The sequence below is a fragment of the Massilia rhizosphaerae genome (assembly GCF_016093545.1).
Lineage (GTDB): Bacteria > Pseudomonadota > Gammaproteobacteria > Burkholderiales > Burkholderiaceae_D > Telluria > Telluria rhizosphaerae.
In genome coordinates this window covers 1-57671 of sequence record NZ_JADKYX010000025.1, presented here as the reverse complement: position 1 = coordinate 57671, position 57671 = coordinate 1, and the positions used below count along the sequence as shown (strand labels likewise).

General features: G+C 67.3%; 49 protein-coding genes (1 of these 49 running past the window's edge). 16 read left to right on the top strand and 33 right to left on the bottom strand.

The features are described 5' to 3' along the window. Positions 1 to 4276, bottom strand: the 5' portion of a protein-coding gene (locus ISF28_RS26925) for an eCIS core domain-containing protein (RefSeq protein WP_198120265.1). It extends 593 nt beyond the left edge of the window; 4276 of the gene's 4869 nt are visible here — the first part of the coding sequence; the start codon lies at positions 4274 to 4276; its stop codon lies beyond the left edge, outside the window. A gap of 443 nt (positions 4277 to 4719) precedes the next feature. Further along, positions 4720 to 5112 (bottom strand): PPC domain-containing DNA-binding protein, encoded by a 393-nt coding sequence (locus ISF28_RS26920; protein ID WP_198120264.1) that lies wholly within the window; start codon positions 5110 to 5112, stop codon positions 4720 to 4722. 236 nt (positions 5113 to 5348) lie between these two features. Between ISF28_RS26920 and ISF28_RS26915 the strand changes: the two genes are divergently transcribed. Then, complete coding sequence (locus tag ISF28_RS26915) at positions 5349 to 5666, top strand: hypothetical protein (RefSeq protein ID WP_198120263.1); 318 nt, start codon at positions 5349 to 5351, stop codon at positions 5664 to 5666. A 9-nt stretch (positions 5667 to 5675) separates the two neighbouring features. Here ISF28_RS26915 and ISF28_RS26910 read toward each other — a convergent pair whose 3' ends face one another. The 3 genes from ISF28_RS26910 to ISF28_RS26900 form a co-directional block, all read right to left on the bottom strand. Beyond that, the gene (locus tag ISF28_RS26910) at positions 5676 to 7880 is read right to left on the bottom strand and encodes a hybrid sensor histidine kinase/response regulator (RefSeq protein WP_198120262.1); all 2205 of its coding nucleotides are present in this window, start codon (positions 7878 to 7880) and stop codon (positions 5676 to 5678) included. Positions 7881 to 7979: 99 nt separating this feature from the next. After that, complete coding sequence (locus ISF28_RS26905; protein WP_198120261.1) at positions 7980 to 9485, bottom strand: HD domain-containing phosphohydrolase; 1506 nt, start codon at positions 9483 to 9485, stop codon at positions 7980 to 7982. A gap of 189 nt (positions 9486 to 9674) precedes the next feature. After that, the gene (locus ISF28_RS26900) at positions 9675 to 10424 is read right to left on the bottom strand and encodes a DNA-formamidopyrimidine glycosylase family protein (RefSeq protein ID WP_198120260.1); all 750 of its coding nucleotides are present in this window, start codon (positions 10422 to 10424) and stop codon (positions 9675 to 9677) included. Positions 10425 to 10603: 179 nt separating this feature from the next. Between ISF28_RS26900 and ISF28_RS26895 the strand changes: the two genes are divergently transcribed. Next, positions 10604 to 11101, top strand: a complete 498-nt coding sequence (locus tag ISF28_RS26895) for a DUF3016 domain-containing protein (RefSeq protein WP_198120259.1) — start codon at positions 10604 to 10606, stop codon at positions 11099 to 11101. A gap of 6 nt (positions 11102 to 11107) precedes the next feature. Here ISF28_RS26895 and ISF28_RS26890 read toward each other — a convergent pair whose 3' ends face one another. The 21 genes from ISF28_RS26890 to mepK all read right to left on the bottom strand — a co-directional run bounded on the left by ISF28_RS26890 (position 11108) and on the right by mepK (position 27149). Next, entirely contained in the window at positions 11108 to 12079 is a 972-nt protein-coding gene (locus ISF28_RS26890; RefSeq protein ID WP_198120258.1) for a hypothetical protein, read from the bottom strand. Between the two features lie 21 nt (positions 12080 to 12100). Continuing rightward, on the bottom strand, positions 12101 to 12586 hold the full coding sequence (locus tag ISF28_RS26885) for a hypothetical protein (protein WP_198120257.1): 486 nt from the start codon (positions 12584 to 12586) through the stop codon (positions 12101 to 12103). A 14-nt stretch (positions 12587 to 12600) separates the two neighbouring features. After that, positions 12601 to 13182, bottom strand: a complete 582-nt coding sequence (locus tag ISF28_RS26880; RefSeq protein WP_198120256.1) for an RNA polymerase sigma factor — start codon at positions 13180 to 13182, stop codon at positions 12601 to 12603. A gap of 64 nt (positions 13183 to 13246) precedes the next feature. Beyond that, positions 13247 to 13690 (bottom strand): thioesterase family protein, encoded by a 444-nt coding sequence (locus ISF28_RS26875; protein ID WP_198120255.1) that lies wholly within the window; start codon positions 13688 to 13690, stop codon positions 13247 to 13249. 45 nt (positions 13691 to 13735) lie between these two features. After that, the gene (locus tag ISF28_RS26870) at positions 13736 to 14113 is read right to left on the bottom strand and encodes a nuclear transport factor 2 family protein (protein ID WP_198120254.1); all 378 of its coding nucleotides are present in this window, start codon (positions 14111 to 14113) and stop codon (positions 13736 to 13738) included. Positions 14114 to 14159: 46 nt separating this feature from the next. Then, entirely contained in the window at positions 14160 to 14903 is a 744-nt protein-coding gene (locus ISF28_RS26865) for a sulfite exporter TauE/SafE family protein (RefSeq protein WP_198120253.1), read from the bottom strand. Positions 14904 to 14975: 72 nt separating this feature from the next. Continuing rightward, complete coding sequence (locus ISF28_RS26860; protein WP_198120252.1) at positions 14976 to 15941, bottom strand: electron transfer flavoprotein subunit alpha/FixB family protein; 966 nt, start codon at positions 15939 to 15941, stop codon at positions 14976 to 14978. Positions 15942 to 15961: 20 nt separating this feature from the next. Continuing rightward, on the bottom strand, positions 15962 to 16711 hold the full coding sequence (locus tag ISF28_RS26855) for an electron transfer flavoprotein subunit beta/FixA family protein (protein ID WP_198120251.1): 750 nt from the start codon (positions 16709 to 16711) through the stop codon (positions 15962 to 15964). Positions 16712 to 16727: 16 nt separating this feature from the next. Then, positions 16728 to 17501: a ferredoxin--NADP reductase gene (locus tag ISF28_RS26850; RefSeq protein WP_198120250.1), complete on the bottom strand. Its 774-nt coding sequence runs from the start codon at positions 17499 to 17501 to the stop codon at positions 16728 to 16730. Then, the gene (locus tag ISF28_RS26845) at positions 17494 to 17868 is read right to left on the bottom strand and encodes a DUF971 domain-containing protein (protein WP_198120249.1); all 375 of its coding nucleotides are present in this window, start codon (positions 17866 to 17868) and stop codon (positions 17494 to 17496) included. Before ISF28_RS26845 ends, ISF28_RS26850 begins: the two co-directional genes overlap by 8 nt. Continuing rightward, the gene (locus tag ISF28_RS26840) at positions 17858 to 18730 is read right to left on the bottom strand and encodes an ABC transporter ATP-binding protein (RefSeq protein WP_198120248.1); all 873 of its coding nucleotides are present in this window, start codon (positions 18728 to 18730) and stop codon (positions 17858 to 17860) included. The genes ISF28_RS26845 and ISF28_RS26840 overlap by 11 nt, the downstream gene beginning before the upstream one ends. Beyond that, positions 18727 to 19665: an ABC transporter permease gene (locus tag ISF28_RS26835; RefSeq protein ID WP_229519416.1), complete on the bottom strand. Its 939-nt coding sequence runs from the start codon at positions 19663 to 19665 to the stop codon at positions 18727 to 18729. Before ISF28_RS26835 ends, ISF28_RS26840 begins: the two co-directional genes overlap by 4 nt. 2 nt (positions 19666 to 19667) lie before the next feature. Beyond that, positions 19668 to 21083 carry an ABC transporter substrate-binding protein gene (locus ISF28_RS26830; RefSeq protein ID WP_198120246.1) on the bottom strand — a complete coding sequence of 472 codons (1416 nt, stop codon included), beginning with the start codon at positions 21081 to 21083 and terminating at the stop codon, positions 19668 to 19670. Positions 21084 to 21138: 55 nt separating this feature from the next. Further along, a complete protein-coding gene (gene fdxA, locus ISF28_RS26825) occupies positions 21139 to 21468 on the bottom strand; it encodes a ferredoxin FdxA (RefSeq protein ID WP_198120245.1) in 330 nt (109 codons plus the stop codon). Then, the gene (locus tag ISF28_RS26820) at positions 21465 to 22415 is read right to left on the bottom strand and encodes a HEAT repeat domain-containing protein (protein ID WP_198120244.1); all 951 of its coding nucleotides are present in this window, start codon (positions 22413 to 22415) and stop codon (positions 21465 to 21467) included. Before ISF28_RS26820 ends, fdxA begins: the two co-directional genes overlap by 4 nt. An 11-nt stretch (positions 22416 to 22426) precedes the next feature. Further along, a complete protein-coding gene (locus tag ISF28_RS26815; protein ID WP_198120243.1) occupies positions 22427 to 22660 on the bottom strand; it encodes a 4Fe-4S dicluster domain-containing protein in 234 nt (77 codons plus the stop codon). Between the two features lie 29 nt (positions 22661 to 22689). Then, a complete protein-coding gene (locus ISF28_RS26810; protein WP_198120242.1) occupies positions 22690 to 24426 on the bottom strand; it encodes a fumarate reductase/succinate dehydrogenase flavoprotein subunit in 1737 nt (578 codons plus the stop codon). Positions 24427 to 24621: 195 nt separating this feature from the next. After that, positions 24622 to 25356 carry a GntR family transcriptional regulator gene (locus ISF28_RS26805; RefSeq protein WP_229519415.1) on the bottom strand — a complete coding sequence of 245 codons (735 nt, stop codon included), beginning with the start codon at positions 25354 to 25356 and terminating at the stop codon, positions 24622 to 24624. 67 nt (positions 25357 to 25423) lie between these two features. Continuing rightward, positions 25424 to 25750: a hypothetical protein gene (locus ISF28_RS26800; RefSeq protein ID WP_198120240.1), complete on the bottom strand. Its 327-nt coding sequence runs from the start codon at positions 25748 to 25750 to the stop codon at positions 25424 to 25426. After that, complete coding sequence (locus tag ISF28_RS26795; RefSeq protein ID WP_198120239.1) at positions 25747 to 26583, bottom strand: hypothetical protein; 837 nt, start codon at positions 26581 to 26583, stop codon at positions 25747 to 25749. Before ISF28_RS26795 ends, ISF28_RS26800 begins: the two co-directional genes overlap by 4 nt. A 2-nt stretch (positions 26584 to 26585) precedes the next feature. Further along, positions 26586 to 27149, bottom strand: a complete 564-nt coding sequence (gene mepK, locus ISF28_RS26790) for a peptidoglycan L,D-endopeptidase MepK (protein ID WP_198120238.1) — start codon at positions 27147 to 27149, stop codon at positions 26586 to 26588. A gap of 122 nt (positions 27150 to 27271) precedes the next feature. On the opposite strand from mepK, the gene ISF28_RS26785 reads away from it, so the two are divergent. Then, positions 27272 to 30043 (top strand): M16 family metallopeptidase, encoded by a 2772-nt coding sequence (locus tag ISF28_RS26785; RefSeq protein WP_198120237.1) that lies wholly within the window; start codon positions 27272 to 27274, stop codon positions 30041 to 30043. Between the two features lie 9 nt (positions 30044 to 30052). Here ISF28_RS26785 and ISF28_RS26780 read toward each other — a convergent pair whose 3' ends face one another. After that, positions 30053 to 31756 (bottom strand): M1 family metallopeptidase, encoded by a 1704-nt coding sequence (locus ISF28_RS26780; RefSeq protein WP_198120236.1) that lies wholly within the window; start codon positions 31754 to 31756, stop codon positions 30053 to 30055. Between the two features lie 80 nt (positions 31757 to 31836). On the opposite strand from ISF28_RS26780, the gene ISF28_RS26775 reads away from it, so the two are divergent. After that, on the top strand, positions 31837 to 32427 hold the full coding sequence (locus tag ISF28_RS26775; protein WP_198120235.1) for an isochorismatase family protein: 591 nt from the start codon (positions 31837 to 31839) through the stop codon (positions 32425 to 32427). Positions 32428 to 32450: 23 nt separating this feature from the next. On the opposite strand, the gene ISF28_RS26770 is transcribed toward ISF28_RS26775, so the two are convergent. Together ISF28_RS26770 and ISF28_RS26765 are read right to left on the bottom strand one after the other, a co-directional pair. After that, positions 32451 to 32732 (bottom strand): hypothetical protein, encoded by a 282-nt coding sequence (locus tag ISF28_RS26770; protein WP_198120234.1) that lies wholly within the window; start codon positions 32730 to 32732, stop codon positions 32451 to 32453. Positions 32733 to 32848: 116 nt separating this feature from the next. Next, entirely contained in the window at positions 32849 to 33847 is a 999-nt protein-coding gene (locus ISF28_RS26765) for an LLM class flavin-dependent oxidoreductase (protein ID WP_198120233.1), read from the bottom strand. Between the two features lie 125 nt (positions 33848 to 33972). Here ISF28_RS26765 and ISF28_RS26760 point away from each other — a divergent pair, with 125 nt between their 5' ends. From ISF28_RS26760 to ISF28_RS26750, 3 genes are all read left to right on the top strand, one after another. Next, positions 33973 to 35205, top strand: a complete 1233-nt coding sequence (locus ISF28_RS26760) for a serine hydrolase domain-containing protein (RefSeq protein WP_198120232.1) — start codon at positions 33973 to 33975, stop codon at positions 35203 to 35205. Positions 35206 to 35375: 170 nt separating this feature from the next. Next, complete coding sequence (locus ISF28_RS26755; RefSeq protein ID WP_198120231.1) at positions 35376 to 36044, top strand: hypothetical protein; 669 nt, start codon at positions 35376 to 35378, stop codon at positions 36042 to 36044. Positions 36045 to 36213: 169 nt separating this feature from the next. Then, positions 36214 to 38172 (top strand): sialate O-acetylesterase, encoded by a 1959-nt coding sequence (locus ISF28_RS26750; RefSeq protein WP_198120230.1) that lies wholly within the window; start codon positions 36214 to 36216, stop codon positions 38170 to 38172. A gap of 267 nt (positions 38173 to 38439) precedes the next feature. Here ISF28_RS26750 and ISF28_RS26745 read toward each other — a convergent pair whose 3' ends face one another. Next, complete coding sequence (locus tag ISF28_RS26745; RefSeq protein ID WP_198120229.1) at positions 38440 to 40860, bottom strand: PAS domain-containing sensor histidine kinase; 2421 nt, start codon at positions 40858 to 40860, stop codon at positions 38440 to 38442. A gap of 343 nt (positions 40861 to 41203) precedes the next feature. Here ISF28_RS26745 and ISF28_RS26740 point away from each other — a divergent pair, with 343 nt between their 5' ends. Further along, the gene (locus tag ISF28_RS26740) at positions 41204 to 42838 is read left to right on the top strand and encodes a methyl-accepting chemotaxis protein (protein ID WP_198120228.1); all 1635 of its coding nucleotides are present in this window, start codon (positions 41204 to 41206) and stop codon (positions 42836 to 42838) included. Between the two features lie 14 nt (positions 42839 to 42852). Here ISF28_RS26740 and ISF28_RS26735 read toward each other — a convergent pair whose 3' ends face one another. Further along, positions 42853 to 43320, bottom strand: a complete 468-nt coding sequence (locus ISF28_RS26735) for a host attachment protein (RefSeq protein WP_198120227.1) — start codon at positions 43318 to 43320, stop codon at positions 42853 to 42855. A gap of 122 nt (positions 43321 to 43442) precedes the next feature. On the opposite strand from ISF28_RS26735, the gene ISF28_RS26730 reads away from it, so the two are divergent. From ISF28_RS26730 to ISF28_RS26715, 4 genes are all read left to right on the top strand, one after another. Next, complete coding sequence (locus ISF28_RS26730) at positions 43443 to 43643, top strand: DUF2905 domain-containing protein (protein ID WP_198120226.1); 201 nt, start codon at positions 43443 to 43445, stop codon at positions 43641 to 43643. 167 nt (positions 43644 to 43810) lie between these two features. Further along, complete coding sequence (locus ISF28_RS26725) at positions 43811 to 46456, top strand: TonB-dependent receptor (RefSeq protein ID WP_229519414.1); 2646 nt, start codon at positions 43811 to 43813, stop codon at positions 46454 to 46456. A gap of 2 nt (positions 46457 to 46458) precedes the next feature. Then, on the top strand, positions 46459 to 48927 hold the full coding sequence (locus ISF28_RS26720; protein ID WP_370663504.1) for a family 20 glycosylhydrolase: 2469 nt from the start codon (positions 46459 to 46461) through the stop codon (positions 48925 to 48927). Continuing rightward, positions 48920 to 50215, top strand: a complete 1296-nt coding sequence (locus ISF28_RS26715; RefSeq protein WP_198120224.1) for an MFS transporter — start codon at positions 48920 to 48922, stop codon at positions 50213 to 50215. The genes ISF28_RS26720 and ISF28_RS26715 overlap by 8 nt, the downstream gene beginning before the upstream one ends. 2 nt (positions 50216 to 50217) lie before the next feature. Here the strand turns inward: ISF28_RS26715 and infA are convergent, their stop codons facing one another. Further along, entirely contained in the window at positions 50218 to 50481 is a 264-nt protein-coding gene (gene infA, locus ISF28_RS26710; RefSeq protein WP_056129853.1) for a translation initiation factor IF-1, read from the bottom strand. 173 nt (positions 50482 to 50654) lie between these two features. On the opposite strand from infA, the gene ISF28_RS26705 reads away from it, so the two are divergent. The 3 genes from ISF28_RS26705 to ISF28_RS26695 all read left to right on the top strand — a co-directional run bounded on the left by ISF28_RS26705 (position 50655) and on the right by ISF28_RS26695 (position 52811). Beyond that, positions 50655 to 51071, top strand: coding sequence for a ribbon-helix-helix domain-containing protein (locus tag ISF28_RS26705; RefSeq protein ID WP_198120223.1), 417 nt, complete (start codon positions 50655 to 50657; stop codon positions 51069 to 51071). Positions 51072 to 51078: 7 nt separating this feature from the next. Further along, a complete protein-coding gene (locus ISF28_RS26700; protein ID WP_198120222.1) occupies positions 51079 to 52191 on the top strand; it encodes an extracellular catalytic domain type 1 short-chain-length polyhydroxyalkanoate depolymerase in 1113 nt (370 codons plus the stop codon). Between the two features lie 71 nt (positions 52192 to 52262). Continuing rightward, a complete protein-coding gene (locus ISF28_RS26695; RefSeq protein WP_198120221.1) occupies positions 52263 to 52811 on the top strand; it encodes a DUF2058 domain-containing protein in 549 nt (182 codons plus the stop codon). 18 nt (positions 52812 to 52829) lie between these two features. On the opposite strand, the gene ISF28_RS26690 is transcribed toward ISF28_RS26695, so the two are convergent. Next, positions 52830 to 53732, bottom strand: a complete 903-nt coding sequence (locus ISF28_RS26690; protein WP_198120220.1) for a helix-turn-helix domain-containing protein — start codon at positions 53730 to 53732, stop codon at positions 52830 to 52832. A gap of 549 nt (positions 53733 to 54281) precedes the next feature. Here ISF28_RS26690 and ISF28_RS26685 point away from each other — a divergent pair. Continuing rightward, positions 54282 to 57671 (top strand): beta strand repeat-containing protein (locus ISF28_RS26685; protein WP_441295213.1); only part of this gene is annotated, 3390 nt, incomplete at its 3' end.

Sequence of the window (57671 nt, the reverse complement as noted above, 5' to 3'; positions counted from 1 at the left end):
GGCGCTGGTAGCGCTGGTTCTCGGCCTCGAGCAGCTCGTGCAGCCGCTGCTCGATCCCTTCGATAGCGCGGAACTCGCGCCACGCGGTGTTTTCGTCAGTCGTGAGCGCCTCGCCCGCGATCACCTTAAGGTATATCTGGCGCAGCAGGTCAGCGATGAGGTCGTAATACGCAGGATGGACGTCCTCTCTGGCGCGGATCGCTTCGGCGAGCTGGACCCGCATGGCATCGGGGTTGGCGTGCCGCATCTGCCCCGTGCCTCCGTCGAACTCGCCGAGCACCGCGTGGATGCCGCAGTCTCCGCCGCCGCCTGTATCGAACACGTCGAGGTTCCTGTCGCCGCGCGGCGCGGCGAACTGCTCGTTAAGCTGCTTTTCCTTCGGCTTCAGCCTGGAGGGAATCGAGCTCGATGGGTTGGTCGGCCCCTTCTTCTTCGAGCTGCTGTTTTGGTCGCTCACCGACGACTCCACCACGACCTGGGGCTTGCCGTCGGGACGCGGGCCGCGTCGCGACGCTTTCTCCCGCGTCCCGAGTTCCTCCTGCGACTGGGTCTCCTCGACAGTGTGCGGCAGGATACCGACGATGCACTTCCCCAGCCAGTACACGACCTGCAGGGCGAGCCGCTGCAGGTCGGCCCGGTAGTCGTGATCGACCGCAGACGCGTTGATCAGGTACTCGGTGATTGCCTCGTGCGCGAGACCGGCGACGCCGTCGAGGAGCTTCTTCTTGTCGACGTTCGGCCCCTGCTTTTCGCGGGCTTTGCACATCTGCTCCGCGCGGTCGCGCAGTGCCTTGAGCCTCCCGAGCCCCACCCCCTTGTAGGTGCCCCACGTGCCGCCCTTGACCGTGGGCTCGGCGCCGTGGGCGATGGCGAACAGGGCGCCGGCCGCGGCATGCCAGCGCCGCGCCTGCATGTCCGTGAGGGTGCTCTCGACCACGCCCTCCCACTGCTCGGCCACGTCAGTGAGGTGGGGGCCGGCGCCGCTCGCGTCGGCCTTGTTGCGGCCGCTGCGGATGAACTGGATCGGCACGCCGAGCGATGCCGCCCACGCGAGCAAATCACGCTTGGTCTCGGCCTTGGGTTTGGGCGCGACCGTCTTGATCGTGTCGGTCTTGAGCAGGCCCTCCTCCCACAAATCGAGGTCGTCCTCGTCGATGATGATCTTCTCGACGTCGCGCGAGAGATCTATCTGCCCGAAGATCTGCCCCTCGATGTACGACAGCGCCGCGCCGCACGCGTGCATCGCTGGGGCCTTGACGCCATCCTTCTGCAGGTCGAGCGCCTTGTACACGATGGCGCGCAAGGTGCCGGGGTCGCAGTGGATGAGCACCCGCGCCATGTGGTCGAACGAGGCGACGCCGCGCACGTTCAGGCCCGTCGGAGGGCCGCCGCGCGAAAGCGCCTTGCCCTCGACCATGTAGTCCTTGCTGTCCATCCCGGTGTACGTGCTGCGTTTGTTTACCTCGTGCTTCCACACCAGGCTCGATTTGCCGTACGCCACCGACGGCGCACCGCCGCTCCGGTAGCCAAGCGGGTTGAGCGCAGCCGAGTGCGGGCGGTCGCCCGGCAGCGACAGCGGCTCGCTCGGCTCATCCACGGCCTTGAGGTACTCGCGACCGCGAAACACCTCGGTCGCGGGGCGCCGCGGGTCCTCGAGCGGATAGGACTCCTCGCCGGTCTCCGACGTCACCTTGATGACCGGCCCCTGCTCCTCCTTCTTGTAGACGCCTTTCGCGTGCTCGCTCTTCGTGCCCTTGATACGGGATTCGAGCACCTCGTCGTACGCCTCTTGCATGTCCTCCGGCACGAAGTGCGGGTGCATCGGCGGCAGGTGGTGCAGGCGCCGCTCGGCCTGGTCGCGCGTGTAGGCGTAGTCGGGGTATCCGTAGTCGGGGTTGAAGATTTTGTTGCTGTCGGCAGTGCCCTGGGTGCGTTCCGCACGGTTCAGGTAGCCCCCGCGCAGCACCGAGAACAAGGCCGTGGTGGGCAGGTTGGTCGTGAGCGTCGAGTTCTGCAAGTGCTTGACGCAGCGCTCGTACGCATCGGGATACTTGCCGAGGTTCTTCACGCCCAACGCGCCGAGCGCCTCGTCGATCTTTTTCTTCGCCGCCTCGATGTCCGCCTTCTCCGTCGATATCGCACTCTTGTCGGCGGTGTTGAGCGCCTCCCGCTGCACGTAGGTCTTGATGGGGTTGCGCAGCACGCGTTCGATGGCGCCGCGGGTCTGGGCGCCTTTGCCGTCCTTGGCCTTCAGGACTTCCGATACCCGCCCGCCCGCGCCCTTCTCGACGCCCATCTCGGCGAGGGCGCCGGCCATCCGCGCCTCCTGCGCCTGCTTGTGTTTGGCCAGCTCGAGGTCGTTCAGCTCGGGGATGTTGGCGCGCTGCTCGGCGCTCACGTTACGCCGAAGTTCCTCGTCGGTCTTCTCGTCCGGGAAGCGGCCGCCGCCGACGACGCGCAGCTCTTGCGTCGACATCGGCAGGAGCTGGCGGTACATGAGCGGTCCCGGCTCGTAGGGGCAGCCGTGATGCTGCGCGACGTCGAGGATCTCGACGAGGCTGTGCGCGTTGATCGGCAGGAGATGACCGATGCTGGCGAGACGGATGTCGAACGGCGACACGGCGGCGCCGAGGAAGCGGTTGGCCTCCATGAACACCTGCGTGTGGCCGGAGGGGCCTGCCTTGAGCGGCAGGCTGAGCGTGCGCATCTGTTCGACCCAGCCATGCGCCTCGTTGATCGCGAACTGCTTGGCCCCTTCCGTGAACTTGAGCTTGTCCTTCGGCTTGCCTATCTTCTGGTGCTGGCTCTCGCGCTCGCTGAGGGGGGCGGTACGCATGTCGCGCGCGCACATGTCGGAGAAAGGACGGGGGTCGCTGGTGATCACGCGGATCGTGTCACGCTCGACCAGGGCCGAGTCCTTGGGCGCATGGTCGGCAAGACTCCGTTCCGTGGGATGCTTGTCGGCGAGCGTCTTGTTGCGCTCGTCGAGCGCCTCGAGATCGAGCTTGGCCTCTTCCGCGATCGCGCGGAACTCGGCGTATTTGTCGCCGTGCGCAGCGGCAAAGTCGGCGCCCAGGATGCGCATGAACTGGTCAACCAGATTCAGGCGTTCACGCAGGTTGCCGCTGTCGATCACGGCGGTGATCGGGCCGACAAGGCCCCGCAGGTCGGTCTCGTCGTCGGCCGACTTGTCGCTCTTTGCCACCGCGCCCGCGTAGGTCGCCTGCCCGGCGAGCGCGGTGTACAGGCGCCGCTCCTCGGCACGCTTGGCCTTGTCGCCCTCGATGCGCGCGAGTTTGGCCTTGATGTAGCCGAGGATCGGCGCACACAGCCTGCCAGCGGCCTGGTTGGCGCGCGGGTGGTTGAAGCAGAAGTGGCCGAGGCGCTTCTCGAACTCCACCGCCCGCTTCTCGAACTCGGGGTCGTCCGCCAGCGACGCGCCGCGCGGCGCGACCAGCGCCTTGTCCTTGCTGCCGAGGATGGCCTTCTCGCCCAGGTCGATCTTGCGATCCTTGGCCTTGGTTTTGGCGTCCTTGCGCTGGATGGATGATCCACTGCCTCCTTGCCGCAAGCCCGGGCGGCTCGGCGTGGGGCGCGGTTTCGTGTCCGCCTCCAGCTGCACGCTCGCAGCCTTCGCCCCCATCACGTCCGCTTCACGCTCAAGCCCCTGATCGTCATTAACCGGAACCGCATCTTTCATCTGCGTCGTCGGCCGCACCCGTCCCTGCGCCTGCTGGACGACGTGCCAGGCTTCGTGCGGCAGATGCTGTTCCTGGCCGGGGCCGAGATGGATGTCGCTGCCCTGCGCGTACGCCAGCGCGTTCAGTTGCGCAGGCTGCGACGAGTTGTAGTGGACCCGGACATGGTCCATCGGCATGCCCGAAAGCGATTCGATCCCACTCTTCAGGCCATCCGGCAGGCCGATACGATTGGGCGCCGCCGGCGCGGCCTTCATCCGCAACTCTTCTTCGTCGGGTTCCTTGCGCTGCAGCGTCCCAAGCCGGCCCTGCAGCGGCGCCTGTTGCGCCCCCCCGCCGAAGATGCCGCTCAATTGGCGCCGCTGCGCCACCATGCGCGGGCTGTCCTGAATGCTCTCGTTCATTGCCCCCAACGCATCCACGCGTGGGCTTTGCGCGATCAATTGCAACAGCTCGTCCTGCGCGCTGGCTTCAGGTCGTTTGTCAGCGAAGGTCGCGTGCGCGTCCGTGCGTCCGGCGGCCGGCTGCCGTTGACGTGTTTCGGCCGCCGGATTCAGGGCTTTCTCTGCTTGCTGCATCTGGCGATCCTTCGCGTTTTGTCAAGGGCCCGGCGACGGGCCAGGCGGCCCGGCTCTGCAGGGGAGGGTTTGCGGGGCATTGTAACCCGCGGCATCACTTGCTCAATGCGCTCCTCGTCATGCAGTAACTGCCGTTCAGGTCCAGCGGTGCCGGCTGCGAGTCGAGTTCCAGCGCGCAGCCGCACTGCCTGGCGTGCCGGATGACTCGCTCCACGTCCAGCTCATACGGCTCGCGCGCAAACAGCAGCCGCCCGGTCAGGTGGCCGAGCGCTTGCTATGTTCTGACCATTGATCCGGATCGGCAGCAACGATGTCGAGGTGAACTCTACGTCATGAATGCCGGCCTAGTGAAGACGGCCCACGAAGGCCCCCTCAGGGGCGGCCAAGAGTTCTTGAAGACCTTGTTGAGTCAAAGCCAAGAAAATCATCGTTCAGCTGGCGCCCTAAGCCTTCACGAACAATTCATCAAATCCGGTCGCCGGATCGAATTCGCGCCGGAACCGGTGCCGCGGCAGCAAGGCCACAAGAATCTCGGCCGTCGTGCGCACGATGCACCCCGGCCCCAGGTGCCCGCCGATGACGCGCCCGCCGTCGTCCGCCACGGACACGTGCAGATGGGGCCCGTCCGGCGACAGCGAGCCGCCCAGCGTGAGGATTTCCAGGTCGCCGCGCAATTCCGTGAACTCCGATCGGCCGGCGAAGCGCAGCCTGGCGACCGACAGGCTGCCGATCCCTTGCAGCACGAAGGCGGCTTCCACGTGGTGTTGTGCGACGAGGGCGTCGAGCACGGCGCGCAAGTCTTGGCCGGCGCCGATCCGCAAAGGCAGGGTTTGCATGTTCACGTCCTCCATGATGGGTTCATTCTACGCCTGGCGCCCATCCACGGCTGCAACCAGAAGTTTCCGTGTGGAAAATGAAAAATGCATATTCTGACCGAAATTTACATTACAAAAAAATAACGAGTGTTGCGATATTTGAATAGTGCGTTCCGTATAAATACGCGTATTATTCTCTGTTCTAGGGAATAACCGTGCAAATAAGCGGAAAATACACAAAGATGTCAACAAAATTCATGATCGGGGCTGTTCTGGGCGTCACACTGTCCGGCTGCGCCGCATTCGTGCCGGTAACCGGGAGTCACTACACGAGCCGGGACGGCAAGGTCGCCATCCACGGCGAATTGGTCGACAGCTCGGATGTCCGGATCTTCGTCAACGGCGACAAGGTCATCGACGATCAGATTTCGCTGCTGCACGGCGACGGCAAATTCGGCGGCACATGGCAGGGCAAGCGGGTCAGCGCCGACTGCAGCACGCCGTCGGGCGGGCAGCTCAATGCCACCCTGTGCACGGTCGCGGTCGCGGGCGAACTGGTCACGCTGACGCTGTAAGGGCTTGCTTCAGCGGTTGCCGGACAGGTTGGAGAGCAGCTCGACCAGCTGGTCGATCTCGTAGGGCTTGGCCAGCACCTGCACGCCCGGGATGACGGCGCGCTGCTCGGTGTAGCCGGTGGCGAGCACCACCGGCAGGCCGGGGCGGCGCTCGCGCAGGATGCCGGCCAGGTCGATGCCGCTCACCTTGCCGGGCATGACGATGTCGGAAAACACGACGTCGGCATCGAGGCCGGCGTCGAGCATGGCGAGGGCCTTGTCGCCGTCCGCCGCCACCATCACGTCGAAGCCGCAGTCTTCCAGGCCGCGCACGACGGCTTCGCGCACGAGCGGGTCGTCCTCGACGAACAGGACGCGTCCGCTGCCGCGGCCGGGGCCCTCGGCGTCGGCGCGTGCCGCCACGGCCGACAGCGGTTGGCGCGAACGCGGCAGATAGATGTCGATGACGGTGCCCGCACCGACCGTGCTCGACAAGGTCAGCCACCCGCGCGACTGGGTGGCGAAGGCGTAGGCCTGGGGCAGCCCGAGGCCGGAGCCCTGGCCCGGCGGTTTCGTCGTGAAGAACGGGTCGAGCGCGCGCGCCTGCACCTCGGGCGGCATGCCCGTGCCGGTGTCGGCCACGCTCACGCGCACGTAGTCGCCGCCCGTGCGTTCCATCGTCGCCTCGAGGGTGCAGTTGCGCGCCTCGATGAGGAGGCGGCCGCCGTCCGGCATGGCGTCGCGCGCATTGATGGCGAGATTCAGCAGCGCCAGGTCGAACTGCACCGGGTCGATGGTCACGGGCCACACGTCGTCCGCGCACTGCACCTCCATGCGCGTGCCCTGGAGCAGCACGCCGCGCAGCAGTTGCACGGAGCCGCGCACCTGCTCGCCCGGGTCGACCGTGAGCAGGCGCGCGTCCTGCACGCGGCCGAACGAGCCGAGGCGCGTCGTGAGCGCGGTGGCGCGGTTCACGGTGCGCTTGCAGGTGTCCACCAGGCTCAGCACCTTGGGCTGGTTCGCCGTCAGGGAGGCCAGCTGCAGCGCGGTCGTCAGCGTCTGCAGGAGGTTGTTGAATTCGTGGGCGATGCCGCCCGTGAGGCGGCCGAGGGCTTCCAGTTTCTGGCCGCGCACGAGGGCGGTCTGGGCGCGCTCGCTGGCGGCGACGGCCGCGGTCACGCGTTGCTCCAGTTCGCCCTGGGCCGCCAGGATCTGGCGGCTGGCCTCGGCCATGCGCTGCGCCACCGCGTCGATCTCGATCACGCCCTGGGGCTGGTAGTGCACCTCGCGGCCGGCGCCCAGGTCTTCCGCGCTGCGGCCCAGGTATTCGATCGGGACGGCGGCGCGGCGCGCGAACCAGCGCGCGGCCACCGAGGCCAGCACGAGCAGCACGGCCATGATGGTGGCCAGGAACATCGCCGCATGCAGCGGCACGCGGCGCAGGTCGGCCGTGGGAATGCTGATGAGGACTTTCCAGTCCGACGCCGGCACGGTGCTGTAGAAGGCCTGCACGGGGATGCCGGCCAGGTTCCTGCTCGTGAACACGCCCTCGCGGTGCGCGGCGAACAGGGATAGCGCCAGGTTGCTGACCGAATGTCCGCGGTAGTGGTCGGCGTCGAGCGAGCGCGCGACGACCTTGCCGTTGCGGTCGAGGATGGTGGCCTGCCACTCGGCGGGGAAGCGCTGTTCCCGCAGCACGTTCTGCAGGGTGGCCGCATTGATGCCCATGGACAGGTAATAACGGATGGCGCCGTCCACGCGCACCGGCACCTGGATGGCGAAGTCGTGGCGGTGCAGGATGGCCGACACGAACAGGTCGGACACGAGCGTGCGGTCGGCGCCGGTCCGCTTCATCAGCAGGTCGATGTTCGACGCGCGCCGGAACGGCAGCGGCGCGCCCAGCGGGGCCCGCGTGTTGAGCAGTTGGCGGCCGTCCAGGCCGATCAGGATGATGCCCGTCTCGTCGCCCGGCGCGAGCGAGCTGGCGTGGCGATAAAAGTTGTCGAAGTCGCCCCTGGCCAGCGCGGGGGAATTCGCCAGCGCGCGCAGGATGCCTTCCTTCGTTTCCAGTTCGTTGTCGACCACCAGGGAGAAGGCGCGCACGGCTTCCTTGACGCTCGTTTCCTGGGCCACCCGTTCTTCCTGGTAGACATACCAGACGGCCAGTATCGCCGCGACAAAGGCGGGCACCAGGATCACGAGGATCAGGATCAGCAGTCGGGTTCGGATACGCATGGGCCGGGTGGCGGTCGGGATGATGTTGCCTCGGAGCTCTGCATACTACCCGACAATGCTTAGCTTGTCCCGGCCTGCGGGAAAGGAGATGCCAATGCGTCAGTCCGGCCAGCGCTCGTTGATCTCGGCGGCCTTGTCGATGTTGCGGATGAGGATGTCGACGTAATGCGGATCGAGGTGCTGGCCCGCCACTTCGTGCAGGTAGTCGCGCACCTGGTCGATGGGCCACGCCTTCTTGTAGACGCGCTCGTGGGTGAGGGCGTCGAACACGTCGGCCACGGCCACGATGCGCGCATACGGGTGGATGTCCTCGCCCTTGAGGCCTTGCGGATAGCCGCTGCCGTCCCACTTCTCGTGGTGCTGGTGGGCGATCACGGCGGCCGCCTTCAGGATCGGGCGCTGCGAGCCGTCCAGGATCTGCAGGCCGATGGTCGGGTGCAGCTTCATGATGTCCCATTCCTCGGGCGTGAGGCGGCCCGGTTTCAGCAGCACGGCATCCGGCGTCGCGATCTTGCCCACGTCGTGCATCGGCGCGGCATGCATCAGCACGGCCGTCTCGTCGTCCGGCATGCCGGATTCCAGCGCCAGCAGGTGGCACACCTGGGCCATGCGGCGCACGTGGTTGCCGGCCTCGTTCGAGCGCGATTCGACGACGTCGCCGAGGCGCAGGATCAGCTCGGCCTGGGTGTCGGTGATTTCCTGGTTCAGCAGGATGTTGTCGAAGGCGATGGCGACGCCCGAGCAGAACACGTCGAGCAATTGCACATCGATCTCGGAAATCTCTTCCACGCCCTTGAGCACGAGCAGCGACGCCTTGCCGCTGTTGTTGGGGAAATAGCCGACATACGTGTCGCCATGCAGCTTGGAGATGCGGTTGTGGCGCGCCTCGTCCAGCTGGGCGATCAGTTCCGGACCGATGTCTTCGTCGCCGACGTCGCCGATGCGCGCCAGCACCTCGTACTCGCTCTCGCCCGCGATCACGCTGGCGCCGGCCACGCGCAGCAGCATGCTCTGCTCCAGGCGCAGCAGGGCGACGACCTGCTGCAGCAGGCCGCTGGCGAAATCCTTCAGGTTGCGCTGCTTGAACAGGTGCGACGAGGCCGAGATCACGCGCTCCAGGCCTTCGCGGTAATTCTGCTGGACGCGGCGGGCGTCCTCGACCTTCATGATGTCGCGGTAGGCGCGCAGGGCGGCGAACGTCGTCGTGAACAGCTTGGTGCGGTCGAGCTCCGTCTTTTCCTTGTAGTCGTTGATGTCGTAGTCGACGATTACGCGTTCCTCGGGCGCCTGGCCGGGCTGGCCGGTGCGCAGCACGATGCGGGTGAACTGGTTGTCCAGCTCCTGGCGCATCCAGCGCGCCACTTCCAGGCCGCTGTCCTCGCGCTCCATGACCACGTCGAGGAACACCAGCGCGATGTCGTGTTCGCGCGCGAGGATGTCCTTGGCCTCGGCGCCGCTGTACGCGTGCAGGAACGAGAGGCTGCGGCCGTCCAGGCGGAAACGCGACAGCGTCAGCTTGGTGATGTCATGGATGTCCGGTTCGTCGTCGACGAGCAGTACTTTCCATGGAGCAAGCTTCGGCGCGGCTGAGGACAGGAAGGACATTTGACGATCCAATTTCGTGAACGTTTCAGGTCGATGAACAACGGCATTGCGGTGGAGCATCACCAGTCTGAAATGATTGTAGTATGAGCAGTGATCATTAACAACAAGAAATATTAATGACGCAGTGCAATAAGTCACAATGTCGCAACGGATTGCTTCCCTGCCATTTATGCCGTCTTGTCATGCCGTTCAACCGTAACGCTTCTGGCAGCGCTCGCACCAGAAGCTGCGCCGATTCGTCCGGCCCAGGTGCGCCTTGTGGAACGGGATATGGCAGCGGGGACACGTTTTCTGATTGTGGGCCAGCCAGTGCTTCTTGAGGACGAAGGCTTTCTTCCATTCGAGGAAGTCGAAGCTGTACTGGCGCGCTTCCTGCACGAGGGCGCGCAGCTTGGCCGGCGGCAGCGCCCCCACGGTCGACCGCGGATCCACGCGGATGCGGAACAGCACCTCGTTCTTGATGATGTTGCCGACGCCGGCAAAGATGTCCTGGTCGAGCAGGGCGTCGCACACGAGCGCGTCCGCGTTTTTCTTGGCCTCTGCGCGGAGTTTCTTGCGCGCCAAAGCCGGGTCCCATGCATCCGACATGACGTCCGCGGCCCAGTCGTAGCAGGCGTCGATGTCGATGTCGATTTCCTTCACGGAGCAGGCATAGAAATTGAGTTCGCCGCCGTCCGCGAAACCGAGCGACAGGCGCGGCGGCTTGTCGCGGCGCTCGTCCACGCGGTAGGTGCCGAACAGGAGGAAGTGGATGCGCACGACCATCGTCGGCACCTGGATCAGGAAATGCTTGCCCCAGGTGCGCAGGGAGACCACCGGCTGGCCGACGAGGCGCGCCGTGTCGATGGCCCAGGTATTGCCCTCGGCGCGCACGATCTCCTGGCCGACGAAGCGGGCCGTCTGCTCTTTCAAGATGACCAATGACGGGCCTTCCGGCATGATGCACCCTTGCGTGTTGTCCCGTTTGGGATTGTGCCGGGCAAGAGCTCGTTATACCTGTGCGGGGACTAACATTTGGATACAAACTAAGACGATTCAATAACGGACCCGGCACGGAAACCGGCGTATAAGAATCAGGTATTAACGGTAGTCGTTCGGAGAAAGAAAGGAAGAAGATCATGAAATCGTTCATGAAGACGATGGCCCTGGCGGGCCTGCTGGCGCTGGCCGCGGGCAGGGTATCGGCCGCAGTCGACGTCACGTGGGTGCACCCCGAGAATTTCCATGACTTGCCGTTCCCGACGTGGGAGCGCAAGGAGATGCTGGACCAGATCACCGACCACTTCAAGAAGCTGGGCCAGAACCTGCCGCCGGGCCAGGACCTGCGCATCGAGATCACGGATTTCGACCCGGCCGGCCACCTCGTCCCGAGCATCCGGCTGGGCCGCGACCTGCGCATCCTGAGCGGACGCGCGGACTGGCCGCGCATGGAGTTGAATTACGCGGTCGTGCAGGACGGCGCGGTGGTCAAGAGCGGCCAGGCGCAGCTGCAGGACATGAATTACCAGCAGTCGTTCAATCACTACTTCGATACGGAGCCGCTGCGCTACGAGAAGCAGATGATCGACAACTGGTTCGAAAAAACCATTGCGCCGATCAAGAAGCGCCGGCGCTGACGGTATTCATTTGACGGCCCCGGACGTCCAGTCGCGCCAGCGGGCCCCCGCTTCGCGCACCGTGTAATCGGCCGGTACGGTGAACAGGGCGGCGGCCGGTTCCTCCCGCTTGACGTTTTCGAGGCGGAACACGACGTCGCCGCTGCGCGGATCGCTGTGTTTCGTGTAGACGGTCACCTGCAGGTCGGGCGCCGTCCACGTCTCGTCCGACACGACGATCGGATTGCGGTTGCCGATCGCGCCGGCAGGGATCTCGTAGCTGCGCATCCTGCCCTCGGCCTTGATCCCGCCGAAGTCGCGCGTGCCCAGGTCCTTCGTCACGGCCTTCGATGACCACTTGGCGTCGTCGAAGGCGCTGGCGAGGGACGCGATGCCGTGCGCCGCCATCGTTTTCGACAGCTGGATGCGGACGTCCTGCTCGACATGCCGGCGGGCGGCGGCGTCCGCGCGCACGACGCGCTTGACGATGACTTCCTGCTGGCCGTCCGGCGCCGTGTGGCGCTCGATCGACGGCAGGGGGCCGTCCTTGCGCATGTCATGGACGAGATGGTGCCGGTCGAGCTTGATGGCGACGCGCTCCTGCGGCTTGAGCGTCCAGGACACGCCGGCGGCCGGGTCGTCGATCCGCACCGCGCGCAGCTCGCCCTTGCCGTCCACGAATTCCTGGCGCGTGCGCCCCGCGCTGTCGCGGTAATAGGCCATCGGGCCGCGGCGGACGTCGATCTGGTTGCCGTCGGCCAGGGTTTGCGCGTGTTCGCGGACGACTTGCGCGCTATAGGGGGCATTCTTGACGGGACGCATCCAGGCGGCGAGGGTGCCGTCGGGGGCGACCGTGATCGAATCGGCGCGCATCGTCGTGCTGCCGTCCCGGTGCAGTACGAGCTCGCCCTTGGCCGGCTGGGTGGCCGTGTCGTCGGCCAGGACCGGCGCGGCGACGGCGCACAGCAGCAGGGCAAGCATCGGTGTCTTGGTTGTCATGGCATCCTCTTGTCGGTCAAATCATTGGATGGCGGAGAGGCGCACGGCCAGCGGCTGCCCGTCGGCCCCGACGAGCATCTCGGCGCGCACGGATTCGCCCGCGTTTTCCGGCGTCAGCGGCACGCCCAGCGCGGCCAGGCTCGTGCGCGGCACGTCGGCGGCGACCACGCGCGGCGCGGGTTCCGCGGCGATGCGCTCGGCCGAGTCCAGCGCGATGAACACGCCCTGGTCGTCGAGCGCGACGCGCGTGGCGTGCGGGCCGCCGTCCGGGGCGGGCGGGCGCAGCGCGAACGCCAGCACGAGCGCGCCGGCCGCGAGGCCCGCCGCGCCGCACCCCAGCGTCCAGCCGCGGCCGGCCAGGGCGTGATACCAGCGCCGCCGCGGCGCATGCAGCCGGGCGAACGCCTGCAGCAATTCCTTCTCGACGGCGCGCGGGGCCTGCAGCCGTCCGACCTCCGCGCGCAGGGCGTCGAACAGGGGATCGCGGTCCGTTTTTCGGGTGTCCATGGTGGCTCTCCTTGTCATGCCGCGTCGCTCGCCGCGCGCCAGCCGGCCAGGCGCTTGGCCAGCGCGGCCCGTCCGCGCGACAGGCGCGAACGCACGGTGCCGATGTCGACCTGGCAGACGTCGGCGATCTCGGCGTACGACAGCTCGTGCATCTCGTACAGGATGACGGCGTCGCGGTAATGCGGCGCCAGCAGCGCCAGCGCGCGCCGCACTTCCTCCGCGGCCTCGTTGTCCAGCAGGCGTCCCAGCGGACAGGCCGCGTCGTCCGCCGGCCCGGCGTCGCCGTCATCGTCGTCCGGGCCGGACAACACGACGTGACGCTGGTGCGCCGTTTCGTGTTTCAGGATCAGGTTGCGCGCCACGCCGAACAGGAAGTGCTGCAGCTGTCCGCGCAGCGGATCGAACCGGAACCGTTCCGTCAACAGGCCCATGAACGTTTCCTGCACCACGTCGGCGGCGACGTCGGCCGAGCCGCAGCGCAGCAGCGCGAAGCGGTACAGCGGACCCTGGTGGCGCCGGTACAAGGCCGTGAAAGCGTCGGCCGCACCGCCGCGCATCCGGCGCAGCAGGTCGGTGTCGTGAAGGGTCGTGGTCATGGGTCGTTGTGTTTAACCCATATTCCGGCGGCGCGCGCGGAAAGTTCCAGTTTTTTTCGGGCGCTCAGTCGACCCAGTTCACCCGCGCGAACTTGGTGCGGAAATCGTCCGGCATGGCGACGACCTGGCTCGTCTTGTAGTTGAAGAAGACGAAGCCCTGCTTGGCCATCGCGACGAGGGTCTTGTCCTTGGGACGCGTGACCCGGAAGATGATGTCGCCGCCGTACTTGTTGAAGTCCATGACGCCCACTTCGAACAGCAGCTGGTCGCGCGCGTGCGCCTCGGCGCGGTACGTCGTCGCGAGGTCCGTGACGATGATGCCCGTGCCGTCGCGCTCCGTTTCGGGGACGCCGTATTCGAACAGGAAGCGGGCCCGGGCCTCGGAGATCATCGAGATCATCGAGTCGTTGCCCAGGTGGTTCGCCGCATTGATGTCGGTGACGCGCACCGTCAGCAGGGTCGTGTAGTAGTACTGGTCTTCGGGGAAGGTAAGTATCAGTCGTGCCATGTCTGCATTCTACCCGGTGCGGGTAGGGTGTCCGGTTGAGGAAATTCAGTCCGCTTGCGTGTCGAGGCGCTGGTTGCTCACCTGTACCGTCTGCGATCGGATCAGGCCGTCGACCACTTCATAGATCGCGACGAGGTCGACCTGGCCCCGGCCTTCGGGAAAATTGCGGGTGACCGTCTCGTGGTCGATGACGATGTTGCCCATCACGGCGCGCTGCAGCAGGTGCGCGTGCAGGTCCGGCTCCTGGAAGCGCGCGGCGAAGCGCGGGCGCATCTCCGCGTGGCCCGTGGCCAGCAATGTCGCCGGCAATGCATACTGGCGCGCATCGAGCGCATAGGTCGCGAGCAGGGCGTCGAGGTCGCGGGCGTTGTAGGCGTCGAGCTGGCGCTGGACGACGGCTTCGGGGGAGGGCGGGACGGACATGGTGTCGGGTGGAGTCGAAAACCCGATTCTGCCATGGAACGGCCGCCTACAGGCTGCGCAGGATGAACCCGCAACCGGCCACCATGCACAGTCCGCCCACGAGGCGCTTGACCAGGGCGCCGTCGACGCGGTGGATGACGATGGCGCCCGCCAGCACGCCCGCGATTTCGAACACGACGACGAAGGCGGCAAGCCGGTAGTCGATGCCGGTGTAATGCAGGTTGGCGAGCGAGCCGGACAAGGCGCCCACCGTTTGCAGCACCTGTCCGACGCCGACCGCGGTCAGCACGGAATAGCCGCACAGGACCATCAGCGGCACGGACAGCACCGGGCCGCCGATGCCCGTGAGTCCGGAAAAGAACCCGGTGACGGCGCCGATCGCCGCCAGGATCAGCCAGCGTTGGCGCGCGCCCCGCGGCATGGCGGCCACGGCCCGTTCGCCGCCGACGCCCGACGTGTACGTGCCGACGACGAGGATCACCGCGGCCAGCACCATCGACAGCGCCGCGGTGTCGAGACGATGGCCGAGCCATGCGCCGGCATAGCCCGTCGCCGCCGCGCCGAGGCAGACCGGCCGCACCAGCGTCCAGTCCAGGCTGCCCTTGCGGTGGAAGTAGAGAGCGCCGGCGATGCCGGTAAAGATGAAGGTGAACAGCGACAACGCCATGCCCTGGTGGATGTCCATGTCCATCAGCAGCACCAGCGCGGGCGGCATGAAGAAGCCGCCGACGCCGGCCGCGCCGACGAGGATGCCGATGGCAATGGATGTGAGTGCAAGTCCGGTGTGCATCGGCAGGGTCTCATCGTAACGGTTCGGGAAACTCATTATAACTGGTTATGACAAGTTACGGAGAAAAAATGATTACGCGGCGAGGCGTTTTCCTTCCTCTTCCCGCAATGCGGCCAGCAGGGCGGGCACGACGTCGAACAGGTCGCCGACGATGCCGTAGTCCGTCACGCCGAAGATCGGCGCTTCCGGATCCTTGTTGACGGCGACGATGACCTTCGCGTCGCCGATGCCGGCCAGGTGCTGGATGGCGCCGGAAATGCCGATCGCGATGTACAGCGCGGGCGCGACGATCTTGCCGGTCTGGCCGACCTGCAGGTCGTTGGCCGCGAAGCCGGCGTCGACGGCCGCGCGCGACGCGCCGATGGCCCCGCCCAGCGCGTCCGCCAGCGGTTCCAGCAGCTTGAAATTGGCGCCCGAGCCGAGGCCGCGCCCTCCCGCCACGACGACGCGCGCCGAAGCCAGTTCCGCCCGTCCGGACGCCGTGCGCTCGGTCGCGACGACGCGTGCCGTGCCGGCATCGTCCACCGCCGGCATTTCCTGCATGGCTGCCGCGGCGTCGCCAGACGGCGCCGCGTCGAAGCTGGTGGCGCGCACGGTGAGCACCTTGACGGCGTCCAGCGCCCGCACGGTCGCGATCGCGTTGCCCGCGTAGATCGGACGCTCGAAGATGTCGGGCGCGAGCACCCGCGTCACTTCCGAGATCTGCCCGGCGTCGAGCCCGGCCGCGATGCGCGGCATGACGCTCTTGCCGAAGGTGCTGGCCGCCGCCAGCACGTGGGTGTACGCCTGCTGCGCCAGCACTTGCAGCGCCTGGGCGGCCACGTTTTCCGCGAGCCCGTGCGCCAGGTGCGGGGCGGAGGCGACCCACACCTGGGCCACGCCGGCGACGCGGGCGGCGTCGTGCGCCGCGGCGGTGCAATCGTGCCCCGCGACGAGGAGGTGCACCTCGCCGCCGCACAGGCGGGCCGCGCCGATGGCGTGGCGCGTGGCGGCATGGAGAACATGGTTGTCGTGTTCCGCGATGACGAGAACTGTCATGATGGTTCCTCGAATAATGGTTAGATGACGTGCGCGTCGTGGCGCAGGCGGCGGACCAGCTCGGCCGCATCCGGCACCAGTACGCCGCTCTTGCGCTGCGGGGGCGGGCTGACGGCCAGCGTGGTCCAGCGCGGGGCGACGTCGACGCCCAGGGTTTCGGCCGGAATCGTGTCCAGCCGCTTCTTTTTCGCCTTCATCAGGTTGGGAAGGCTGACGAAGCGCGGCTCGTTCAGGCGCAGGTCCGCCGTCACGACGGCCGGCAGCGCCAGTTGCACGGTGTCGGTGCCGCCGTCGACGTCGCGCGTGACGGTCACGCTGTCGCCTTCGATCCGCACGGCCGACGCGAACGTCGCCTGCGGCCAGGCCAGCATGGCGGCCAGCATCTGGCCGGTCTGGTTGCAGTCGTCGTCGATGGCCTGCTTGCCCAGGATGACAAGCCGCGGGATTTCGCGCCGGACCACCGCGGCCAGCAATTTGGCGACGGCGAGCGGTTGCAGTTCCGCGTCCGTCCGCACCAGGATGGCGCGGTCGGCGCCGATGCCCATGGCCGTGCGCAGCACGTCCTGGCAGGCGTCCGGGCCGCAGGACACGGCGATCACTTCCGTCGCGTGACCCGCTTCCTTGAGCCGCACGGCTTCTTCCACGGCGATGTCGTCGAAGGGATTGATGGCCATCTTGACGTTGGCCAGGTCGACGCCCGTGTTGTCCGGCTTCACGCGGACCTTGACGTTGGGATCGACCACCCGCTTCACGGGGACCAGTATTTTCATCGTTTCTCCTTGTGCATCACTTGTCGACGAACGCGCGCTCGATGACGTAGTGGCCGGGATGGCTCATATTGCCTTCCTTCAGGCCGTGGCTGTCGAGCACGGCCACGGTGTCCTTCAGCATGGCGGGGCTGCCGCACAGCATGAAGCGGTCGTGTTCGATGTCGAGCGGCGGCAGGCCGAGCTTGTCGTAGAAATCCGCGCTGGCCAGCAGGTCGGGAATGCGGCCCTGGTTTTCGAACGGTTCGCGCGTGACGGTCGGGTAGTAGATCAGGCTGCCGGCCACCAGTTCGCCCAGGAACTCGTGGTTCGGCAGCTCGGCCGCGATGCGCTCCTGGTACGCGAGTTCGTTGACGTGGCGGCAGCCGTGCACGAGGATCACCTTGTCGAACTGCTCGTAGATGTCCGGATCCTGCACGATGCTCATGAACGGCGCCAGGCCCGTGCCCGTGCCGAGCAGGTACAGGTGCTTGCCCGGCAACAGGTTCTGGCTCAGCAGCGTGCCGGACGCCTTGCGGCCGACGAGGATCGCGTCGCCGACCTTGATATCCTGCAGGCGCGACGTCAGCGGGCCGTCCGGCACCTTGATGCTGAGGAATTCGAGCTGCTCTTCGTAATGCGGGCTGACCATGCTGTAGGCGCGCATCAGCGGCCGGCCGTCCACTTCCAGCCCGATCATCGCGAACTGTCCGCTCTGGTAGCGGAAGCTCGGCTCGCGCGTCGTGGTAAAGGAAAACAGGCGGTCCGTCCAGTGACGCACGGACAATACTTCCGCCTCGTAGAAATTACTCATCACGCCATCCTTTCGTCAATGATTCGGGCAATCCTCCCGTCGCCGGGCCGAATGCCATCTGTTTCAGGTAGGTCCAGGGATAGATGCCGCGCTCGTGGCCGTCCGAAAACACCAGGTGCATGGCCGCCGGGCCCAGGGGTTCGATTTTCAGCAGGCGCACGTCGTCGGCGACGGGCAGGACGACGTCCAGCGCCCGGCGCGTGTTTTCGCACACGCTGCAGCGGCAGGAGCGGCGCAGGGCCCGGTGCGACAACACCGCATGCCGGCCGTCCCACACGAGTTCCAGCGTGCCCGCCTGGCCGTCCAGGTGGATCGTGTCGGGCCAGGCCGACGGCGGCGGCGCCGCGATGGCGTCTTCACAGGACATGGGCCACCCCCTCCGGTCCGATTTCGGTGCTGAGCCCGCCGTAACCGCCGTCGCGCAATTCCCCGCCCATCGCGGTCAGGCTCTCTTCGCGAATCAGCTTCTTGATCGAGCGGACCAGGCTTGCGAACTCCGGCGTGTCCATCATGTCCGGCGTACGCGGGCGCGGCAGCGGCACCCTGATGTCGGCCTTGATCCGTCCCGGCCGCGCCGTCATCACGTAGATGCGGTCGGACAGGAAGATCGCCTCGTCGATGTCGTGCGTGATGAACAGCACGGACAGCCGCAGCTTTTGCCACATATTCGTCAGGATCTCCTGCATGACGGAGCGGGTCTGCGAGTCGAGCGCGCCGAACGGTTCGTCCATCAGCAGCACTTGCGGGCTCGTCGCCAGCGCGCGCACGATGCCGACGCGCTGCTTCATCCCGCCCGACAACTGCGCCGGGTAGTGGTTCTCGAAGGCGAGCAGGCCGGCGAGGCCGAGCAGGGTGCGCGCCTGCGTCTCGCGCTGGGACAGGGGCACGTCCTTCATCTTAAGCCCGAACTCGACGTTTTTTCGGACCGTCATCCACGGGAACAGCGAATATTGCTGGAACACGACGCCGCGGTCCGAACCCGGGCCGGCGATGGGCCGGCCGTCCAAGGTCAGCACGCCGCCGTCGGCCCGGGTGAAACCGGCGACCGCGTTCATCAGCGTCGATTTGCCGCAACCGGACGGGCCGATCAACGACACGAATTCGCCCGGCCGCACGTCCAGCGAGACGGACTTGACGGCCTGCACGGTCGTGCCGCGCGCCCGGAAGCTGATGTCGAGGTCGCGCACCTCGATGTGGCCGGTGTGGGTTTCGTTGGCGGGCGCGTTCATTTGACCGCTCCCGCCGCCGCGCCGGCCCACGGCATGGCGAGCCGCGAGCACACGTCGATCGCCTTGCTGCACAACAGGCCGAGCACGCCGATCGTGATCATGCCCAGGGCGATGTCGGAATACGAGATCAGCGAATACGCTTCCCACGTGAAGTAGCCGATGCCGAATTGACCGGAAATCATTTCCGCCGCAATCAGCGAGACCCACGCGACCCCCATGCCGACCGCGAGCCCGGTGAAGATGTGCGGCAGCGCGCCGGGGATCACGACGTACAGGATCACGTCCTTTTCCTTTGCACCGAGACTGTGCGCGGCGCGCAGCAGCACCCCGTCGACGCTCTCCACGCCGTGGATCGTGTTGATCAGGACGGGGAAGAAGGCGCCCAGGAACGTGATGAACGCGATGCTGACCTCGTTGCTGGGCCACAGCATGATGGCCATCGGCACCCAGGCGATCGCCGGGATCGGGCGGAACAATTCCATCGCCGGCATCGCCAGCGAGCGGACGATCCGGTAGCGGCCGACGAGGATGCCGAGGAGCGTGCCGCCGAGCGCCGCGCCGGCGAAGCCGATCAGCACGCGGCGCAGGCTGATGCCGATGTTCACCATGAACTTGGTCGAGTGGCTGACCTCGAGGATGCTGTGCCAGACGTCCAGCGGCGTCGGGATGTTCCCGAAGCGCACATAGAAGTCGAGCTTGTAGTACGTCGCCAGGTGCCACGCCAGCAGGACGGCCGCGATCGACAGGGTGCCGAGCACCACGCCGCCGACCTTGGATTCGAGCCAGCGCTTGAGCGAGAACGGTACGTGCGGCGCGCGCTTGCCCGCGCCGCCCTCGATGGCTTCGAGCCTGGGCTGCCGGATCGGCACGGTGGGGTGGGGCGGCGCGGCCGCGGGTGGCGGCGGCGTGATTGAGTGACGGTCCATCAGAGCCATGATCATTTCTCCATCTTGGCGAGCACTTGCTCGTAGGTTGCGACGGTGCCTCCGGATTTGGCCGCGCTGGCCTGTGCGTCCTTCTTCAGCAGGAACGGCACGACCTCCATCCCGGCGCCGCTGCCGCTGACCGCGTAGAACGCCTTGTCGGCAAATACCTTGATGCCGAGCGCGTGGTCGAACAAATAGACCACAGCAATTTTCTTGCCAGCCTGCTGATACTTCCTGATCCCCATGAAGGTGCAGACCGGCGAGCTCAGCGGCACGATGTCGCCGCCGTCGATCCAGATTTCGCCGGCGTCCTTCGGATGGGCGATCGTCTTGCCGCATACCGGGTCCTTGCCCTGGATGTCGTAGTTGGCGAGGGACCGCTTCTGCGCGTCGTAGTCGAGGCCGCGCTGCTGGAAGGCTTCGCGCAGATAGCGTTCGTCGACCCAGCTGTCCACGTTGAACGCCTTCACCTTGCCCAGTTTCTGCAGCACGCCGTAGTCGGTCTTGACGGCGTTCACGAGCAGCGGCTTGATCGTCGGGTCCAGCGTGTGGATGCCGTCGGGGCCGAGGAAGATGTAGACGACTTCCTTCTCGATCTTCGTCCACTGCGCGATCTTCTCGGCCGCGAGCTTCGGGTTCTTGCGCACCCAGTCGTTGGCGTCCAGCAGGGCGCGCAGGTAGGCGACGACGACTTCCGGATACTTGTCGGCGAAGTCCTTGCGCACGACGACGCCGTGGAAGGTTGGCACGCCGGTTTCCGCGCCGTCGAAGATCTTGCGGGCGAAGCCGCGGTAGGGCAGCTGCTCGGCGAACGGGACGAAATCGGCGTGCGCGTCGATCTTCATTTCGCGCAGGTTGCTGGTGCCGATTTCCGGCGTCTGGCTGACCAGGTTCCAGAAATCGGCCGGCCAGCCGCGCGCCTGCATCGCCTGCAGCAGCATGCCGTGCGCGGCCGAGCCGAACGGCACGGACACGGTCTTGCCCTTCAGGTCCGCCAGCTGGTAGTAGGGGCTGTCCTTGTTGACGACCACGCCGTTGCCGGCGCCGGCCGCGTTGTACGCGATGATGGCGATCAGCTCCGTTTCGTTGCCCCGGCTTTGCTGGCCGTTGGCGCCGTTGATCAGCAGCGGGTAATCGCCCATCATGCCGATCTGGATCTTGTTGGCCATCATGCCGTTGGTCACGGGCGGGCCGGAGGTGAAGTTCTGCCAGTCGAACTGGAAGTCGATGTTCGCGTACTTGCCCGTCTTCGGCAGGTACTTCTCGAGCAGGCCCAGCTCCTTGATGACGATGCCGCCGGTGACGGTATTGGTCGTGGTGCTCTGCGTGCCGATGCCGATCGTGACGACGTCTTTCGCCAGGACCGGCGAGGTGCACAGCAACGTGGCGCAGAGCGCGGCGATACGGGTGAGGAACCGAAGTGTCATGTTGAATCCTTCCAGGATGAGTCAATGGATGAAAAACGGCGCGTTGCCCACGTTGCTAGGCCACCTCCACCAGCTGGTCGCGCTTGCCCTGCCTGTCGGCCCATTCGTCGGCGGCCGGCAGCGGGTCCGTCGATTGCGTGATGAGCGGCCAGCTGGCCGCGAGCCGCGCGTTCAGCGCGACGTATTCCTTCTGGGCGTCCGGCAGGTCCTTTTCGTCGTAGATCGCCTCGACGGGGCATTCGGCCACGCACACGCCGCAGTCGATGCAGACCTCCGGATCGATCACGAGGAAGTTCGGGCCTTCATGGAAGCATTCGACCGGGCAGACCGACACGCAGTCGGTGTACTTGCAGCCGATGCACGATTCGCCGACGACGTGCGTCATGACGCGCCTCCGTTCAGTTGGATGGTGGTGAGCGCCAGCTTGGACAGCTTGCGCACGTCCGAGTCGACATCCTTCAGCGCCAGTTCCAGGTGCGCGATGGCGCGCGTGTCGCCGATTTCGCCCAGCGCGATCACGGCTTCCTTGCGCAGATTGCTCATCGGGTGCTGCAGCGCCGCGCACAGCGCCGGCACCGCGGGCTTCGCCTTCAGCTTGCCGAGGCTGCGCGCCGCCTTCACGCGCACCTGCCAGAACTCGTCGTCCATGACGCGCACCAGGTCCGGCACGCCGAGCGCCAGCCCGAGCTTGCCCATCGTCGTCGCCGCTTCCTCGCGCACCTGCCAGGCCGGATCGGCGAGGACGCGGCTGAGCGTCGGCTGGATGCTCACTTCCGACGCGTAGCCGAGCGCGCCGATGGCGATGCGGCGCACTTCCTGGTCCGGATCGTGGGCCGCCGCGTTGGTCAACGCGCCGATCGCCTCCGGCTTCTTGAGGTAGCCGAGCACGCTCACCGCTTCGCGCCGCACGGCGGCGTCGGCGTCGCGCAGGGCGTCCATGGCCGGCTCGAACGCCGCGTCCACGCGCAGCGCACGGATCGCGTGCAGCGCGGCGGCCCGCACCGACGCTTCGTCGTCGCTCAGGTATGGCAGCAGGTGCGGCGCGGACGCCGGCTCCTTCAGCTCGGCCAGCGTGGTCGCGGCCGCGCGCCGCACTTCCGGGTCGGCGTCTTTCAGCAGCGGCACCAGCGCCCGCAGCGCTTCCGGTTCCTCGTAGCCCTCGATCGCGCGGGCCGCCTCCAGCCGCACGCTCGCGTCGGGGTCGGCCAGCGCGGTGACGAGCAGCGGCACGATGTCGTCCTCCTCGTCGGAGTAGGGCAGGTCGAGCACCGCGATGCGGCGCACGCCCGGGTCGCTGCTGCGCAGCCGTTCGTTGATGGGGGTTGCGATCATCGTCGTCCCCTTCAGCGCACGAGGTAGGGGATGTCGACGTGCACGGCGCCCGTCGGGCAGTCCTGTTCGCACGGCATGCAGTACCAGCATTCGTCGAACTTCATGAATGCCTTGTTGCTGACGAGGTCGATCGCCAGCACGTCCAGCGGGCAGACGTCGACGCACACGGTGCAGCCTTTCTCGGCGATGCATTTCGACTGGTCGACGACGACGGGCGCCTGGGTGCGGGTGGTTGCGATGGTCATGATGGTTCCTTTCGTATCCGGTTGGCCGGTTAGACGGCGAGGGTGGTCTTGCTGCCGGCCACGCGCAGGCGCTGGTACGCGGCTTTTTCTTCGGCATTCAGTTCGACGATGTAGGGTTCGATCTCGCGCTTGCGGAAGGTCATCTTGCCGTCCGCGCCCTTGCCGACGTTGGTGTGGCAGAACCAGTTGTCGTCGTCCTTCTCGGGATGGTCGACGCACAGGTGGTACAGGCCCCAGCGGCTCTCCTTGCGGAACAGCGAGGCGCGCGCCGCGAGTTCGGCGCAGTCGCGGATCGTGTGCGCCTCCATCGCGCGCATCAATTCGTGCGGATTGACGGCGCCCATGTCGTTCAGGTCGTCCTTGATCTCGCCGAAGCGCTCGAGCGCGATCTCCATCTTGCGGGTGACCTTGGGCGGCTGCAGGTAGTCGTTCACGATGCGGCGCGTCTTGTACTCGACCTGGAACGGGCTCAAGCCCTCGCTGCGCGCGAGCGGCGCCATGATGCGCCGGCGCTCGGCCTCCACCATGTCGGTGTCGATGACGGGCGCCGCCTTGCCGGACATGTAGTCCGCCGCGTTCTCGCCGCAGAATTTGCCGTACACGAAGGCGCCGAGCATGTAGTTGTGCGGGATGCTGGCGCAGTCGCCCGCCGCGTACAGGCCGGGCAGGGAGCACTCGCCTTTTTCGTTGGTCCAGATGCCGGACGCGCTGTGGCCGCTGCAGAAACCGATCTCCGAGATGTGCATCTCGATCGCCTTCTGGCGGTAGTCGTTGCCGCGCCGTTCGTGGAAGCGGCCGCGGCTGGGGCGTTCGTTGGTGTGCAGGATGTGCTCGATCTCCGCGATCGTTTCTTCGGCCAGGTGGTCGAGCTTCAGGAACACCGGACCGCGGCCGCCTTCGAGTTCGTTGTAGAACTCCAGCATCATCTGGCCGCTCCAGTAGTCGCATTCGATGAAGCGCGCGCCGGTGGCGTTCGCGGTGAAGCCGCCGAACGGGCCGGTGACGTAGGCGCACGCGGGTCCGTTGTAGTCCTTGATCAGCGGGTTGACCTGGAAGCATTCGAGGTTCGTCAGTTCCGCGCCGGCGTGATAGGCCATGACGTGGCCCTCGCCGCTGTTGGTCGGATTCTCGTAGGTGCCGAACATGTAGCCGGACGCCGGCAGGCCGAGACGCCCCGCCGCGCCCGTGCACAGCACGACCGCCTTCGCCTTGATCACATAGAAGTCGGCCGTGCGGCAATCGAAGCCCATGACGCCGGCGATCTCGCCGTGCAGCCCCGTGATCAGGCGCGTGGCGACGACGCGGTTGGTGATGTCGACGCGCTGGCGCTTGAGCTGCCGGTACAGCACCTTCTTCATGTGGTGCCCTTCCGGCATCGGCAGGACGTAGCTGCCGAGGTGGTGCACCTTGCGCACCGCGTAGTCGCCCGTTTCGTCCTTCTCGAACTTGACGCCCCAGCGGTCGAGTTCCTCGATCATCGCGTAGCTGTTGCTCGCGTAGGCGTACACGCCTTTCTGGTCGACGATGCCGTCGTTGGCGACCGTGATCTCCTTCGTGTACTGCTCCGGTGTCGCGTGGCCCGGGATGACGGCGTTGTTCAAGCCGTCCATGCCCATGGAGATGGCGCCGCTGCGCTTGACGTTCGCCTTTTCCAGCACGAGCACGCGCAGCTTCGGATTCTTTTCCTTGGCCTTGACCGCGGCCATCGGTCCGCCGGTGCCGCCGCCAACGATCACCAGGTCGTATTCCAGTTCAATGGTTTTCATGTCACCCTTTCAGTGTTCGACGTGCGGCCCCATGCACACCTCGTCATAACTCGTAATAACGAGTTGTGCAAATTGCGTGCCAGTCGAATTCCCCGTTATTTGCGGGGTCGGAAGGGAAGAATGGTCAGGAACAGTGCGGGGCGGGTGGCCGTTGTGGGGAGGGCACGGCCAAAACGGGGCGGGGGATGGGCGTTGTCAGCGCATGACCTTCATCTTGTACTTGAAGGTCTCGGCCCGGTAATGCAGGTATTCGAACACGAGCGGCTTTTCGCCCTGCGCGTAGGTCAGGCGCTCGATGCGCAGGATCGGCGAGCCCGGGGCGACCTTCAGGCGGGCGGCGACGTCGTTCGTGGCCGACGTCGCGTCGATCTCCACGTCGGCGGAATGCAGCGGCTGGCGCAATTCGTTCTCGAGCAGGGAAAACAGGTCTTTCTCGCGCAGGTTCTTTTCGGTGAGGCGCGCGCCCACGTCATGCCGCACCCAGGAATAGTCGATCGAGACCGGCTCCCTGTTCAAATAGCGCACGCGCCGGATCTCCGTCACGGGGCTGCCGTCGACGAGCTGCAGCTTGGCGCAGACGGCGGCCGGCGCCTTGACGGTCTTCAGGCCGAACACGTCCGAAAAGGTTTCGTGGCCGAGACGGTGCATTGCTTCGCCGAAACCTTGCAGGTGCGTCAACTCCTGGGAGACATTGGGCAGGGCGACGAACGTGCCCTTGCCGTGCACCTTGAACAGCAATCCTTCCTTCTGCAGATCGTTGATCGCCTGCCGCACCGTGATGCGGCTGACGCCGAACGCGGCGATCATGTCGTTCTCCGACGGCAACTGCTGATGCCCCACGTAGGTGCCATCGATGATCTTGGCGCGGATCGCTTCCTTGATCTGGGTATATAGCGGGACGGTCGACGAGCGTGGAAGTTGGATCTTCAAGGTGGCGGCACGACGCAATGATTGGACAGCGCATTATATAGCGATGCCGGACTGTCAATAGGGTGGATCAGGGCGCCGGGTCGGTCGGATAGGGCGGCCGCTTGCGCATCTTTTTCACGACGCCGTCGGGGCCGATTAGCAGCACCAGCTCCGTGTCGCGGCCGCCGGCGGCCGGTGCGGCGCTTTGTGTCGTGTATAGCCATACTTCCATGCCGGAGTCGAAGCGGACCGTCCTGGTCGGCCCGAACGCGGCCAGCAGCTCGGCGCGCGTCGTGCGGCCGGGGACGACGACCTGGTCGAACCGGGCCTCGGCCACGCGCGTGCCGGGCGCGGGCGCGCGCGTGGCGCAGCCGGACAGCAAGGCAAGCGCCAGCACCAGGACGGCGCGGTTCATGGCGTCTGCTCCACCGGCGGCGGCGCGTCGTCCATGTAGTCGAAGGTGACGAGGGTGTCGTCCGGCCAGCTGCGGTCCCAGATCGGCGCGTAATACGTGCGGTCGAGCAGCACCTGGCAATCGCAGAACGGCAGCATGTCGGGCGTCTGCTCGCCGCCCGCGTACAGGAAGCGGAACGGCAGGATCTCGCTGCGGTCGCCCGCGCGCAGGGCCACGGAAAACAGGGGGCGCTCGCTAAAGAAGAGGAAATTACCGTCGGGACTATTACACACTTGCTCGGGGCTGGTGAGCACGTTCGAGATCCACCCGAACAGCGGCGAGCTGTTCGACACGAGTCCGGCTTCCATGCCGACGAGACACTCCAGGCGCAGGTCGCCCAGCCGGCGCGTCCCCGGCGGCAGGCCGGGCGTGACGACTTGCGCGCGCCACGTCATGCTCGTCGTCTTGCGGTTGGCGACGACGGCCGCGTCTTCCTGCAGCGCCTGCTCGTTGCGTGGCAGGATAAAACTGTTGTCCGGCGCGACGGGGACGGGCACGGCGATGTGGTCGCCGATGACGCGCAACGTGATGCCGCGCATGTCCACGGTCGGGGAGCGGGGCAGCAGGCGGAACCGCAGCGTCGCTTGCGGCGCCAGCCCGTGTTCGCGCCGGAAGCGTTCCATGCCGCGGATCATCTTGCGGTAGGACTTGTCGACCGGGTCGCGCGTGTACGTGACGGTGACGGTCTGGACGCCGGGGGCCGGCGCCGCCGGCGCCGTCTGCGCGTGTGCCGGCCACGCCAGGCCGGCCCCCAGCAATGCCGGCAACACGACATGCGGGACCGGCCGGCGCATGATTACCAGTAACGCACGCGGCCGACGTCCATGTGCACGAATTGCGACTCGGGGTAATAACCGACCCCGCCCGCCTTCTGCGCCATCGCCATCTTGTGCAGCTTGGCCAGGTCTTGCCCCGGGATGCGCACGTCGATGGCCTTGCCCTCCATGTGCAGGCTGTGCTTGGCGACGCCCGTCGTCGTTTCGTGCAGCATCGCGTTCGTTTCCGGTGAGCGATAGCCCGAGATCACGTGCATGGTCGGATGGTTGCCGTATTGCGCGCTGATGCGATCCAGCAAGACGAGCAGCTTGGGATCGATGGGCGCGATCTTGTCGTTGCGGTAGTCGCGCAGTAGTTTATTGATGTCCTGCAAGGCGTCGGGGATGAACTCGCCCTCGGCCCAGAAAATCGTGCGCAGGCTTTCGCCCGTGTGCGTGTTGTACAGGCGCACGATGCGCTCGTTGGGGGCCGCGGGCGGGACGGGGGCGTCCGGCAGGGACTTGGCGCTGGTCCGGATGGCGGGCGCACCGAGTACCGATGCGAGGACGGCCGAGCTTTTGAGGAAGGAGCGTCGCTGATTCATGAGCTTGTCCTTGCTGATTGCCAGTCTCAATGATACGCCCCATGCATGATTCGTGCACGGACCGTGAAGGCTTAGAATGAGCGCGGCCGTATTCGTTGCGCACACCTTGCCGGGAGAGCCGCATGCATTTTGTTTACCGTTTCCTGTTCGCATCGATGCTGGCGCTCGCCGGCGCCGCATCCACGGCCGCGCCCGCGCGCGACGCCGGCATCGACATCCCGATCCCCGACATCCCGTACACGAAATTCGTGTTGAAGAACGGCTTGACGGTGCTCGTGCACGAAGACCACAAGGCGCCCGTCGTGGCCGTCAACACGTGGTATCACGTCGGCTCCAAGAACGAAAAACCGGGCAAGACGGGCTTCGCGCACCTGTTCGAGCACCTGATGTTTTCCGGCAGCGCCCATTTCGACAAGACGTTTCTCTCGGCGCTGGAAGGCATCGGCGCGACCGACCTGAACGGCACGACGAACAAGGACCGTACGAATTATTTCGAGACGGTGCCGACGTCCATGCTCGACTACGCGCTGTTCGCCGAGAGCGACCGCATGGGCCACCTGCTGGGCGTGCTCGACCGCAAGAAGCTCGACCTGCAGCGGGGCGTCGTCCAGAACGAGAAGCGCCAGCGCGAGAACCAGCCGTACGGCATGGTCGAGCAGATCGTCACGGAGAACACGTGGCCGGCGAACCACCCGTATTCCTGGACCGTGATCGGGTCCATGGCCGACCTCGACGCCGCGTCGATGAAGGATGTCACCGACTGGTTCAAGGACCACTACGGCCCGAACAACGTCGTGCTCGTGCTGGCCGGCGACATCACGCCGCGAGAGGCGCGCGCGAAGGTCGAGAAATACTATGGCGACATCCCGCCCGGCCCGCCGCAGGCGCACCAGCAGGCGTGGGTCGCTAAGCGCACGGGCACCCATCGCAGCCAGGTGCAGGACCGCGTGCCGCAGGCGCGCATCTATCGCCTGTGGAACGTGCCCGGCGCCGACACGCCGGAAGAAGCGCAGCTCGACCTGGCCGCGCAGGTGCTGGGCGGCGGCAAGACGTCGCGCCTGTACCAGCGCCTCGTCGTCAAGGATCAGCTGGCGACGTCCGTCGGCACCGGCAACGACTCGAACGAGATCGCCGGCCAGTTCGCCATCACCCTGACCGCGAAGCCGGGCCTGTCCGCGGCGGACGTCGCGCGCATGGAAACGGCGGCCGACGAGGAATTGCGCGCGCTGATGAAGTCCGGCCCCACGGCCGCCGAACTGCGCCTGGCGCAGACGACGATCCTCGCGCAGCACGCGCGCGCCGTCGAGCGCGTGGGCGGCTTCGGCGGCAAGAGCGACGTGCTGGCGCGCTGCGCCACCTACACGGGCAATCCGGCCTGCTACAAGATCTACCTGCAGCGCATCAAGGACGCGACGCCGGCCACCGTGCGCAAGACGATGCAGGACTGGCTGCTCGAGGGCGACTACGTGCTGGAAGTCGATCCGTTCCCGGCCGCGCTGGCCGCCGAGCCGTCCGCCGTCGACCGCAGCAAGGGGCCGCCGACGGGACATCCCGAGCCGCTGACCCTGCCGCCCATGCAGAAGACGACCTTGTCCAACGGCTTGAACGTCGTGCTGGCCGAACGCCATGGCGCGCCCGTGATCAACCTGTCGCTGATGTTGAATGGCGGCTTCGCGTCCGATTCGCAGGCGCTGCCGGGGCTCGCCAGCCTCACCTTGCGCATGCTGGAAGAGGGCACCCGGACGCGCAGCGCGCTGGACATCAGCCGCGAGCTGGAGGCGCTGGGCGCCTCGTTCGGCACGACGATCGACCTGGACGGCGCCTTCGTGAATATGAACGTGCTCAAGCCGACGCTGGCGCAGGCGCTGGGCCTGTACGCGGACCTGGCGCTGCACCCGGCGTTCCCGCAGGCCGATTTCGAGCGCGTGCGCAAGGAACGGCTGGCCGCGATCCAGCGCGAGGAGACGGTGCCGCGCCTGATGGCCTTGCGCGTGCTGCCGCCGCTGCTGTACGGCCCCGGCCATCCGTATTCGCTGCCGCTGACGGGCACCGGCACCCAAGCCGCCGTGGCGCGCATGACGCGCGCGGATCTCGTCGCTTATCACGACACGTGGTTCAGGCCGAACAACGCGACCCTGCTCGTCGTCGGCGACACGACGCTGGCCGAACTCAAGCCGCTGCTGGAGCGCGCGTTCGGCGCGTGGCAGGCGGGCACCTTGCCCGCGCACGACATCGCGCAAGTCGGCCAGCCGGCCGGCACGGCGATCTACCTGATCGACCGTCCCGGCGCGCTGCAGAGCGACATCGTCGGCGCCCAGCTGGCCCCGCCGCGCAACACGCCGGACGCCGTCGCGCTGAATCTGCTCAACGACGTGTTCGGCGGCACGTTCAGCTCGCGGCTGAACATGGACCTGCGCGAAGATAAACACTGGTCGTACGGCGTGGGCACGTCACTCGTGGCAGCGCGGGGCCAGCGCATCCTGTACAGCAATTCGCCGGTCCAGACCGACAAGACGGCCGACGCGCTGCGCGAATTGGCGCGCGATTACGCGGAGCTGGGCGGCACGCGCCCGATCACGCCGCGCGAGCTGCAGGAGGCCCAGGCCAACGAGACGCTGGGCCTGCCCGGTTCGTTCGAGACCGTCAGCCAGCTCAGCAACGCCTACGCGACGATCCTGCAATACGGCCTGCCCGAGGATTACTACAACACGTACACGGCGACCGCCCTCGCGCTGACGCCCGCGCAGCTGAACGCGCTGGCCGCGCGCGTCGTGCTGCCCCGGCAGCCCGTGTGGATCGTCGTCGGCGACATGAGCAAGATCGAGGCACCGATCCGCGCACTGAACCTCGGCACCGTGCGCCGCATCGACGTCGACGGCAAGGCGCTGCAGTGACCCGCCGCGCTACTTCTTCGCTTGGGCCTTGCGCAGCTGTTCTTGGTAACGCTGGAAGATCTCGAACCGGCGTTCCCGCCGCAGGATCTTCGAATGAGGATCCAGCGTGTACGTGGCGCCGGCCGGCAGGACGATGCTGCCGTGCCCGTCCGCCATCGGCAACGTGACGACGCGCGCCCCCACGCGCACGTCGAGTGGCATCGGGAACGGTGTCTTGCCGGCCGTTTTCCATGTCAATTCCAGCGTGTCGCCACGGCGCACGGCCACGAGCTCGGGCAGGGCGGCCTGGTACATATAGGCCTGGAAGAACCAGTCCAGGTCGCGGCCGCTGACGCGGTCGACGATGGCGATGAATTCCGGCGTCGTCGCATAGCGCGGCGCGAAGTTGCCGGGGCGCGGGTCCGGCCTGCCGTACACGAGTTCGCGCACGGCGCGGAAAAAGGCGTCGTCGCCGATCAGGCCGCGCAGGGTGTGCAGCACGAGCGAGCCCTTCGTGTAGATGTCGCCGCCCGGGCCGCCGCGCTTGAGGTCGTAGACGTCTTCCTCGCGCTTGTGCTTGCCGGACACGAGCGGCGCCTTGTTGCGGATGCTCGCGCGCTGCTGCATCAGCGCGGCATAGTATTCCTGGTCGCCGTGCAGGTATTGCATGTACAGGGGCTGCATGTAGGAGGCGAGGCCCTCGTGCAGCCACATATCGTCCCAGTCGGCATTGGTGAGCTGGTTGCCGAACCACTCGTGGGCGAATTCATGCTGCAGCAGGTCGTCGTAGCCGTACGGCGTCTTGACGTAACGGTTGCCGTAGGCATTGATGGTCTGGTGTTCCATGCCCTTGTGCGGGGTTTCCACGACGCCCATTTTTTCGTCGCCGAACGGGTAGGGACCGATCGTCGATTCGAAGAAATCCAGCATCCGCGGGAATTCCGCGAACAAGGCCTTGGCATGGACCTTGTTCTGCGGCAGATACCACAGCCGCAGCGGGATCACGTTGCCGTAGCGGCTGCGGTAGTCGCTGGACAGCACCTCGTACGGCCCGACGTTGATGGCGACGCCGTAGGTACTGGGGTGCTTGGCGCGCCAGTGCCACGTGCGCCAGCCGTCCGCTTCCGTCATGCCGAGCGCCACGCCGTTGCCCGCCGCGACGAGCGGCGCCGGCACGGTGATGTGTTCGTCGACGACGGCCGGCTTGCCCATCGGGTGGTCGATGCAGGGCCAGAACAGGTCGCAGCCTTCGCCTTCGACGGCGCTGGCCACCCACGGCCGGCCGTCCGGCGTGCGCGCCCACACGAAGCCGCCGTCCCACGGCGCCCGCTTGGCCACGTGCGGCGTGCCGTGGTAGGTCACGCGGATTTTGACGTGCCGGCCAGGTTCCAGCCGGCGCGGCAGCGTAATCGTCAGCTTGCCGTCCGGATTGCGCCATTGGGTTGCCGCGAGCGGTTGGCCGTCGACGGCAATGGCGTCGATGGGCAGGTTGCGGTCCAGGTCCAGTTCGATGCGGTCCAGCGGCGCGCGCGTGCCGAACGTCAGCAGCGCCTCGCCGCGCAGGCTGCGCGAGTCCGGCTCGATGCGCAGGCTCAGGTCGGCGGCATCGAAGGTGAGCGCCTGCTGGTCGGGACTGCGCTGCACGCCCGAGTTGACGGTGTAGTCGGTGAGGGCGGGCTGGCTGGCGCAGCCCGCCAACAGGAAGCCGAGGGTGGCGATGGCGGTTCTTTTCATGATGCGGGGAATTTATCACAGCGGAAAGCTGCGCCATCCAAATCGCCGCTGGTGAATACTCGCGGCAAGGAGGACCATCCATGAGCGACCTGGATATCGACATCGGCCGCACCGCCCTGGTGCTGATCGATTTGCAGAACAGTAATGTGAGACGGGACCTGGCGCCGTACACGGCCGAGCAGGTGGTGGGCAATTGCGTGCTGCTGGCGGGCGAAATGCGCGACCGCGGCGGCATGGTGATCTTCGTGCGCGTGCTCGTCGACCAGTTGCAGCTGCCGGCCGCCGATGCCCCGCTGAGAAAGCCGGGCGCGCCCGCGCCGCCGCCGGACGCGTCGCACCTGGCGCCGGAAGCCCAGGTGCAGGCGCAGGACATTGTCGTGACGAAGCGCCAGTGGGGCGCCTTCTACGCCACGGAGCTGGACCAGCTGCTGCGCCGGCGCAACATCAAGACCATCGTCCTGGGCGGCATCGCCACCAACTTCGGCGTCGAATCGACGGCGCGCGCGGCGTTCGACCGCGGCTACGAGGTCGTGTTCGTCGAGGATGCGATGAGCAGCATGCAGGGCGACATGCACAAGTTCGCCTGCGAACACACCTTCCGCGTCATGGGCAGGGTGCGCTCCACGCGCCACGTGATCGACGCGCTGCAGGCGGGCACGGGCGCCGCCTGAGCCTTGCCGTGACTTGTGACTTGCTATTTGCGGGGCGCCGGCTGCTTGTCGTTCGCGGCGGCCCGCGCCTGCGCGTCGGCCTGGGCCTGGGCTTGGGCCTGGCGCCGCTGCTCGCGTTCCTGCTTCTTCGCCATGTGGTGGCCGATGGCGCAGCCGGCGGCGGCGCCGAGCAGGCCATGCTTGCCGGCCACGTGGCCGCCGATGCCGCCCACGATGGCGCCTTTCGCGCAGCTGGGTTTGGCGTAGGCGGCGCCCGTCGAGGCGAGCGAGAGCATCAGGGTGGCGGCGATCAGTCGGGTTTTCATAGGTCCTCCATGGTTATGCCATCAACGGCCACGTGCCGTCCATGGATGACAGCTTAGCGGCGGCCGCGCCGGTGAAATGTTCGCCAGATCACCGTTGCGGCGCTTCGTAACCCGTGTCAGCCCTTGCGCCGGATCGCCGCCGCGATCTCGTACGAGCGCAACCGCGCCGCGTGGTCGTGGATCTGCGACGTGATCATCAGCTCGTCCGCGCCCGTACGCGCGATGAAGGCGTTCAATTGCTGCTCGACGGTTTCCGGCGCACCGATCGCCGAGCACGACAGCACCGCGTCGAGCATGCCCCGTTCCGCCGGGCCCAGCAGGTCGAGATAGCCTTCGACGGGCGGCTTCAGGCGCGTCGGGTGGCCGCTGCGCAGGTTGACGAACGCCTGCTGCATCGACGTCGCGCGCCACTGGGCTTCCGCATCCGTCTCGGCGGCGAACACGTTAAAGCCGAGCATCACGTACGGCTTGTCGAGCTGGGCCGACGGGCGGAAGTTGGTGCGGTAGATCTCGATGGCCTGCATCATCATCTGCGGCGCAAAGTGCGACGCGAACGCGTACGGCAGGCCCAGCGTCGCCGCCAGTTGCGCGCCGAACAGGCTGGAGCCGAGGATCCACACGGGCACCTTCAGGCCGGCGCCGGGCACGGCGCGCACGTGGCGCCGCGGCGCGTCGGCGAAATAATCCATCAGTTCGACGACGTCCTGCGGGAATTCGTCGGCGTCCGACGCGAGGTTGCGGCGCAGCGCGCGCGCCGTCGCGTGGTCGGAACCGGGCGCGCGGCCGAGGCCCAGGTCTATGCGGCCGGGAAACAACGACTCGAGCGTGCCGAATTGTTCCGCGATGACGAGCGGAGCGTGGTTCGGCAGCATGATGCCGCCGGCGCCGAGGCGGATGGTCGAGGTGCCGCTGCCCACGTGGGCGATCAGCACCGCCGTCGCCGCGCTGGCGATGCCCGGCATGCCGTGGTGTTCGGCCAGCCAGAAGCGGTGGTAGCCCCAGCGTTCGCCGTGCTGGGCGAGGTCGAGCGAGCGGCGGAAGGATTCGGCGGCGTCGCTGCCTTCCGTGATCGGGGCGAGGTCGAGTATCGAGAAAGGAATCGTCGGTGCAGTCATCGCGGCATGATACGCCGATCCTTTTTTTCGCGTGCGGCAGGGTCCGGATCGGCAGTCCCGTGCTTGACCCCGCCTGGCAGGCTGCCTATGATGGCCTGTTGAACTATGTCTCCACGGCATCTTTTATGCGTATTTACCCGCTTCGCCCCTCCAGGAGGCTCCTGGCCGCCGTCTGCATTGCCGTGCTCGCCGCCGGCTGCGCCTCGTCGAGGCACGCGCCGCGCCCGCGCGCGGGCGACGCGCCCCAGTTGGACGTGAGGCGCTTTGCGCAAATCGACGCCGCCGTCGATGACGCCATCGACGCGCACAAGCTGCCGGGCGCCGTGTTCCATCTGGAGCACGGAGACGCCGTCTACGAACAGGCCTACGGCCACCTGACCTATGCGCCGGACGCGGCGGACGTCACGACATCCACCGTGTTCGACGCCGCGTCGCTGACGAAGGTGCTGGCCACGGCGCCGTCCGTGCTGATCCTGGCCGAGCAGGGCCGCATCGGCCTGGACGACAAGCTCGTCAAATACTTCCCCGAGTGCGGGAATGGCGGCAAGGAAACGATCACGATCCGGCAATTGCTCACGCACAGCTCCGGCTTGCCCGCCGGCTTGCCGAAGGAACCTGCCTGGACGGGCCGCGCGGCCGCGCACAAGCTCGCATGCGCGCTGGCCGTCACGCATGCGCCGGGCACGCACTTCCGCTATTCCGACGTCAATTACATCCTGCTGGGCCAGATCGTCGAGCAGGTCACGGGCACGCCGCTGGACGATTACGCGCAGGCCCACGTCTTCGCGCCGCTGCGGATGCAGAACACGGGCTATCTGCCGCTGCGCCGGGCCGATGCCGGGACGATCGCGCCGACGCAAGTGGGCCAGGACGGCGGCAAGGGGGCGCACGGCGACCTCGCGCCGGGTGAACTCCTGCGCGGCGTCGTGCACGACCCGACGGTGCGCCGGATGGGCGGCGTCGCGGGCTCGGCCGGGGTGTTCACGACGGTCGGCGACGTGGCGCGCTACGCCCGCATGGTGCTGGCGGGCGGCGTGCTGGACGGCGTACGCATCCTCAGTCCGCACAGCGTGACCCTGCTGACGACGGTGCAGTCGCCCCCCGGCCTGGCGCAGCGCGGTCTCGGCATGGACATCGATTCGCCGTACGCCAAACGGCCGCGCGGCAGCGTGTACCCGGTCGGCAGCTACGGCCACACGGGGTTCACGGGATGCGTGCTGTGGATCGACCCGCATTCGAAATCGTTTTACGTGTTGCTGTCGAACCGGGTCTATCCGGATGACAAGAGCAACGTGCTCGACCTGTACTCGCGCCTGGGGACGCTGGCCGCGCAGGCGGCCGGGGCCGGCAGATCGTAGCGCGCGATCGCGTTTCCCTCTGAAAGGGCCCCGTTTTCGGGGCCTTTTTTGTTGCCGCACGGCTAACGCGCGCACCTTTCTCTGCGATGTCTTTAAACTCCGCCTCCGCAGTATCTGCTTGATATTGCAGAGCTTTTTTTGCCCCAAATATATTCTCTCGGGAGAAGACCATGAAAATGAATAAGCTATTGAAGGGCCTGCTGGGTGCCGCCGCCACGGTGGCGATGTTCGGTACGATGAATGCCCAGGCACAGACCAGCGCGTCGACCGACAGCAGCGCGACCGCGCAGGACCAGGCGAAGTCGACCAGTTCGACCACCAAGAAACATACCAAGAAAAAACATCACAAGAAGCACAGCTCGAGCCAGGGTTCGAGCGGTAGCCGCGGCTCCACCAGCAGCAGCTCGAGCACGGGCGGCACCAGCGGCACGTCGTCCAGCGGCAGCCAGGACACCCAGGGCACCTCCGGCACGAGCGGGTCGAGCGGCACCAGCGGCAGCATGGGCACCGGCACGGGCAGCAGCATGGGCACCGGCACCACCACGCCGCCGACCGGCAGCGGCATGGCCACGCCCACCACGCCCCCGACCGGCACCGGTTCCTCGGGTTCGAGCGGCATGAGCGGCAGCACGAGCTCCGGCTCGTCCGGCACCAGCGGCATGAGCGGCAGCACCGGCGCCAGCGGCACCGGCCTGTCCGGCTCGAGCGGCATGAGCGGCACCGGTTCCGGTTCGGGCACGGGCACCAGCGCGACCGGCACGGGCACGAGCGGCACCAGCACCAGCGGCACCGGCACGAGTACCACCAGTGGCCAGAACAACGGCAACCGCGGTTATTGACCGTCCTTCGCACGCGGCGCCGCTGTGGCGCCGCGGACCATGCCAGCCCGCGGGCTGGTTTTTTTTGCTCGAAGCGCGGTGCGGCGGTCTCGTCATTGGTATAACATGATTTCTCGTAAAAAATGAATTGCGCAAACATTCTGCGCGACAACAACGACGAGGAATCACGATGGAGACAACACGATTGGCGGCGCCCCTGCTGGCGCTCGCCGCCGGCTGCGCCTGCCTGCCCGGCCAGGCGGCCGACCTGGGACTGGCCCGGGTCTTTTCCGATCATGCGGTGCTGCAACGGGACGAGCCCATCGCCGTGTGGGGCACGGCGGACGCCGGCCGCAAGCTGACCGTGACGCTCGGCGGACGCACGGCGACCGGCAGCGCGGACGCGCACGGCAAATGGAAGATCCAGCTGCCGCCGCAGCCCGCCGGCGGCCCGTACACGCTGACGGTCAAATCCGGCACCGACACGGTCAGCCGCGCCGACATCCTCGTCGGCGACGTCTACCTGTGCTCCGGCCAGTCGAACATGGAATTCCCCGTGCGCACGTCGACGAACGCATGGTTCAACACGGTCACGGCGGCCAACGACAGGATCCGCTTCCTGAACGTGGAAAAGAACAGCACGGCGGCGCCGCAGGATGAGCTCAAGGGCCCGGTCGAGTGGAAGCGCGCGTCGCCCGACACCGTCGGCGACACGTCCGCCGTCTGCTATTACATGGCGCGCTCGCTGCAGGGCGGTTACAAGATCCCCGTCGGCTTCATCAACGCCAGCTGGGGCGGCACGACGATCCAGGGCTGGATCGGCGCGGCCTCGCTGCGCACTCTTCCCGACTACAAGGACCGCGTGGCCGCCGTCGTGCAATACGGCGCCGATCCGGCCGCCGGCATGCGCGCGGAAGACGAGCGCAACGAGGCATGGTGGACGGCGCACGACCCGGCCGCGGCGGCGCAACGCGCCTGGATCGCGCCGGATCTCGACGAAGGCGCCTGGTCCACCGTCACGCCTTCCGGTTCGTGGAAGGACAGCGGCGTGGCCGGCTTCAAGGATTTCGACGGCGTCGCGTGGTATCGCACGACGATCACGCTGACGGACGCGCAGGCCAGGGCCGCGAACATGCTGCACCTGGGACCGGTCGACACGTACGACACCACCTGGGTCAACGGCGTGCGCGTCGGCGGCGGCAGCACGGCCTGGGTCTGGCGCGACTATGCCGTGCCGGCGGGCGTGTTCAAGCCCGGCCGCAACGTGATCGCCATGCGCGTGCTGAGCGGCGGGCAGGGCGGCGGCCTGTCGGGACCGCCGGACAAGCGCAGCGTGGGCCTGGCGGACGGCCAGTCGATACCGCTGCCGGCCGCGTGGAAGGTCCGGCGCGGCACTGCGATGAAGGGCCAGTCCGTGCCGCCGGCGCCGTGGGACGTGCCGACGAGTCTCACGACCTTGTACAACGGCATGATCGCGCCGCTGGTCGGGTATAAATTCAAGCTGGCCGCGTGGTATCAGGGCGAATCGAACGTGGGGGCGGCGCAGGAATATCGCACGCTGCTGTCGCTGTTGATGCGCGACTGGCGCCAGCGCTTCGGCGAGCCCGCGCTGCCTTTCCTCGTCGTGCAGCTGCCGGGCTACGGCACACCGGCCAGGAAGCCCGGCCAGTCCGGCTGGGCCGAGTTGCGCGAGGCGCAGGCGGATGCCGTCGTGGGCGACGCGCACGCGGGCTACGTCGTCACGGTCGACGTGGGCGACCGGTTCGATATCCATCCGACCCAGAAGACCGTCGTCGGCGAGCGTCTCGCGCGCATGGCGCGCGTGTTGGCGTACGGCGAGAAGACGGCGCCGGGCGGCCCAGTCGCCGTGGCGGCCCGGCGCAGCGGCAACGACATCGTCGTGTCGTTCCGCGACACCGGCGGCGGCCTGGCGACGTATTCGTCGGACCGTGCCAATGCCTTCGAGGTGTGCGCGGGCACGGCCTGCCGCTATGCCGAGGCGCGCGTGGCGGGCGACACGATCTTGCTGCCCGGCGCCGCCGTACCCGGCGTCACGACCGTGCGCTATGCCTGGGCCGACGCGCCGTTCGTGAACCTGTTCGGCGGCGACGACCTGCCGGCCGCGCCGTTCCGGCTCGACGTCAAGTAAGAAAAATCGGGGTCAGAAAATTCGGGGTCGAAAATTCGGGGTCAGAGCACGTTTTTCGCGAAATTCGGGGTCAGAGCACATTTCGGTGCAATTTCTCTGAGTTGAGCGATGCTGCGGATGACCGCCAACGCGGGGAGCGGCGTACCTAAACGACGTGCGACCGCGAGTGCGCGACGGCCGGCCAAAGGCCATTCTGACAGGCGAGCAATTTCTTCAAAAAGTGCTCTGACCCCGAATTTTGGCTAAAAAATGCTCTGACCCCGAATTTCAAGGCAGCAGCGGCAGGGTGACGGTGAACGTGCTGCCGCGTCCCGGCCCGGCGCTGGCGGCGTCGACGTGGCCGCCGTGCAGTTCGACGAGCTTGCGCACGAGCGCCAGGCCGAGACCCAGGCCGCCCTGGGCGCGGTCGAGCGTGCGCGAGCCTTGCGTGAACAGGTCGAACACGACGGGCAGCAGCTCGGGCGCGATGCCGTTGCCGTTGTCGCGCACCGCGAGGTAGGCCTGGCCGTCGGCGGCTTCCAGTTCGACCTCGATGCGGCCGCCCTCCGGCGTGTACTTGGCGGCGTTGGCGAGCAGGTTCGCGACCACCTGCACGAGACGCGTGTGGTCGCCGTCCACCATCACCGGCGCGTCGGCGAGCAGGACGTCGAGGGTGTGGCCGCGCGCGTCGACGAGCGGGCGGACCTGCTCGGCGGCCTCGGTGACGACGCGGCGCAGGTCCAGCGGCTGCCTGGCCACGGCGACGAGGCCGCGGGTGACGCGCGAGACGTCCAGCAGGTCGTTCACCAGGTGCCGCATGTGGGTGACCTGGCGCGCGATGATGTCGCTGATCTGCTTGACGCGCGGCTCGCCCGCATAGGCCAGGCGCAGCATGTCGGCCGCGCTGGAGATCGGCGCCAGCGGATTCCTCAGCTCGTGCGCCAGCATGGCGAGGAATTCGTCCTTGCGCTGGTCGGCCAGTTGCAGCGCTTCTTCCGCGCGCTTGCGTTCCGTGATGTCGATCGCCACCACGTGCACGACGGTGCTGCGGCCGTCGGCGCCGAGGCCGAGGCGGCCGCGCATGTCGATCCAGGCCAGGCGGCCGTCGTCGGCGCGCCGGATGCGCGGCGTGGCGCGGTATTCGCCCTTGGCGCGGATGGCTTGCTCGACCGTGTCGCGCAAGGCCTGGCGGTCGTCCGGATGGACGAGCTTTTGCAGCTCGGCGATGTTGTGCCAGTTCTTGCCGAACACGCTGTGCAGATTGGCCGAGAAGCTCACCTCGCCGCTGTGCGGATCGCGCTCCCACACGGCCATGCGCGCTGCGACGAGGCCTTGCTGCAGGCGCTCCTCGCTGTAGCGCACGGCCCGTTCCGCCCGTTCCAGCGGGGTGACGTCGGTGCACGTGCCGAACCACTGGACGATGCGACCGCCGTCGTCGCGCAGCGGCGCCACCGACGTGAAGAAGCTGCGGTAACGGCCGTCGGCGCCGCGCAGCGGGAAGGTCATCTGCGCCATGTTGCCGCTGGCGAGGGCTTCCTTCCAGCGCCGCATCACCTGCGGCAGGACTTCCGGATCGTGATAGCGGCGCCACTCGTCCGCGCCGGCGCTGCCGGGCGGACTGCCCGTGAACTCGTGCCAGCGGTCGTTGAACCAGACGATGTTGCCGCCCGGGTCGCCGATCCACACGAGCTGCGGGATGTTGTTCGCCAGCTGCAGGAATTTGCGGCGTTCCGCTTCCAGGCGCGCATGCTGTTCGTACAGGCGGTCGAGCATGCGGTTCAGCGCGCGCGCCAGGCTGACGACTTCGCGCGAGCCGTCGAGCGGCGCGCGCTGGCTGCCGATGTCCTCGCCCAGGCTGGCGGAAAATGTCTCGAGGCGGCGCAGGTCGCGCGTGAGGCCGAACGCGAGCCGCGACGCCAGGATGAACACGAGCAGCGCGAGGAAGAAGGCGACGAGGACGATCAGGAAGTAGTGCGGACCGGCCGCCTCCAGCGGCAGCGGCAGGCGGCGCTCGTCCTCGCGCAGCACGAGACCAAGTCGGGCCAGGTCCGGCGGCAGCGGCACGGCCGCCGCGATCTCGTGCCCGCCCGCGGGCGGGCCCTCCGCCGCCGTGTCGAGGATCGCCCACGGCACCGGCTTGAGGTCGTCCAGCCGCAGCTTGTACATCAGGGCGCCCTCCGGCGCGTGCGTGTGCGCGTCGCGCAGCGGGACGACGCCGATCAGTTCCGCGCCCGCGGGGCCGGTCCGCAGCGCGGTCTGCGCGCCGCCGGGCAGTGCGGCATCCGCCAGGCGCGCGCGCAGCCAGGCCAGGTCGGCCGGGGTGAAGCCGGGCACGCCGTTGTCGGCGATTGCCGTGCCCTCGACATCCGTGAACAGCAGCCGCAGCGGCACGCCGTTCATCTGGCGCAGGCCGTGCAGGAACGGCGTCAGATAGGTTTCCTTGTCGTCGCCGTCGCCGAGCGCCGCGGCCAGGATCGGGTTGGCGCCCATTTCCCGCAAGCGGGTGACGATGGCCCGCAGGTTGTGGCCGACCGTGGTGGCGTGGAAGGCGACTTCGCGCTTCTGCAGCAGGGCATTGGCCTGCGCGCGCTGGTGGTCGATCAGCCAGAACGAAACGCCGGCGATCAGCAGCACGGCCGCCGCCGTCAGGATCGCGGCCGCGAGCGCGAAGCGGCGCGACAGGCTGGCCTGGGCGAACGGCGCGGTCATGTCAGCCGCCGGCCGGCACCAGGACGCCGTCCGCGCGTGACGATGGTTGCGAGATGGAGCCCGACATGGCAAGCCCGTGACGAAGCGCGATTCGGCATTTTAACGCGATAACGATCAGCCATTCTCGCTTCCTCGACGAAATAGCGTTGCTGAGAGGCAACCGACCATTCCACTGGCAAATAACGAGGTGTATCATCAAATTGTGACACGCCCGCCCACGCGGGTGTGTCCTCCGCCGGGCCAAACCCTTGCCCTTTCGTCTACGCTCCGGTCTGCCGCCGCGACCCGAGCGCCCGCATCCGCAACATCATCGCGCTGTTACATCGTCTTCGTCGAGGTCCACATGAACATCCAGAACCTGAAAATCGGCGCCCGGCTCGGGCTCGCGTTCGCCGCCGTGCTGGCGCTCGCGGTCATGCTGACCGTCGTCGGCACGCTGCGCCTGCGGCTCATCGTGGACGCGTCGGCCGACATGGACGCGGTGGTCCGCATGGCCCGCCTGTCCGACCGCTGGGTGGCCGACACCCGGGTCAACCGCGCCCTGACCGAGGCGCGCCTGCGTGTGGTCGACGCCCAGGACCGCGACCGGATCACCGCCAGGATGAAGGCGAACAGCGCCGACATCAGCGCCATCAACAAGGAATTGGAGGGCATGATCGTCAGCCCGGAAGGGAAGGCGCTGCTGGACCAGATCGCGGCGCGGCGCAAGCCCTATCTCGCGGCGCGCAACAAATTATTCGCGCTCAAGGACAGCGGCACGGCGGACCAGGACGCGATCCAGCGTGCGTCCGAGGCCGGCATGAATCCGGCGCTCACCGCGTACGAGACGGCGGCCGCCGACCTGGCCGCTTACCAGAAACGGTGTTTCGACGACGCCAAGGCGCACGTCGAGAACGTCGCCGCGGCCGGGTCCCGGCTCCTGGCCGGCCTGGGCCTCGCGGCGCTGCTGCTGGGCGCCGCGCTGGCGTGGTGGCTCACGCGCAGCATCACGGGCCCGCTGCGCCGCGCCGTGACGCTGGCCAACGCGGTCGCGCAAGGCGACCTGTCGAGCCGCATCGAGGTCGCAAGCCGCGACGAGACCGGCGAATTGATGGCCGCGCTGCAGACCATGAACGAGAACTTGAACGCGCTGGTGACGCGCGTGCGCAGCGGCGCCGATTCCATCGCGACGGCCGCCGGCGAAATCGCCACGGGCAACAACGACCTGTCGGCACGCACCGAAGCGCAGGCGGGCGCCCTGGAGGAGAGCGCGTCGTCGATGGAGGAATTGACGGGCACCGTGCGCCAGAACGCGGACAATGCGCAGCAGGGCAACCAGATGGCGGCGTCGGCATCCGGCGTCGCCGTGCGCGGCGGCGACGTCGTGGCGCAGGTCGTCGCGACGATGGGCGACATCGACGCGTCGTCGAAGAAGATCGTCGACATCATCGGCGTCATCGACGGCATCGCGTTCCAGACGAACATCCTGGCCTTGAACGCGGCCGTGGAAGCTGCGCGCGCGGGCGAGCAGGGCCGCGGTTTCGCGGTCGTGGCGAGCGAGGTGCGCACCTTGGCCCAGCGCTCGGCGGCGGCGGCGCGCGAGATCAAGGAACTCATCGGCGACTCCGTCGACAAGGTCGCCACCGGCTCGCGCCTCGTCGGCGAGGCCGGCACGACGATGCAGGAAGTCGTCGCCAGTGTGCGGCGCGTCACGGACATCATGGCCGAGATCTCGGCCGCGTCGACCGAGCAGAGCGCCGGCATCGAACAGGTCGGCGCGGCGATCCACCAGATGGACCGGGTGACGCAGCAGAACGCGGCGCTCGTCGAACAGGCCGCGGCGGCCACGGAATCCATGCAGGAACAGGCGCGCAGCCTCGCCGAGGCGGTCGCCGTGTTCAAGCTGGACCGGACGGCGGCGCCGCGCGCCGTGTCGCTTGCAAGCCGCCAAAAACGCGAAAACCGCCTCGAGCCGGCGCGGTTGGGTGCAGGCTTTTAAAGCGCCGGCCGGATTCAGAACTTGGTCTTCTGCGCCTGCAGCTGTTCGCGCAGCTGGTGCGCGTTGCAGTGGCTGTAGTCCTTGTTCAGCTCCAGGTCGACGAGCGGCTTGAGCTGGTTGTCCAGCTGGCCGCGCAGCACGCCGAGGAACTTGGGTTCCGCCACCAGCTCCAGCTTCTGGAAGCGCTGCTCCTGCCAGCCCTTGAGCAGGTAGGCGCAGATGTCCCTGGCGAAGAATTCGGCGTCGTGCTGTTCCGGCGTCTGCGCCGGTTCGAACTGCTTGTTCGGCGTCGCGTTGCCCGTGCTGTGAATGCTCTTTCCGGCCGCGGTCGGGCCGAGCCGGTCCGTGTTGATGTCCGACACGCGCACACGGGCATTGGGGCTGACCATGTCCTCGATTTCGATGTACGGCTGCTTGGGGTCCGATTCGGCGAAGATGCGGGCACGGCCGGCGTCGGCGGATACGATCCAGGTGGTAGTCATGCTTTCCCCTTTTTATCCAAAGTTGCAATCGGGATGTAGGCCCCACCGGGGCCATACAGGCTGAGGGGAAGTCTATCCCAACCAATTTTTTCAGGCGGTACGAAAGGCGCTAGACTGGCGCCATGCAAAGAATCCTCATCGTCCTCGGCCTCGCGCTGTTCGCCGCGGGGTTTCTCTGGCCCTGGCTGCGCCGGCTGCCGCTGGGCCGCCTGCCCGGCGACATCCACATCGTGCGCGCAGGCTTCAGCTTTCACTTTCCCATCGTCACCTGCATCGTCATCTCCATCGTCGTCTCGATCCTGTTGTGGATCTTCCGCCGCTGAACCCCCGTGTCAAAAATATGACGCGCGGGTTCGCGATAGCAAGATTTGACAAACATGGTCGGAATTTCAACGAGACAATGCGCCCCATACGAAGACGAGAGACGCTGCAGCGTCCACGAATTCGAAACTGGACAAGTTCCTTGATCGATACAGTTTTGGGAGAGCACATGAGACAGCAGATGGGACGTAGGGTCGTCGCACGCACGGCAATCGCAAGCGCGGTGACGGTACTGGTGATGGGCATCGCGACCGAGGCGCGCGCACAGGACGCCGTGCAGGCGCCGCAGACCGTGATCGTGACGGGCGTGCGCGCCGCGCTGGAGCAATCGCTGCGTCAGAAGCGCAATGCGGACGCGGTGGTCGAGGTGGTGACGGCCGAGGACATCGGCAAGATGCCCGACAAGAACGTGGCCGACGCGATCCAGCGCCTGCCCGGCGTGAACACGCAATCGTCCGCCGGCGGCGAAGGCGGCTTCGGCGAGAACGACCGCGTGAGCCTGCGCGGCACGAGCCCCAGCCTGCAGCAGACGCTGTTCAACGGCCACGCCATCAGCACGGGCGACTGGTTCGTGCTGAACCAGTACGGCGGCAACGTGGGCCGTTCGTCCAGCTTCTCGCTGCTGCCGTCGGAACTCGTCGGTTCCGTCGTCGTGCAGAAGAGCGCCACCGCGGACCTCGTCGAAGGCGGCGTGTCCGGCGCCATCGACGTGATCACGCGCCGGCCGCTCGACTTCCGCCAGCCGCTGACGGTGGAAGCGTCCGTGCAGGCCAACTACAACGACCTCGCGAAGAAGACCGAGCCGCAGGTGTCCGCCCTCGTGAGCTGGAAGAACCCGGCGCACAACTTCGGCGTGCTGCTGCAGGCCTTTTCGGAAAAGCAGAGCGTGCGCCGCGACGGCCAGGAGATCCTCGGCTACACCCCCATTAGCGCGACGAGCGCCGCCGCCGTCGCCGACCCTCTGCTATCCGGCGTGAAGGTCCCGACGTTCATCGGCGCCGCGCTGTTCGAGCAAAAGAAGAAGCGCGAAGGCGGCGCGTTCGACATCGAGGCGAAGCCGTCGCGCGACGTCGGCGTCGACCTGAACGGCTTCTATTCGAAGCTCAAGGCGCCGCACCAGAACACCAACTGGCTGGCCGCGCCGGCGAACTCGATCAACAGCGCGAACCTGGTCCCGCAGAATCCCGTGGTCCGCAACGGCACGCTCGTCGGCGCGACGTTCTCCAGCAACTCGGGCGAGGTCGACAACATCTACCGTCCGGATGCGGGCGGCGAATCGTGGTACATCGATTTGAACGGCCGCTGGCGCGCGACGGAAGACCTGAGCTTCACGGGCAAGCTCGGTCGCACGCACGGCGTGGGCTATGACCACGCCGACGTCTACTACCAGAACAACGTCGACGGCGGCATGATGTACGCGCTGAACGGCATGACGCCCGCCACCGTGAGCTACCCGGGCGGGAACACGACGCAGCCCGGATCGACGGCGTGGGCCGGCGGCGGCGAGGCGCAGTCCGTGGACAAGGAAAAGTACGCGCAGATCGACGGCGAATGGCGCCTGCACGACAACCCGTGGATCCAGGCCGTGCGCTTCGGCACGCGCTGGACGGACCACAAACGCACCGCCGAGCACCCGCTGGAAACGCGTCCGGGCCCGAACGGCTTCACGAATCCGGGACCGGCATGGAGCGGCCAGATGTACCCGTCCGACTTCGGCTCGGACCTCGGCGGCAGCGTCTACAACAATTACTTCAAGTACGACGGCGCGGCGCTCGGCGCCTGGGGCGCGGTGCCGGGCAACCGCCTGCTCGACTTCACGTTGCGCCACAACTGGCTCGACGAATTCAAGGTGGGCGAGAAGACGGCCGCCGTGTACGGCATGGCCGACCTCCAGGGCGACGGCTGGAGCGGCAACGTCGGCCTGCGCGCCGTCGAGACGCGCCAGACGACCGTCGTGAACCTGCCGGGCGGCGCCAGCCCGATCACCGGCTCCGCGTTCGGCCCGTACACGCCGACGACGTACGAGCGCACCTATCGCGACTACCTGCCGAGCGCGAACGTCAAGTTCGACGTACGTCCGGACCTGGTCGTCCGCGCCGGCGTCGCCAAGACGATGGCGCGGCCGGACTACAGCGCGCTGGGCGGCTCGGTGTCGCTGAACGACGACGCGCTGTCGGGCAGCGGCGGCAACGTCAAGCTCGATCCGATCCGTTCCGTCAACTACGACCTGTCGGCCGAGTGGTACTACATGCCGAAGGCGATGCTGTCGGCGGGCCTGTTCTACATGGACTTCAGCTCCATCGTCGCGCAGGGCACGAGCACGGGCAGCTATTACAACAACAAGCGCGGCACGTTCACGGATTACCAGATCACGTCGCCCTACAACACGACGGCCACCAACAAGGGCATCGAACTGTCGTGGCAGCAGCCGGTGTGGGACAACTTCGGCGTGCTCACCAACACCACGTGGGCGGACGGCGAACTGGATGGCGGCGGCGAGATGCTCAACGCGTCGAAGAACACGTACAACGTGACGGGCTATTACGAGAACGACCGGTTCTCCGCGCGCCTCGCGTACAGCTACCGTTCGTCGTACAAGGCCGGCGTCGACCGCGGCGCGAGCCAGCACGTGGATTCGATGCCGTCGCTGGCCGCGTCCCTGAACTTCAAGCTGAACGAGCACCTGACCGTCACGTTTGACGCGCTGAACCTCACGAACGAGACGATCAAGATGTACGCCGAAAACAAGGACCAGCCGCGCGCGTTCTATTCGAACGGCCGTACCTTCTACCTCGGCCTGCGCGGCAAGCTTTGATCGTGTCGCAGCGGGATAGGCAGCACGGCGGCGTCGCCGTGACGTGGGAGTGCGTGTCCAACCTGGTCGCGCACGAGCTGTTCGCGGCGCGGCTGACGTTGACCAATGTGTCGGACGCGCCGATCGCGCCGGGATGGACGGTCTACTTCAACGCGTGCCGCCGCGTGCGGCCCGGCAGCGTGAGCGCGGGCTTTCACGTGGCCCACGTCAACGGCGACCTGTTCGCGCTGCGCCGCGCGGACGACGCGGCGTGGCTGCCGGGCGAACTGCTCGACGTGCGCTACGAGGCGCAGTTCTGGGCCATCAGCGCGACGGACGCGCCGCTCGGCTTCTACCTCGTCGAGGCCGACGGCCACACGGTCGACCTGGGCGACCCGGAGGTCCATCCGTTCGCGCGGCCGGAGCAGCTGCAGCGCCATGCGCGCGACATGTTGCCGCCGGCCGACGCGGCCTGGCGCTGGCGCGAGAACAGCCGGCTCACGCTGCTCGCGCCGGAAGACGTGGGCCGCGTGACGCCGACGCCCATGTCGGTCCGCTTCACGGACGGCCGCTGCCGCCTGTCCCCGTCCAGCGACATCATGGCCGGAACCGCGCTGGCCGGCGAAGCGGGGCTGCTGCGCGCGCTGCTGGACGGCTTGCCGGAGGGCGAGGGCGCGCGCGTGCTGCTGGAGATCGGCGCCGTGGCGGCCTCCAGCCCGGAAGCCTACCGCCTGGACATCGGCGAAGGCACGATCCTCGTGCGCGGCGCCGGCGCGCACGGCGTGTTCAACGGCATCCAGACCTTGGCCCAGCTGCTGGACGCGGACGGCGGCCTGCCGTGCGGCCGCGTGCTCGACGCGCCGCGCTTCGGCTACCGCGGCATGATGCTGGACGTGGCCCGGCACTTCGCGTCGGTCGCCACGGTCAAGCGCCTGCTCGACTGCATGGCGCGTTATAAACTGAATCGGCTGCACCTGCACCTGACGGACGACGAAGGCTGGAGACTGCGGATCGACGCGCTGCCGGAGCTGACGGACATCGGCGCCAGACGGGGCGCGGCTTGCGGCCACGCCCTTCCGCCATCGTTCGGGTCCGGCGCGGACGTCGTCGCGTCGTCCGGCACGGGCCATTACGACGCGGCCGACTTCATCGACATCCTGCGCCACGCCCACGCGCGCCACATCGAAGTGATCCCGGAATTCAATATGCCGGGCCACGCGCGCGCGGCCGTGCTGGCGATGCGCGCGCGCCACGACCGCCTGCGCGCGCAGGGCGACGTCGAAGGCGCCGAGCGCTACCTGTTGAGCGATCCGTACGACGTCTCCGTCTACGAATCCGTGCAGCTGTGGCGCGACAACGTGATCTGCATCGCGCTGCCGTCCGTCGACCGCTTCGTCGACACGGTCGTCGCCCACGTGGCCGCGTTGTACCGCGAAGCCGGCGTGCCGCTCAAGACCATCCACACGGGCGGCGACGAGGTGCCGCTCGGTGCCTGGGAGGGCTCGCCGCGGTGCCGCGCGCTGATGCGCGAACGGGGCTGGACGCACGTCGGGCAGCTGCACGCGGACTTCGTCGGGCGCTGCCGCGCGATCCTCGCCCGCCACGGCGTGGCGTTCGCCGGCTGGGAAGAGACGGCGCTGGTGGTTGACGACACCGGGGCCGGCGAGGATGCGACGCCGCAGCCGAATCCGGCGTTCGCCGGTCCCGGCTTCCAGGTCTATGCGTGGAACAACGCGTGGGGCTCTGGCAAGGAAGACGTCGCGTACCGTCTCGCCAACGCCGGCTACGACGTCGTGCTGGCGAACGCCGCCAGCCTGTACTTCGACCTGGCGTACGCGAAGGATCCGCAGGAGCCGGGCTATTACTGGGCCGGTTTCGTCGAGACGCGCCACGCGTTCGGCTTCTGCCCGCTGGACATGATCGTCGGCGCGGCCGTGGACCCGATGGGGCAGGCCGTGCCGCCCGAGCGCCTGGCCGCGATGACGCGCCTGACGCCGGCGGGCCGGCGCCGCATCGTCGGCCTGCAGGGACAGTTGTGGGGCGAGAATGCCTGCACGCGCGACCGCATCGAGTACCTGGCCGCGCCGCGCCTCGTGGCGCTGGCGGAGCGGGCGTGGGCGCTTGACCCCGGCTGGTGCGCCATCGAAGACGCCGCGGTGCGCACGCGCGCCATGGACGACGCCTGGAACGAATTCGCCAACCGCCTCGGCCAGCGCGAGCTGGCGCGCCTGGACCGCGCGCCGCTGGCCTACGGCTACCGCCTGCCGCCGCCGGGTGCCGTCGCCCTTGGCCGGACCGTGCACGCGAACGTCGCCCTGCCGGGCCTCGCGCTGCATTACACTCTGGACGGCAGCGAGCCCGATGCCGCCAGCCCGCCCTACACCGGGCCCGTGGAAGCGGGGCAGGGCGCCGCCGTGTTCAAGGTCGCCACCTTCGACACGCGCGGCCGCAAGAGCGCAACCGTCGTCATCGCACTGGATTCCCATGGATAGCATCCGTCCCGATCACCTGACACCTGCCTCCGGCCGGCCGGCGCGCCATCCGCTGGCGTGGGTGCCCACGCTGTACCTCGCGCAGGGGCTGCCGTTCTACAGCGTCGCCCTCGTCGCGGGGCTGATGTTCAAGAGCATGGGCGTGCCCAACGAGCAGATCGCGCGCTGGACCGGCATGCTCGGCCTCGCGTGGGTGTTCAAGGCGTTGTGGAGTCCCTTCCTGGAACTGGCGCCGAGCAAGAAGCGCGTCGTCGTCGCGCTGCAGGTCACGGGCGGCGTCGCGCTCGCGGCCCTCGCGCTCGCGCTGCAGCTGCCCGCGTGGTTCGCGCTGGCGATCGCGCTGCTGGGCGTCGTGTCGCTGGCCTCCAGCACGCACGACATCGCGGCCGACGGTTTATATATCGCGAGCCTGTCCGCGCGCCAGCAGGCCGCGTATGCCGGCTGGCAGGGCGCCTTTTTCAACGGCGCCAAATTCCTGTCGCTGGGCGGCCTCGTGATCCTGGCCGGCTTCCTGGAACAGCGCGTCGGCGCGCCGGCCGCGTGGGCCACCGTGTTCGCTCTGCTGGGTGCGTTGCTGGCGGGGCTGGGCTTGTACCACGCGTGGGCGCTGCCGGGCACGGCGCGCGCCGTCGCGAGCGGGTCCGTGCGCGGCACGGCGGCCGTGCTGGCCGACGTCGTGCGCGCCTTCTGCGCCAAGCCGGGCATCTGGATGGGGATCGTGTTCATCCTGCTGTTCCGGCTCGCCGAAGGGCAGGTGCAGACGATCGGCCCGCTGTTTTTGCGCGACGCGCGCGCGCTCGGCGGCCTCGGTCTCTCCACGCAGGAAGTGGGCGCCATCTACGGCACGGCCGGCACGGCCGCGTTCCTCGCCGGCAGCGTCCTCGGGGGCTGGTTCACGTCGCGCGTGGGGCTCAAGCGCGCGATGCTCGTGCTGATCCTCGCGATGAACGTGCCGAATCTCGTGTTCTGGTTTCTGAGCGCTGCCCAGCCGCAAGCGCTCGGCCTCGTCACGGCCGCGCTGTCGATGGAGATGTTCGGCTACGGCTTCGGCTTCGTCGGCATGATTTTGTTCATCATGCAGGTGATCGCGCCCGGCCGCTACCAGACCGCGCATTACGCGCTGGGCTCCGGGTTCATGCAGCTGGGCTTCGTGCTGTCGAAGGTGGTCAGCGGCGACATCCAGCATGCGCTGGGTTACCGCCATTTCTTCGTGTGGGGCGTGCTGTCGGCGTTGCCCGTGCTCGTGCTGACGCGGTTCGTCAACATGGCGCCGGCCGAACCCGACTGACGTCAGCGGCGGTACGTGGGGCGGCGCGCCGGTGCCGCGTTGCGCTTTTCGATGTGGCGGAACGTGATGCGGCCCTTGCTCAAGTCGTATGCCGACATTTCCAACGTCACGCGGTCGCCCGCCAGGATGCGGATGTGGTGCTGGCGCATCTTGCCCGACGTGTAGGCAATCAGTTTGTGTCCATTGTCCAGATCGACGCGAAAGCGCGAGTCGGGGAGGATTTCCTGGACGATGCCGTCCATTTCGATGAGTTCTTCTTTGGCCATGAGGGTCCTGGGTGGCGGGCGCGCGGCGGTTGCCGGCGTGGGGTGGGAGAAAACAGCGGTGGGCCCGGTTTATATCCGGAAGGAATATTATACCGCAGATCGATGATTCACGGTTATAAGCTGCATATACTCTGGTTGGAGTATAATAGGCGTATAAACACCGTGGAGGCGCCATGAAGCTCGTCGAAACCAAACCCAAATTCCCCGACACCGACAAGGTCACCATCAATCTCGGCCTCGTCGACCTCGCGCAGATGGACCTGCTCGTGGCGGAAGGGTTTTACACGAACCGTACGGATTTCGTCCGCACGGCCATCCGCAACCAGTTGCAGCAGCACGGCGACGCGATCCGCCAGACGGTCACGCGCAAGCGTTTCGTCATGGGCATGCAGCGCTACACGAAGGCGGAGCTGGAGGCGAGCGTCGCCGCCGGCGAGCAGCTCGACATCCACGTGCTGGGCCTCGCCACGATCGACGACGACGTCACGCCCGAGCTGGCGCGTGCGGCGATCGCGTCGCTCCAGGTGCTGGGCGCGTTCTTCGCCCCGGCCGCCGTCAAGTCCGCCCTCGCGGACCGTATCCATTCCTGAGGCACTTATGAAACCCTACGAACAATTTGTCGACAATATGCTCAAGGCCGTCCGCACGGGCCAGGGCAAGGATCCGGCCGCGGCCACCGCGCTGATCCAGGACGCGCTGCGCAACGCCGGGCTGATGCCGGGCGCTAACACGGGCACTCAAGCGGGCGCTCAAGCTGGCGCGCAGGCGCCGTTCGTCGATCTGAACGACCTTCCGACCGGCGACTGGCGCGCGCGCTTTCATGCGCGCCAGGCGCGTCCTCGCCATGCGCCCACGCCCGACGCACCGGGCCGCTTCCTGGCCGGATCGTTCGGCAACGCGGCCGGCACGCGCCGCTACCGTTTATATGTGCCGGCGCGCGCCGCGTCCGGGCCGCGTCCGCTCGTCGTGATGCTGCACGGGTGCCAGCAGGACGCCGGCGACTTCGCGGCCGGCACCGCCATGAACCGGCAGGCGGAAGAACACGGCTGCCTGGTGCTGTATCCGGACCAGGACCGCGGCGCCAACGGCTCGAACTGCTGGAACTGGTTCGACGCGGCGCACCAGGCGCGCGACCAGGGCGAGCCCGCGCTGATCGCCGGCATGACGCGCCACGTCCTGCAGGAACACGGCGCCGATCCGGACCGCGTCTTCGTGGCCGGCCTGTCGGCGGGCGGCGCGATGGCGGCCGTCATGGGCGCGGCGTATCCGGAGCTGTATGCGGCCGTCGGCGTGCATTCCGGCCTGCCCGTCGGTGCCGCGCGCGACCTGATGTCGGGCCTGAACGCCATGAAGGGCAAGCACCTGGGCGGCGCGAGCCGGACGCTGCGCCGGCGGCGGCCGCTGATCGTATTCCATGGCGACCAGGACGCCGTCGTCCATCCGTCCAACGGCGCGGCGCTGATCCGCCAGTTCCTGGGCGACGGGACCGTGCGCGAGATCGAGGAGCGCGGCACGGCCGGCACCGGCCGCGGCCACACGCGCACGACGGCACTGGACGACGACGGACGCGTGGTGGCGGAACATTGGATCGTGCACGGGGCGGGGCACGCCTGGGCGGGCGGCGATCCGGCCGGTTCGTACACGGATGCTTCCGGCCCCAACGCGTCGGCCGAGATGTTGCGCTTTTTCCTGGCCCAGGCCGCCGATTGATCGGCCGCTGTTGCGAAGCCGTCAGGTTTGCTATGCTGGAGGATTCCCATGATCGTCATATGGAGTAGTGCATGGTTTCCCTGCAGGAGCAGCTGATGAAGGCCGGGTTGGTCGACAAGAAGAAGGTCAAGGTCGCCAACCAGGAAAAGGCCAAGCAGCAAAAGATCGAGCGCCGCACCGGTGTGCAGAGCGTCAACGAGGCGAAGGAGGCGGCGCTCGAAGCCCAGCGCCAGCAGGCCGAGCGCGCCCGCGCGCTGAATGCCGAGCGCGACGCCGCCGCGGCCGCCAAGGCCATCGAGGCGCAGATCGCGCAAATGATCCAGGTGAATCGCCAGCCCAAGGGTAAAGGCAACCTGGATGTTGCTTATAACTTCACGATCGGCACGAAGATCGAGCGCATCCACGTGTCCGCCGCCGTGCGCGACCACCTCGTGGCCGGCCGCCTGTCCATCGTCGCCCATGCGGGCGGTTTCGAGCTGGTGCCGCGCGTGATCGCGGACAAGATCGCGGAACGGGCGCCGGACCGCGTCGTGCGCGTCAACAAGGCCGCGGAGGCCGTCGCCGAGGGCGAGGACGATCCCTACAAGGACTTCAAGATCCCCGACGACTTCGATTGGTGAGCACGTGCCCCAAGTCCCTCAGCGCTTCTTGACGGGCAGCGCCAGCCAGCCGCGCCAGCGGCCGTCCGGCGCGCGCTCGACCTTCTGGATGTGCGGCCGGGTGCTGTCCAGGCGCCAGGTGGCCTGCTTGTCGAGCCAATCCTCGTACATGGAGCGGAAGCGCGGCCACTCGCCGTCGAAGTCGAGGCAGGCATAGCCGCCGGCCGGCAGCACGCGCACGCCCAGGCCCGGGTCGAGCACGGTGTCGTCGGCGCAGCCGAAGTCGTAGCAGTATTCGCGCTCGCCCGTGAAGCCGGGATCCTCGTCGAACACGCCGTACCACGCGGTCGTGGCGGGCAGGCCGTCGGCCTGTTCGCGTTCCCGGATGAAGTCGTGGCAGGCGAACGACAGCGCCGCGCCGGACTGGCCGAAGAAGCGCTGGTAGCGCAACGTCAGCGCCGGCAGGTTGCGCACGGCGATGCGCGCGGCGACCGTGCCCGGCTCGGGCGGGCAGTAGGGCGCCAGGATCGCTTCCAGGTCGTCCGGTTCGGCGACGAAGAAGCTGACGTCGCTCTCGCGCCCGACCTGCTGGTCCATGTATTGACGCCATCCCCCTTCGCGCCAGGCCTTGGCCGACATCGCGAACTGCTGCTTGAATGCCTTGGCGAACGCCGCGTTCGACGGGAAGCCGCAATCCTGGGCGATGCGCACGATGGGCACGTCCGGCTCGTGGCGCAGCTGGTGGGCGGCGCGGCGCAGGCGCCGCTTGCGCTGGTATTCGACGGCCGAGAACCCCGTCAGTTCGCGGAAGATGCGGTCGAAGTGGAACGATGAATAGCTGGCCGACGCCGCCAGCGATTTCAATGCGAGCGGATCGCCGACCGAGTCCAGCATCAGGTCCATCACTTCATACAGGCGCGACACGCGCGCGGCGGTCTTCATGCGCTGGCCCTCCAGGCGCGGGAAAAGCTCGGCATCGACGGCGATCATTACAAAAATGAAATAACTAGTTTCCGTAAATAACACGTCCTTGGCAAGCGTTTGGCGCTGCGGCCGTCGCCAAGTGTTGCCACTACGCCATCTGCTGCCTGCAGGCTCGAACCGATTCCCTTCATCAACACGAAACACGGACGCGTTACGCTGCCGTCGTCTACGGGCTGCAGAAAATGCGCGGCGTGCTTAATGACGACCGTCCGTCCGTCGCCTTTCTTTAGGGCTGGCAATAATTTCTTCGTGGTAACATATATAAAAATCCTCACATCACTGGAAGAACTGGTCGGAGGCGTTGCCGAATGGGTAAAAGCGCCGCGCTGGACAGGTCGGTTGTGGAGAAAATACAACCGGGAATAGCTCAAGTTGTGTTGTTTGTTGCCGTAAAGCATTCGTAAGGGCAGCAATCGAATGTATCCTTAGGGAAATAGACTTTTACTGAAAATCGCGCACGCGGACGGCGATCTCGGACAACGTTCAAATATATTAAAAGGTTCAATCATGGCATCAGTTTTGACCGGAATGGACACCGCCCAAATCCAGGCGTTGACCACTTCCCAAATCGTCTCGATATCGACGTCCGACATGGCTGCGCTTACCACGACGCAGCTTTCGGCATTTACGAGCACCCAAGTCCCGGCCTTCGAAACGCGCGACCTGGCAGTGCTGAGCACGACGCAGGTGGCGTACGGTCTGACGAGCGGACAGATGGCTGCCATGACCTCGAGCCAGATTTCCTCGCTTACCACGGCCCAGATCGCCGCACTGACCACGACGCAAGTGGCCGCGATCGAAACGGCCGACCTGGCCGCGATGAAGACGAACCAGATCGCCGCCCTGTCGACGAACCAGGTCGCCAACGGCCTGACGACGAACCAGATCGCCGCGCTGACCACGGCCCAGGTCATTGCCATGTCGACGAGCCAGGTCGGCGCGCTGTCGACCGACCAGGTCGCCGCGCTGGAAACCCGTGACGTCGCCGTACTGAAGACGAACCAGATCCAGGCGCTGTCGACGGCACAGATTTCGGCCGGCCTGAGCACCGCGCAGTTCGCGGCGCTGACGACGGCGCAGGTCGCCGCCTTGACGACGAACCAGGCCGCCAACGGCCTGACGACGAATCAGATCGCCACCCTGTCCACGGCGCAGGCCGCTGCATTGGGTACGGCCCAGACGGCTGCGCTCGGTACGTCGCAAGTGGCCGCGATCGGAACGGCCGATCTGGCCGCGATGAAGACGAGCCAGATCGCCGCCCTGTCGACGAACCAGGTGGCTAGCGGCCTGACGACCAACCAGATTGTCGCGCTGACCACGGCCCAGACCGCTGCGCTGTCGACGAACCAGGTCGGCGCGCTGACGACGAACCAGGTTTCGGCGCTGGAAACCCGTGACCTGGTCGCGATGAAGACAAGCCAGATCCAGGCATTGTCGACCGCGCAGATCTCGGCCGGCCTGAGCACGGCGCAGACGGCCGCGCTGACGACGGCCCAGGTCGCCGCACTGAGCACGAACCAGGTCGCCAACGGCCTGACGACGAATCAGGTCGTCGCCCTGACCACGGCGCAGGCCGCTGCGCTGACGACGAACCAGATCGGCGCACTGTCGACCAACCAGGTCGCCGCGATCGAAACGGGCGACCTGGCCGCGCTGAAGACGAACCAGATCGCCGCCCTGTCGACGAACCAGGTCGCCAGCGGCCTCACGACGAACCAGATCGTCGCGCTGACGACGGGCCAGACCGTCGCGCTGACGACGAACCAGGTTGGCGCGCTGACGACGAATCAGGTTGCCGCGCTGGAAACCCGCGATGTCGCCGTACTGAAAACGAACCAGGTCCAGGCGCTGACCACGGCGCAGCTGTCGGCCGGTCTGACGACCACGCAGTTTGCATCGATGACGACGGCCCAGGTCGCCGCGCTGACGACGAATCAGGTCGCCAACGGTCTCACGACGAACCACATTGTTGCGCTGACGACGAGCCAGGCCGGCGCCCTGACGACGGCGCAAGCTTCTTCCTTGACGACGTCCCAGGCCGGTGCCCTGGAAACGGTCGACCTGGCTTCGATGAAGACGAACCAGATCGCCGCCCTGTCGACGAACGACGTCGGTGCGCTGACGACGAACCAGATCGTCTCGCTGACCACGGCCCAGGCCGCTGCACTGTCGACGAACCAGATCGGCGCACTGTCGACCAACCAGGTCGCCGCGCTGGAAACCCGTGACTTCGCCGCACTGAAGTCGAACCAGATCCAGGCACTGACCACGGCTCAGATCTCGTCCGGCTTGACGACGGCCCAGATGGCCGCGATGACGACGGCCCAGATCGCTGCGCTGAGCACCAGCCAGGTCGCCAACGGCCTGACCACGAACCAGATCGGCGCGCTGACCACGGCCCAGGCCGCAGCACTGTCGACGAACCAGATCGGCGCGCTGTCGACGAACCAAGTCGGCGCAATCGCAACGGCCGACCTGGCCGCGCTGAAGACGAACCAGATCGCCGCCCTGTCGACGAACGACGTCGGCGCACTGACGACGGACCAGGTCGTCGCGTTGACCACGGCCCAGGCCGCGGCACTGTCGTCGAACCAGATCGGCGCACTGTCGACCAACCAGGTCGGCGCGCTGGAAACCCGCGACTTCGCCGCACTGAAGTCGAACCAGATCCAGGCGCTGACCACGGCCCAGATCTCGTCCGGCTTGACGACGGCCCAGATGGCCGCGATGACGACGGCCCAGATCGCCGCCCTGTCGACGAGCCAAGTTGCCAACGGTCTGACGACGAATCAGATCGGCGCACTGACCACGGCCCAGATCGGCGCACTGTCGACGAACCAGATCGGCGCGCTGTCGACGAATCAGGTCGGCGCAATCGCGACGGCCGACCTGGCCGCGCTGAAGACGAACCAGATCGCCGCGCTGTCGACGAACGACGTCGGCGCGCTGTCGACGAACCAGGTCGTCGCGTTGACCACGGCCCAGGCCGCGGCACTGTCGTCGAACCAGATCGGCGCACTGTCGACCAACCAGGTCGCCGCGCTGGAAACCCGTGACTTTGCCGCCCTGAAGTCGAACCAGATCCAGGCGCTGACGACGGCCCAGATTTCGTCCGGCTTGACGACGGCCCAGATGGCCGCGATGACGACGGCCCAGATCGCCGCCCTGTCGACGAGCCAAGTTGCCAACGGTCTGACGACGAACCAGATCGGCGCACTGACCACGGCCCAGATCGGCGCACTGTCGACGAACCAGATCGGCGCGCTGTCGACGAACCAAGTCGGCGCAATCGCGACGGCCGACCTGGCCGCGCTGAAGACGAACCAGATCGCCGCGCTGTCGACGAACGACGTCGGCGCGCTGACGACGAACCAGGTCGTCGCGTTGACCACGGCCCAGGCCGCGGCACTGTCGTCGAACCAGATCGGCGCACTGTCGACCAACCAGGTCGCCGCGCTGGAAACCCGCGACTTCGCAGCCCTGAAGTCGAACCAGATCCAGGCGCTGACCACGGCCCAGATCTCGGCGGGTCTGACCACCGCGCAGATGGCCGCGATGACGACGGCCCAGATCGCCGCCCTGTCGACGAACCAGGTCGCCAACGGCCTGACGACGAACCAGATCGGCGCGCTGACCACGGCCCAGATCGGCGCACTGTCGACCAACCAGATCGGCGCAATCTCGACGGCCGACCTGGCCGCGCTGAAGACGAACCAGATCGCCGCGCTGTCGACGGACGACGTCGGTGCGCTGACGACGAACCAGATCGTCTCGCTGACCACGGCCCAGGCCGCGGCACTGTCGTCGAACCAGATCGGCGCACTGTCGACCAACCAGGTCGCCGCGCTGGAAACCCGTGACTTCGCCGCCCTGAAGTCGAACCAGATCCAGGCGCTG

Coding starts and splice junctions, on each gene's coding strand:
- ISF28_RS26920 (WP_198120264.1), bottom strand. CDS start 5,112: ATGCAAACCCTGCCTTTGCGGATCGGCGCCGGCCAAGACTTGCGCGCC.
- ISF28_RS26915 (WP_198120263.1), top strand. CDS start 5,349: ATGATCGGGGCTGTTCTGGGCGTCACACTGTCCGGCTGCGCCGCATTC.
- ISF28_RS26910 (WP_198120262.1), bottom strand. CDS start 7,880: ATGCGTATCCGAACCCGACTGCTGATCCTGATCCTCGTGATCCTGGTG.
- ISF28_RS26905 (WP_198120261.1), bottom strand. CDS start 9,485: ATGTCCTTCCTGTCCTCAGCCGCGCCGAAGCTTGCTCCATGGAAAGTA.
- ISF28_RS26900 (WP_198120260.1), bottom strand. CDS start 10,424: ATGCCGGAAGGCCCGTCATTGGTCATCTTGAAAGAGCAGACGGCCCGC.
- ISF28_RS26895 (WP_198120259.1), top strand. CDS start 10,604: ATGAAATCGTTCATGAAGACGATGGCCCTGGCGGGCCTGCTGGCGCTG.
- ISF28_RS26890 (WP_198120258.1), bottom strand. CDS start 12,079: ATGACAACCAAGACACCGATGCTTGCCCTGCTGCTGTGCGCCGTCGCC.
- ISF28_RS26885 (WP_198120257.1), bottom strand. CDS start 12,586: ATGGACACCCGAAAAACGGACCGCGATCCCCTGTTCGACGCCCTGCGC.
- ISF28_RS26880 (WP_198120256.1), bottom strand. CDS start 13,182: ATGACCACGACCCTTCACGACACCGACCTGCTGCGCCGGATGCGCGGC.
- ISF28_RS26875 (WP_198120255.1), bottom strand. CDS start 13,690: ATGGCACGACTGATACTTACCTTCCCCGAAGACCAGTACTACTACACG.
- ISF28_RS26870 (WP_198120254.1), bottom strand. CDS start 14,113: ATGTCCGTCCCGCCCTCCCCCGAAGCCGTCGTCCAGCGCCAGCTCGAC.
- ISF28_RS26865 (WP_198120253.1), bottom strand. CDS start 14,903: ATGCACACCGGACTTGCACTCACATCCATTGCCATCGGCATCCTCGTC.
- ISF28_RS26860 (WP_198120252.1), bottom strand. CDS start 15,941: ATGACAGTTCTCGTCATCGCGGAACACGACAACCATGTTCTCCATGCC.
- ISF28_RS26855 (WP_198120251.1), bottom strand. CDS start 16,711: ATGAAAATACTGGTCCCCGTGAAGCGGGTGGTCGATCCCAACGTCAAG.
- ISF28_RS26850 (WP_198120250.1), bottom strand. CDS start 17,501: ATGAGTAATTTCTACGAGGCGGAAGTATTGTCCGTGCGTCACTGGACG.
- ISF28_RS26845 (WP_198120249.1), bottom strand. CDS start 17,868: ATGTCCTGTGAAGACGCCATCGCGGCGCCGCCGCCGTCGGCCTGGCCC.
- ISF28_RS26840 (WP_198120248.1), bottom strand. CDS start 18,730: ATGAACGCGCCCGCCAACGAAACCCACACCGGCCACATCGAGGTGCGC.
- ISF28_RS26835 (WP_229519416.1), bottom strand. CDS start 19,665: ATGGCTCTGATGGACCGTCACTCAATCACGCCGCCGCCACCCGCGGCC.
- ISF28_RS26830 (WP_198120246.1), bottom strand. CDS start 21,083: ATGACACTTCGGTTCCTCACCCGTATCGCCGCGCTCTGCGCCACGTTG.
- fdxA (WP_198120245.1), bottom strand. CDS start 21,468: ATGACGCACGTCGTCGGCGAATCGTGCATCGGCTGCAAGTACACCGAC.
- ISF28_RS26820 (WP_198120244.1), bottom strand. CDS start 22,415: ATGATCGCAACCCCCATCAACGAACGGCTGCGCAGCAGCGACCCGGGC.
- ISF28_RS26815 (WP_198120243.1), bottom strand. CDS start 22,660: ATGACCATCGCAACCACCCGCACCCAGGCGCCCGTCGTCGTCGACCAG.
- ISF28_RS26810 (WP_198120242.1), bottom strand. CDS start 24,426: ATGAAAACCATTGAACTGGAATACGACCTGGTGATCGTTGGCGGCGGC.
- ISF28_RS26800 (WP_198120240.1), bottom strand. CDS start 25,750: ATGAACCGCGCCGTCCTGGTGCTGGCGCTTGCCTTGCTGTCCGGCTGC.
- ISF28_RS26795 (WP_198120239.1), bottom strand. CDS start 26,583: ATGCGCCGGCCGGTCCCGCATGTCGTGTTGCCGGCATTGCTGGGGGCC.
- mepK (WP_198120238.1), bottom strand. CDS start 27,149: ATGAATCAGCGACGCTCCTTCCTCAAAAGCTCGGCCGTCCTCGCATCG.
- ISF28_RS26785 (WP_198120237.1), top strand. CDS start 27,272: ATGCATTTTGTTTACCGTTTCCTGTTCGCATCGATGCTGGCGCTCGCC.
- ISF28_RS26780 (WP_198120236.1), bottom strand. CDS start 31,756: ATGAAAAGAACCGCCATCGCCACCCTCGGCTTCCTGTTGGCGGGCTGC.
- ISF28_RS26775 (WP_198120235.1), top strand. CDS start 31,837: ATGAGCGACCTGGATATCGACATCGGCCGCACCGCCCTGGTGCTGATC.
- ISF28_RS26770 (WP_198120234.1), bottom strand. CDS start 32,732: ATGAAAACCCGACTGATCGCCGCCACCCTGATGCTCTCGCTCGCCTCG.
- ISF28_RS26765 (WP_198120233.1), bottom strand. CDS start 33,847: ATGACTGCACCGACGATTCCTTTCTCGATACTCGACCTCGCCCCGATC.
- ISF28_RS26760 (WP_198120232.1), top strand. CDS start 33,973: ATGCGTATTTACCCGCTTCGCCCCTCCAGGAGGCTCCTGGCCGCCGTC.
- ISF28_RS26755 (WP_198120231.1), top strand. CDS start 35,376: ATGAAAATGAATAAGCTATTGAAGGGCCTGCTGGGTGCCGCCGCCACG.
- ISF28_RS26750 (WP_198120230.1), top strand. CDS start 36,214: ATGGAGACAACACGATTGGCGGCGCCCCTGCTGGCGCTCGCCGCCGGC.
- ISF28_RS26745 (WP_198120229.1), bottom strand. CDS start 40,860: ATGACCGCGCCGTTCGCCCAGGCCAGCCTGTCGCGCCGCTTCGCGCTC.
- ISF28_RS26740 (WP_198120228.1), top strand. CDS start 41,204: ATGAACATCCAGAACCTGAAAATCGGCGCCCGGCTCGGGCTCGCGTTC.
- ISF28_RS26735 (WP_198120227.1), bottom strand. CDS start 43,320: ATGACTACCACCTGGATCGTATCCGCCGACGCCGGCCGTGCCCGCATC.
- ISF28_RS26730 (WP_198120226.1), top strand. CDS start 43,443: ATGCAAAGAATCCTCATCGTCCTCGGCCTCGCGCTGTTCGCCGCGGGG.
- ISF28_RS26725 (WP_229519414.1), top strand. CDS start 43,811: ATGAGACAGCAGATGGGACGTAGGGTCGTCGCACGCACGGCAATCGCA.
- ISF28_RS26715 (WP_198120224.1), top strand. CDS start 48,920: ATGGATAGCATCCGTCCCGATCACCTGACACCTGCCTCCGGCCGGCCG.
- infA (WP_056129853.1), bottom strand. CDS start 50,481: ATGGCCAAAGAAGAACTCATCGAAATGGACGGCATCGTCCAGGAAATC.
- ISF28_RS26705 (WP_198120223.1), top strand. CDS start 50,655: ATGAAGCTCGTCGAAACCAAACCCAAATTCCCCGACACCGACAAGGTC.
- ISF28_RS26700 (WP_198120222.1), top strand. CDS start 51,079: ATGAAACCCTACGAACAATTTGTCGACAATATGCTCAAGGCCGTCCGC.
- ISF28_RS26695 (WP_198120221.1), top strand. CDS start 52,263: ATGGTTTCCCTGCAGGAGCAGCTGATGAAGGCCGGGTTGGTCGACAAG.
- ISF28_RS26690 (WP_198120220.1), bottom strand. CDS start 53,732: ATGAAGACCGCCGCGCGCGTGTCGCGCCTGTATGAAGTGATGGACCTG.